This window comes from Nonomuraea sp. H19, assembly GCF_052068215.1.
Lineage (GTDB): Bacteria > Actinomycetota > Actinomycetes > Streptosporangiales > Streptosporangiaceae > Nonomuraea.
The window spans coordinates 55,437-111,641 of record NZ_JBQHCV010000018.1 but is presented as its reverse complement, the minus strand read 5'-3'; the positions used below and the strand labels follow the sequence as shown (position 1 = coordinate 111,641).

Sequence of the window (56,205 nt, the reverse complement as noted above, 5' to 3'; positions counted from 1 at the left end):
CCGACCCGGCGCACCGGGTCCTCGTGGTTCTCGGTTACGGCGACATCGCGGCCGCCGGGGACGCCGCGCCCGCCGTGCTGGAGCACCGGCCCACCGCCTGCGAGGGCATCGACGCGCGCATCGTCGACGTGGTGCGGCGCGGGCGCGGCCCGCACGTGGTGCCGGAGCTGCCGCGCGGTGCCGCCTGGCTGTTCGCTGAGGTCGCCGGCGACGATGAGGCGGAAGTGCTGGACCGGGCCGCCCGGGTGGCCGCCGGCGGCGAGGCCGCGCTCGTCGTCACCGATCCGGCGCGGGCCGCGGCGCTCTGGCGCATCAGGGAGGACGGCGCGGGACTGTCCGGCCGCAGCCCCGCGGGGCTGCCCGCGCACGCCGGCTGGGAGGACGCCGCCGTGCCGCCCGCGATGCTGGGGCGCTACCTGCGCGACTTCGAGTCGCTGATGGCCGAGCACGGTCTGACCGGCCTGCCGTACGGGCACTTCGGCGACGGCTGCCTGCACATCCGGCTCGACGTGCCACTGGACCGGCCGGGCGGGCGGAAGGTGCTGCGGGACTTCCTGGTGGCCGCGGCCACGCTGGTCGCCGGCTACGGCGGTTCGCTGTCCGGCGAGCACGGCGACGGCCGGGCCAGGAGCGAGCTGCTGCCGCTCATGTACTCGCAAGCGGCGCTGGAGCTGTTCGCCCAGGTCAAGGCGATCTTCGACCCGGGCGACGTGCTCAACCCCGGCGTGCTCGTACGGCCCTCCCCCGTCGACGCCGGCCTGCGGATTCCGGCCGCCGAGCCGGTACGCGGAGGGCTCGCCCTGGCCTACCGCCACGACGGCGGCGACTTCAGCCAGGCGGTGCACCGCTGCACCGGCGTGGGCAAGTGCCGCGCCGACAACACCGCGACCGGCGGCGTGATGTGCCCGTCCTACCTGGCCACCAAGGAGGAGAAGGACTCCACCCGCGGCCGCGCCCGGGTGCTGCAGGAGATGGTCAACGGCTCCGCCGTCGCCGGCGGCTGGCGCTCGCCCGAGGTCCACGAGGCCCTCGACCTGTGCCTGTCCTGCAAAGGCTGCGCCTCGGACTGCCCGACCGGGATCGACATGGCCGCGTACAAGTCCGAGGTGCTCCACCAGAGCTACCGAGGGCGGCTCCGCCCGCTCACGCACTACACCCTGGGGCGGCTGCCGCTCTGGTCGAGGGCGGCGGGCCGGATGCCGCGCGCGGTGAACGCGCTGCTGCGGGTGCCGGGGCTGCCGGCGCTCGCGGGAGTGGACCGGCGGCGCGAGCTCCCCGCGTTCGCGCCGCGGACGTTCCGGGCCTGGTTCCGGCAGACCCGGCGCCCGACAGAGGGCAGGCCGGTGATGGTGTTCGTCGACACCTTCACCGACCACTTCGCGCCGGAGGTCGGCCGCGCCACCGTGGCGGTGCTGGAGGCCGCGGGCTACCGGCCCCGGATCAGCGAGCGCCGCCAGTGCTGCGCCCTCACCTGGATCTCCACCGGCCAGCTCGACGCGGCCAGGAGGATCCTCCGCCGTACGGTCGCCGGCCTGGCCGAGGCCGCCGCGGAGGGCGTGCCCATCGTGGGCATGGAGCCGTCGTGCACGGCGGTCCTGCGCTCGGACGCGCTGGAACTGCTCGGCGAGGCGGTGGCCGGGCCGGTGGCACGGATGACCCGTACGCTGGCCGAGCTGTTGTCCGGCACCCCGGGCTGGCGGCCGCCCGAGCTGGGCGGGGCGCCGGTGGTGGCCCAGCCGCACTGTCACCACCACGCCGTCATGGGCTGGGACCAGGACGCCGGGCTGCTGCGCGAGGCCGGCGCGGACGTGCGGCGGCTCGGCGGCTGTTGCGGGCTGGCCGGCAACTTCGGCGTGGAGAAGGGACACTACGAGGTGTCCGTGGCGGTGGCCGAGCAGCAGTTGCTGCCCGCGCTCCGGCAGGCCGGGCCGGAGACGGCGGTTCTGGCCGACGGCTTCTCCTGCCGCACGCAGATCGCCGGCCTGTCGTCCCGCCAGGGCATCCATCTGGCGCAGTTGCTCGCCGACCGCCTGCCATAGGGTCTGCTCATGCTCAATCCGCTACACCTGCGGACGCTGACCGCCGTGCTGAACGCGGGCTCGTTCGCCGCCGCCGCCAGGCGGCTCGGCTACACGGGATCCGCGGTCTCGCAGCAGATCGCGGCGCTGGAGCGGGCGGTCAGGATGCCGCTGTTCGAGCGCGGGGCCCAGACCATCACGCCGACGCCGACCGCCCGCTACCTCGTGCTGCGGGCCTACGACGTGCTGGCCGCGCTGGACGCGCTGGAAGAGGAGGTCCGCGGCATGTCCGAGGGCACCATCGGCCGGCTCAGGCTGGGCAGCTTCCCCACCGCGAGCCAGCGGCTGCTGCCGCTCGCGCTGGCCTCGTACGCCCAGACGCACCCGGCGGTGGAGACCCTGCTCGACGAGGGCGAGCCCGACGAGCTGATCCCCCTGGTCCGCGCGGGAGAGCTCGACCTGGCCCTGGTCTACCGCTACGACCTGGCGCCCCGGGCCTGGCCGCGGGAGCTGCAGGAGATCGGCCTGCTGGAGGAGGAGCTGCTGCTCCTGTTGCCCGAGCGGCATTCGGTGGCCGCCGCCGAGCGGGTCGCGCTCGACGACCTCAAGCACGAGACGTGGGTGTCCACCCGGGAGGGCACCGCCGGGGCGTCCTGCCTGCGCCGGTTGTGCGCGCTGGCGGGCTACGAGCCGCAGGTCGACTACCGCAGCAACGACTACGCCGTCATCAGCGGGTTCGTCCGCTCCGGCCTCGGCGTCGCGCTCGTCCCGGCGCTCGCGCACCAGCCCGGCGAGGGCGTGGTCGCGGCCAGGCAGGACGATGTGCACGCCCGCAGGCGGATCACCGCCGTGCACCGGACGGCGAGCGCGAACCCGGTGGTGACCGGCGCGGTGTGGGCCCTGCGGCAGGCCGCGGCCCTGCTGAGCGACGGCCTCCCCAGCGTAAGAAGTTCTTGAGCCATGCCGACAAACCACAGGGCTTGACCGCTTCCTCCGGATCTGTCCGATCCGCGATGCTGGATGCGGTGCCTGGTGAAAGGAATCGATCAATGGGACGGGTGCTGCCCTCACATGCCTCGGTGGTCATCATCGGTGGCGGCGCCATGGGCGTCAGCTCGGCGTACGCGCTGGCCGCGGCCGGGGTGAGCGACGTGGTCCTGATCGACAAGGGGCCGCTGGGCTCCGGCTCGACCTCGAAGGCGGCCGGGGGCGTGCGCGCGCAGTTCTCCGACCGGGTCAACATCGAGCTCGCCGTACGCAGTCTGGAGACGTTCGAGACCTTCGCCGAACGCTTCGGCCAGGAGATCGACCTGCACAAGCCGGGCTACCTGTTCCTGCTGGACTCGCCCGAGTCGGTCGCCGAGTTCGAGCGGAACGTCGCCGTCCAGAACGACCTGGGTGTGCCCAGCCGGATGATCTCGGTGCGGGAGGCCATGGAGCTGTCGCCGCTGATCGACCCCGACGGGCTGCTCGCCGCCGCCTACTCCTCCACCGACGGCCACTGCACGCCCGAGTCCGTGGTGCTGGGCTACGCCGGCGCGGCCCGGCGGCTGGGCGCGCGGCTGCTGCCCAACTGCGCCGCGACCGGCATCGAAACGGTGGACGGCCGCATCGTCGCCGTCGAGACCGAGGGCGGCCGCATCGAGACCGGCGCCGTGATCTGCGTGGCCGGCGCCTGGTCGCGGCCGATCGGCGCGTGGGCAGGCGTGGACCTGCCGGTGACGCCGCTGCGCAGGCAGATCCTGGTCACCGAGCCGATCCCCGGCGTGCCGCCGACCGCGTTCACCATCGACTTCGGCACCACGTTCTACTTCCACCGCGAGGGTCCGGGGCTGCTCCTCGGCATGTCCGACCCCGACGAGACCCCGGGATTCAAGCTCGACCGGTCCGACGCCTGGCTGCCGCGGCTGGGCGAGGCCATGGCCCGCCGCGCCCCGGCGCTGATGGAGACCGGCATCGCCACCGGCTGGGCCGGGCTGTACGAGGTGACGCCGGACCACAACGCGCTCATCGGCACCGCCCCTGACGTCGACCGGTTCATCTACGCCACCGGGTTCTCCGGCCACGGCTTCCTGATGTGCCCGGCCGTCGGGGAGGTGGTCCGCGACCTCTACCTGGGCCGGGCGCCGTTCGTGGACGTCTCCGGCTTCGACGCGGGCCGCTTCGCCCTGGCCGGGTCCAGGCCAGAGCTCAACATCGTCTGACGCATCGTCTGATAAAGGAGAACCTGATGGTGACCACGCTGCCCGGCGCCGACGAGCTGGCCGCGATGGCGCGCGAGACCGCCAAGCGCTGCGGTGCGGACGCGCCGGACGGCGACGTCGCGACCACCTCACCGATCAACGGCAGGCGGCTGGCCACCGTGGAGTGGGTGGCCGCGGGCGCCGTCGATGACGCCGTCGTGCGGGCGCGGGAGGCGTTCCTGGCCTGGCGGACGGTGCCCGCGCCCGCGCGGGGCGCGCTGGTGAAGCGGCTCGGCGAGCTGCTGTCCGAGCACAAGGCGGACCTCGCCACGCTGATCAGCCTGGAGGTCGGGAAGATCACCTCCGAGGCGCTCGGCGAGGTCCAGGAGATGATCGACATCTGCGACTTCGCGGTGGGCCTGTCCCGCCAGTTGTACGGGCGCACGATCAGCTCCGAGCGGCCCGGCCACCGGCTCATGGAGACCTGGCATCCGCTGGGCGTCGTCGGCGTGATCAGCGCCTTCAACTTCCCGGCCGCGGTCTGGTCGTGGAACACGGCGATCGCCCTGGTGTGCGGCGACCCGGTCGTCTGGAAGCCGTCGGAGCTGGCACCGCTGACCGCCCTGGCCTGCGCGGCCCTGCTGGAGCGGGCCGCGGCCGAGCAGGGCGCGCCCGCGTACCTGAGCCAGGTCCTGATCGGCGGCCCCGACGTGGGCGAGGCGCTCGTGGACCACCCGGGCATCGCCCTGGTCAGTGCCACCGGCTCGACCCGCATGGGCCGCGCGGTGGGGCCGCGGGTCGCCGCCAGGTTCGGGCGGTCGCTGCTGGAGCTCGGCGGGAACAACGCGGCCGTGGTGTGCCCGTCGGCGGACCTGGACCTGGCCACGCGCGGCATCGTGTTCTCCGCCGCCGGGACGGCGGGCCAGCGGTGCACCACCATGCGCCGCGTCATCGCCCACACCGACGTCGCGGACGCGCTCGTCGAGCGCCTCGCCGGCGTCTACGGGCGGCTGCCGATCGGCGACCCGATGGCGCCGGGCACCCTGGTCGGGCCGCTCGTCAACGGGCGGGCGCACGCGGCCATGCGCGCCGCGCTGGAGGCCGCCGTGGAGCAGGGCGGCACGCTGGTGGCCGGCGGCGGACGCCGGTTCGCCGACCAGGCGCCCGACGCCTTCTACGCCGAGCCGGCGCTGGTGCGGATGAGCGAGCAGACCCCGATCGTGACCGAGGAGACGTTCGCCCCCATCCTGTACGTCCTGCCGTACGAGACCCTGGAGGAGGCCATCGCGCTCAACAACGCGGTGCCGCAGGGCCTGTCGTCCAGCATCTTCACCCGTGACCAGGCCGAGGCGGAGCTGTTCATGTCGCCCGAGGGCTCCGACTGCGGGATCGTCAACGTCAACATCGGCACCTCCGGGGCCGAGATCGGCGGCGCGTTCGGCGGCGAGAAGGAGACCGGCGGCGGCCGCGAGTCGGGCTCGGACGCCTGGCGCGGCTACATGCGCCGGGCGACGAACACGATCAACTACTCCGGCCGGCTGCCGCTCGCCCAGGGGGTGGAGTTCAGCGTCTGACAGGTGCGCCGGCGCTGCGGAAGCCGGCGGCCGCGTCAGCGGCTCAGCCGGCCCAGCAGGGCCGAGGCCGCCGCGACGCCCACCGCCAGCGCGACGGCCAGCACGGTCACGTCCAGGCCCAGGTGGCTGGGTGTGCCGAGGAGGAGCCCGCGCAGGGCGTCCACCTGGTAGCCGAGCGGGTTCACCCGGTTGATCGCCTGGAGCCAGGACGGCATCAGATCGACGGGGTAGAGCGCGTTCGAGCCGAAGAAGAGCGGCATCGTGATCGCCTGGCCGATGCCCATGACGCGTTCGCGGCTCAGGGCCAGGCCGGCGATCACGATCGACAGGCACGCGAAGAAGCCAGCGCCGAGCACCAGCACCAGGAGGGCGGCGATGATGCGGAGCGGGTTCGCGGTGAGTGCGACGCCCAGCACGGCGGCCAGGATCATCATGACGATCGCCTGGACCACCGCGCGCACCCCCGCGGCGAAAGCCTTGCCGGTCACCAGCGCCGCGCGCGGAATCGGGGTGACGAGCAGTTTGGTCAGCACCCCGGCGTCCCGCTCCCAGATGATCTGGATGCCGTAGAAGATGGCGATGAACAGCGCGGACTGGGCGAGGATGCCGGGGGCCAGGTAGTCGAGGTAGGGCAGGTTGCCGGTCGGGATCACGTGGATGCGGGTGAAGGTCTCGCCGAACACCAGCAGCCACAGGGCCGGCTGGATCGCCCTGGTGACCAGCTCCGTGCGGTCGTGCCGCAGCTTCTGCAGCTCCACCAGGCACAGCGCCCACACCGGGCCGGCCAGCGTCCGCAACGGAGACAGCTCAGCCGAGCCTGATAGCCGTGCGGCGGGTGCTTCGGATGTCACGGGTGCCTCCCGGCTCGTCGATGGTGTCGCCTGTGTAGGCGCGGAAGACGTCCTCCAGCGACGCCTCGGGCCCCAGCCCGGCCTTGAGCTCGCCGGTGCCGCCGAGCGCGCGGATCCGGCCGAGATGCATGAGCGCGACCCGGTCGCAGTGCTGCTCGGCCTCGTCCATGTAGTGCGTCGTGACGAGCACGGTCATGCCCGTCTCGGCCCGCAGCGCGATGACCCGCTCCCAGACGGTCGCGCGGGCCACCGGGTCGAGCCCGATCGTCGGCTCGTCGAGGACCAGCAGCCGCGGCTCGTTGACCAGGGCCTGGGCCAGCTCCAGACGCCGCATCATGCCGCCCGAGTACGTCCCGGCCAGCCGGTCGGCCGCCTCGAGCAGCCCCATCGCCTCCAGCGCCTGCTCGACCCGGGCGGCGCGCTCGCGCCTGGGCACCCCGAACAGGCGGGTGAACAGGGCGATGTTCTGCCGGCCCGTGAGCGCGCCGTCGGCCGACAGTTGCTGCGGCACGTACCCGACGGCCCGCCGTACGGCCATGCGATCCTTGGCCGGGTCCAGGCCGAAGACGCGCACGCTGCCGGGCGGGCAGGGCAGCAGGGTGACGATCATCCGGATCGTCGTGGTCTTCCCCGCTCCGTTGGGGCCGAGCAGGCCGAACACCTCTCCCGGTGCGACCCGCAGGTCGATGCCGTCGACCGCCGCCTTGTTCCCGAAGGCGTACCGGAGCCCGTCGAGCTCCACCGCCGCCGCGTCGTGCGCTCCCATCAGGCAGCCTCCGCTTCTTGCCCGGCCGACTCCACGTACTGCTGGACGATCCGCCGCGGCAGCGGCCGGGTCAGGGCGAAGGCGTAGATCGCCAGCGCGAAGACGGTCACCGCGAGCATGTCCCAGCCGAACGGCAGGACGCCGCGGCCGTCGAACGACCCGAGGTACGACAGCACCGCCATGCCCGCGAAGTACGGCCACAACCACAGCGACCAGCGCCAGTCGAGCCACGGCCGGTCCGCCGCCGGCAGGACGGCCTGCGAGATCCCGAACACCACGGCGCCGATGGCCACGGCGGCCATCAGGTGCCACACGGTCGTCCATCCGGCCCAGAAGATGAGCAGGCTGGCCATGACGAAGCCGAGCGGCGCCAGCACGCCCGCCGCCGGGAGGCGGAATGGCCGCGGCCGGTCGGGGTCGGTGCGCCGCAACGCGACCAGCGCGATCGGCGCCGGCGCGTACATCAGCACCGCCGCCGAGGTCACGAAGCCGACGAGCTGCTTCCAGCTGGGAAAGGGCAGGAAGATCACCATGCCGATGACGAAACCGCAGACGATGCTCACCAGCGGGATCCCGCGGTTGTTCAGGCCACCGAACGAGCGGGGGATGAAGCGGTCCCGGCCCATGGCGTACAGCAGGCGCGACTGGACGCCGGTGTAGATCAGGCCGGTGCCGGCCGGCGAGACGACCGCGTCGACGTACAGCACGAAGGCCAGCCAGCCCAGCCCGAGCGCGGAGGCGAGGCCGGCGAACGGGCCGAAGGCCCCGGCGAAGCTCAGGTGGGCCCAGCCGTGGCTCAGGTCGGCGGGGCTCAGCGCGCCCAGGAACGTGACCTGGAGCAGCACGTAGACGGCGACGCCGATGAGGATGGACCCGATGACCGCGAACGGCACGTCGCGCCGGGGGTTGCGGCTCTCTCCCGCCATCTGGATGGCCGACTCGAAGCCCAGCAGCGCGAAGACCACGCCGCTGGAGGCCGTCACGGACAGGATCCCCTTGAGCCCTTCGGGGGCGAAGCCGCCGCCGGCGGTGAAGTTGCCCGCCCGGAACGCCAGGAGGAGCAGCACGATGATCGTCAGGATCGGCACCGCGGTCTTCCACCACACCGTCCAGGTGTTGGTCTCGGCGAACAACCGCACCCCCTTGACGTTGATCACCGAGAAGGCCAGCATCAGCACGGTCGCCACGGCGTACCCTCCGGGGCTCAGCACCGCGGTGTCGCCGGAGGTGCGCATGAGCCAGGGCAGGTAGTTGGCGGCGTACTGCAGGGCCGCCTCCACCTCGATCGGCGCGAGCGCGACCGAGTAGATCCAGCTCACCCAGCCGACCGTGTACCCGCCCAGGCCGCCGAAGGCGAAGTGCGAGAAGCGCGCCGTGCCTCCCGCCGTGGGGTAGGCGCCGCCGAGCTCGGCGTGAATGAGGGCCAGCAGGACGATCCCGACACCCGCCACGAGCCAGGAGATCACCGCCGCGGGGCCGGCGCCCTGCGCGGCGTAGAGTGCGCCGAACAGCCAGCCGGAGCCGATGATCGACCCGAGGGAGAAGAACATCAGCGGGACCAGGCCGACCTCGCGCCGGAGCCTGCCCTCGCCGGCCGGGCGGACCTGCTGTTGCACCATGGTCGTCCTCCTTCACGTCGCGCTCGCCACGCGGGGTGATCCCGATTCGGCGGATCGGCTCAACTGTGCGGCGCGGGAAATGAGACGACGATGAGAAGGCGCAGCTCAGCCCCGGCCTCCGCGGCGACGGGGCGAGCGTAGGAACCCGCCCCAGGGGCAGGACACGCGGGAGGAGGGGTGTCATGGTGTCCTCGCAGAGCGTGTTCAGACGCAAACCCGTGGAGCAGATCGCCGCCGAGCACGAAGGGGAGCTGACCCGCACGCTCGGCCTGTGGCAGCTCACCGCCATCGGCGTCGGCGGCATCATCGGCGCGGGCATCTTCGCGCTCGCCGGCGCGGTCGCCAACCAGACGGCGGGGCCGGCCGTGCTCCTCTCGTTCCTCATCGCCGGGGTCGCCAGCGCGGCCGCCGCCTTCTCGTACGCCGAGTTCGCCGGGCTCATCCCGAAGGCCGGGTCCGCCTACACCTACGGCTACGCGGTCCTCGGCGAGATCGTGGGCTGGTTCATCGGCTGGGACCTGCTGCTGGAGTACACCGCCATCGTCGCGGTCGTGGCCATCGGCATCTCCGGCTATTTCGGCTTCCTCGTGCAGCAGTTCGGCGTCCAGCTGCCCGCCTGGATGCTCGGCGCGCCCGGCACCGGCGAGGGGCGCGTCGTCGACCTGTTCGCGGTGCTCCTGTGCCTGCTGATCGCCTACCTGCTGAACCTCGGCATCAAGAGCGCGGCCAGGTTCGAGACGTTCGTGGTGGCGATCAAGGTCGCCGTGGTGCTGCTGGTGATCGTGGTCGGCTTCTTCTACGTGAACACCGCCAACTACACGCCGTTCTTCCCCTTCGGCGTCGGCGGCGCGATCACCGGCGCGGCCACCGTGTTCTTCGCCGTCTTCGGCTACGACGCCATGAGCACCGCCGCCGAGGAGTCGAAAGACGCCAAGCGGCACATGCCCAGGGCCATCGTCTACTCGCTGATCATCTCCATGATCTTGTACGTGCTCGCCACGCTCGTGCTCACCGGCATGCAGAGCTACCGGGAGATCGACCCCGAGAGCGGCTTCTCCTCGGCCTTCGCCTCCGTCGGGCTGTCGGGGCTGGCGACCCTGATCGCGGTGGGTGCCATCATCGGCATCCTGACCGTCATGTTCACGTTCATGCTCGGCGTGACCCGGGTCTGGTTCTCCATGAGCCGCGACGGGCTGCTGCCCCAATGGTTCGCCAAGCTGCACCCGGTACGCCGCGTGCCCTCGCGCGTCACCTGGATCGTGGGCGCCGGCTCGGCGCTGATCGCCGGGTTCCTGCCCATCAGGGAGGCGGCCGAGCTGACCAACATCGGGATCCTGCTGGCGTTCGTGGTGGTGTGCGTGGCGGTGATCGTACTGCGCTACCGTCACCCCGAGCTGCCCAGGTCCTTCCGCACCCCGGGGATGCCCGTGGTCCCGGCGATCGGGGTGCTGTTCTCCCTCTGGCTGATCACGTTCCTGGACCCGACGACGTGGCTGCGGTTCGGCGTCTGGTTCCTGCTGGGGCTGGTCGTCTACTTCGCCTACAGCCGCCGGCATTCCGAGCTCCACGCATAGCGGCCCCGAGTCGATCTGGTCCTCATATGACGACCGCCATCATCGGGAGCAGCGCGCTATCACGTGCCGCCACGTCCTGAGACTTTCGCGTGCATCGCGGCCGCCGTCAGCGTGTAAAAAGTCACCATGGAACAGCACCCTCCGGGCCGGGTGAACGCCGAGGATCTCGGCGCGGTCATCTCGGCGGTCATCACCGGGTCACGGCTGCTGGTGGCCATCACCGCCCGCTCCCTGTCGGCCGCCCAGGACCGGGTGACGCTCCCTCAGCTACGCATGCTGGTCGTGCTGTCCGCGCACGGCGAGACCAAGCTCGTCACCATGGCCGACCTGCTCGACGTGAACAGCTCCACGGCGATGCGGATGGCCGACCGCCTGGTCAGCGCGGGGCTGATCGTCCGCCAGGTCAACCCGCACAACCGTCGCGAGAGCCTCATGCGCCTCACTCCCGAGGGACGGCGGCTCGTCGACGAGGTGACCGCGCGGCGCCGCGAGGAGATCGCCGCCATCGTCTCCCGCATGACGCCCGAGCAGTGCCAGGCCCTCATCTCCGCGATGAACGCCTTCAACGAGGCAGGCGGAGAACCCCCGGCGACTCTGCGCTATCCCCTCGGCTGGCCCGACCAATAGGCGAACTCATCTCGGGCGCGGGGACCGCCGTCACCCTTTCGCTCCAGCGGACCGCCTGCCAACGGCGCTACGGGCGGAAACCGGTGAGCTCGGCGAGGGCGTCGTCAACGGACGGGAACAGCTCGAGTAAGCCGTCCTCCTGGCCGGGCAGCACGCCACCGCCTGTGACGATCAGGCGTCCACCGGACGCCTTGGCGTGCCTGTCGGCCGACAGCAGGATGTCGCGACCGTACATGTCGGCCGCCGTAAGGCCCTCGACGTCCACGACGAGCAACGGCGGAATCCTGGCCACGAGCACTTTGACCAGGTACTGCTGGAGAACCAGGCACGCCACTCCCTCGAGCCGCCCGGTCAACGACAGCAGCACGACGTTCCCATGCTTGTCGAGCCGGATGTCGAACTCGGGGTCCGCCTCGTGGATGCCTGGTTCCGTGGGATTCATGACGACCGCCCATGGCGGGCATGCCCCGCCATGTCGTGGAGGAAAGGGGACAGACAGGTCATCCGGATGCTCTCTCTGGGCAGCACGATCCGACATGCCGACCAGACTTCCCGGCTCACCTGATCAGACGATAGCAGTCCCTTGCTCTGTGCAACGGAGCGCATCCGACAACGCCCAGGGCTCGTGCGAGCTTTCACGGCGGCCCTGACCGAGGGAGCGTCCGGCACATAGCGGGGGTGCCGGCCATTCACGCTCCCCTGACATTCCCCGGCAACCTGCCAGTCGCCGCCCGCCGGGGCGCGTATGATTCATGGCGCCTCAGGCAAGGGACGCTGACATTCCCTTTCACCGCTCCCGCCGGAGCGCCCGTCTCGGCCGCGGTGACCGCGCTCGCCGATATTGCTACTACTGGGCGGGCATTGAATTCAACTTCAACACCATGGATCTCGCCGCCATTGACCCTCAGGGGGGATACGCGCTCGACCGCAATCCCGGGAGCGGGAGTCGGACCGGGAGATCAGCGTGGACGCGGGCAACCGCGGCAAGCGCCTTCGTCCCCGGCCGAGGCGCTTCACGTGGCCGGAGAGCCGATGACCTCGGATATCGAGGCGCAGGCGCCGCACCCGTACGAGGCCGGCCATTATCCATGGTCCATGACTGCTCAGGAGGGGGCAGAGCATACCGCGTGCCGGTCTCGGAGACGCGGCCCGTACGAGCATGGGATTGAGATGTCCCCGGCCCGGCCATGGGGGCGGAGGCTCATGATGAATGCCCGGCTCGGGAACCGCGACAACCGCCGGCACATAGGCGGCCAACTACGTGGTCCAGGGCCACTTCGCGGATCTTCATTTCGAGGGCGGGAAACCTCCGGGCGATGCATAATGTGCTGAAGGGCGCTACAGTTCCCGCAACCATAACGTAATTTGGAGCATCATCATGGCGAAGCGCATCGTTGAATCCTTTATCGATGACATCGACGGCAGCGACGCGGAGGGAACCACAACGTTCGCTCTCGACGGCACGGCCTACGAGATCGACCTATCGGGCGAGAACAGGGAGAAGTTGGAGAAGGCCCTCGCCCCCTTCATCACCAAGGCCCGCGCCGTCCGCGCCGAGCGCGGCGTTCGCGGCCGGCGCGCAGTCGTCGGCTCGGCCCGGGCCATAAGCCGTGAAAAGTCCACTGAGATCAGGCGGTGGGCCAAGGACCAGGGCCTGCCGGTGAGCGAGCGAGGCCGCATCGCCGCCACCGTCGTGAAGCAGTACGAAGCAGCCCACTGAGCGACCGACTGCCCAAGCCCGGCACCGCAGCCGCCCAGCCAAGTGCTCGGTTGAGGAGTCGCCACCTCTCGGCCGCGGCTTGGGCGCGCTGGAACATCCCGCACGGCGGGACTCAGCCGAGCGCGGCGCACCGCCGCGGTGAGACTACCGCCCGCTCCCGTCGTCCTGCCCCTGGCCATGATCGTCGATCCGCTCTCGCGGGGCGGGCAGGCCGCAGGACCGGTCCGCGCCGCCGGCATCACCGCCACACCGCTGCACTACAGCCGGCTGCCCCTGCTCCGCACGTGCGGCGCCGGTAGCGTTCCTTGCCCTGGCCGCCGCGAGCGGCGCCGGCCGGCCGTGCGCGCCTCAACGGCGAGACCCGCTCGATCCAGGTGCGGTGCTAGGCGGTCAACAATCCGCTTGCCGCACCGGCAGGATCACTGCGGACGTGTGCGCGGGATCGTGGAACACCTTCTGGTCCGCGGCGCGGAGGGTGGCGGCGGTAGCCCTGGGTTCGCCGGTGCCCGGATTCCGGTTTTGACGTGCTCCTCGGCGTGAACGCCGGGGATTCAGCCTGTGCCACGTGGTGGTGTCATGCGGCACTTCTGTGGCTTCCTGTTTCATCGGCCGGGCCGTTCCGTCCGCGCTTTCGCGCAGGCGGCCTGGTCTTACCAGCCTCCGCAGGCGTTTTGGGTCTCCGCTTCCCGCCCATCTCAGATGCGGGTTTCCGTCCAGCGGCGACCTGCCGCCGTCCGGCGGTCAGGATGTTGATCGCGGCGTTGATGTCCCGGTCATGGAGAGCGCCACACGCGCACGTCCATTCCCGCACCGTCAGCGGCATCGCCCCGGCGATGGTGCCGCAGGCCGAGCACAGCTTGGAGGAGGGGAAGAACCGATCGACCCGGACGAAGGTCCGGCCATACAGCTTCGCCTTGTACTCCAGCATGCCGGTGAACTGTGACCAGCCCGCGTCATGCACGCTCTTGGCCAGCCTGGTGCGCGCCAGTCCCTTCACGGCCAGGTCCTCCACGACCACCGTTTGGTTCTCACGGATGATGCGGGTGGAGGTCTGGTGATGGAACTCACGGCGCGCGTCGGCGACCTTGGCATGCTGGCGGGCAACCTGGATGCGGGCTCTGGCCCGGTTCTTCGACCCTTTCTCCTTCCGCGACAGGGCTTTGTGCAACCTCTTGAGTTTCTTCTCCGCCCGGCGCGGAAACCTGGGTGAGGTGATCTTCCGGCCGTTCGACAGCACCGCGAAATGCGACAGCCCCAGATCGATCCCTGCCTCGGCGCTGGTGGCCGGGAGCGGGCCGGCGGCCACCTCGACCACGAACGAGGCGAAATACCGCCCCGCCGCGTCCTTGACCACCGTCACGCTGGACGGCTCGCACGGCAGGCTGCGCGACCAGCGCACCGCCACATCCCCGATCTTCGGCAGGCGAAGCTTGCCGCCCTCGGTGATGGCGAAGCGGGCGTTCTTGGTGAACCGGATGGCCTGCCTGCTGTCCTTGCGTGAGCGGAAACGGGGCTGCCCCAGCCTCGGACCCTTGCGCCTGCCGGTGAGCGAGGCGAAGAAGTTACCGAACGCCGCGCAGGCATCTGCCAGGGCCTGCTGCAGCACGACGGCCGACACCTCGCCCAGCCAGGCCCGCTCGGGAGTCTGCTTGGCCGCCGTGATCACCCGGCGGGACAGTTCCGCATCGGAGATGAACGGCAGAGCATCGGCGTGGGCCTGATTGCGCAGCGCGATCGCGTCGTTGAACACCACCCGGGCGTGCGCCGACTTCGAAACCGAACCGCGAGAGTTCAACGGCGAGGCCCATCACGTGCACCCGCTGGTGAACCTCCCGCCCAAGATCGCCTTGTCCAAGCTGGTCAACAGCCTCAAAGGCGTCTCCTCCCGTCGAATGCGGCAGGAGTCCCCCGAACTGGCCGCCCACTACTACCGGGCCGCCAAACTGTGGTCAGGCTCGTACCTCGCCGGAAGCGTCGGCGGCGCGCCCATCAGCGCCCTACGCCAGCACATCGAGCAGCAGAACCGACCCGTCTGAGCCGGGACACCGGTCCGCCTTGACGGCAAAACCGCTGTTCTTGTCCCGCTCCAGCGCGGTCGTGGTGTAGGTCAGCACGTCCGGCCGGGCCTCCAACGCGGTGTTGTCGACGCGGCCCGCCTTGACGCCCATGGCCAGGCGGACCCCGCCGGCCGCGGGGGTCGGATCCGCCGGGTCGTAGCGGAAGCCGGACGGCGCCCTGGCCGCCGGGCGGCCCGGCGGCCAGGGCGCCGTCCGGTTGGAGGTGGAAGAAGTTATACACCTGCGAAGAAATACACAAGTGTGCATTTTCGAGTGGGGTTCAGCCGCTCCCGCGCCGCATCGGTCAGTCGAACATGTCGGGATCGGTGCGGACGATCTGGTCGTAGAGGGGCTGGAAGCTGATCCAGCCGACCAGGTCGTTGCCGATCTGCCCGTGGGTGAGCTTGGCCTGGTCATGGTCGATGGACACGGTCGGGCCCGCCGCCTTGGCCAGCAGCTGGGCCTGGCACGAGCGCTCCATCGTGATGAACCACCAGGCGGCGGCGTCGACCGAGTCGCCCACGGTCAGCAGGCCGTGGTTGCGGAGGATGACCGCCTTGTGCGAGCCGAGGGCATTGGCGATCCTGCGGCCCTCCTCGGTCTCCAGCACCACGCCGGTGTAGTCGTCGAACAGGCCATGATCTTCGTAGAAGGCGCAGGCGTCCTGGGTCAGCGGCTCCAGCAGGGTGCCGAGTGAGGACAGCGCCTTGCCGTACACCGAGTGGGAGTGGGCGGCGGCGACCGCGTCGGGGCGGGCCTGGTGAATCATCGCGTGGATCGCGAAGGCCGCCTGGTTGACGTGGTACCTGCCGTGGACCACCTGGCCCTGGTGGTTGACCAGAATCAGATCGCTCACCTTGATGTGCTTGAAGCTCATGCCGAACGGGTTGACCCAGAAGTGGTCGGTGTGCTCGGGGTCGCGGGCGGTGATGTGCCCGGCCACGCCCTCCTCGAAGCCGAACCTGCCGAACAGGCGCAGCGCGGCGACCAGGCGCTCCTGGCGGTGGCGGCGCTCGTCCTCCACGTTGTCGAACGTCTGGGGAAGACGGAACGTCAGCTGGTCGGCAGGGATCGGTTCCAGGTTCATCGGGTCTCCAGCACTGAGGGATCGAGGTCGGCCGGGGAGCGGAAGCCCGCCAGGCCCAAGGTGAGGTCGAGTTCGGCGAGCAGGCTCCGCACCACGTGCCGGACCCCGTCCTCACCGCCGCATGCCAGCCCCCAGATGTAGGGGCGGCCGAGCAGTACGGCACGCGCCCCGAGGGCGAGGGCCTTGAAGACGTCGGCTCCTGTGCGGATCCCGGAGTCGAACAGCACGGTCAGCCGGTCGCCCACCGCCGCGGCGACGCCGGGCAGGGCGTCCAGCGAGGCCAGGGCGCCGTCGACCTGACGGCCGCCGTGGTTGGAGACGACGACGCCGTCCATCCCCGCGTCGGCGGCGCGGCGGGCGTCGTCGGGGTGCTGGATGCCTTTGAGAACGATCGGGCCGTCCCAGTTGTCGCGCAGCAGCGGGAGCTGGTCCCAGGTGTGAGCGCGGCCGTTGAACATCGGCGCCCAGGTCATGATCGCCGCGTTGAGGTCTTCCTCGGCCGGGCGGGCCAGCCTGGACCGGAAGACCGGGTCGGACAGCGGGATCGCCAGGCCGGTGCCGCGCAGGAACGGCAGGTAGGCGCGGTCGAGGTCGTTGGGCCGCCAGGCCAGCGTCCAGGTGTCGAGGGTGACGACCAGGGTGTCGTAGCCGCTCTTGCGGGCGCGCTCCAGCAGGCTCAGCGTGACCTCGTCGTCGTGCGGCCAGTAGAGCTGGTACCAGCGGGGACCATCGGCCTCGGCCACCTCCTCCAGCGTGTGGGAGGAGGCGGTGCTCAGGACCGCCGGGATGCCGAGCGAGGCGGCGGCGCGTGCGGTGGCCGGCTCTCCGGACGGGTGCACGATCGACTGCACGCCGATCGGGGCCAGCGCGAGCGGGGCGGGGTAGGTGCGGCCGAACAACTCGGTGGTCAAGTCCCGCTCGGTGGCGTCACGCAGCATCCTGGGGACGATCCGGTGCCGCCCGAACGCGGCACGGTTGGCCGCGGCGGTGTCACCGCTGCCCGCAGAACCCGCCACGTACCAGTAGGCCCCGTCGTCCAGCAGGTCGCGGGCGGCCTCCTGGAGCTTGGCCGGGTCCACCGAGTACGGCGGGAGCGCATCGGTCAGGCCGTTCAGGTAGATCTCGAGCTGGAAGTCGGAGTAGCCCACCGGTCCAGCGTGTCGCCCTGGTTGCCGCATATCAACGTTCACCGAAACCGAATGTCGTTCGTCAGACTGTGCACTGGCACAATCGGAAACGTGGAAGAGCCGGTCGTGCTGCCCGCCCCATCCCCCTCCGCTGCCGAGCCGCGGTTCGCGGCGTTGAGTGCCCGGCTGCTGGAGAAGGCCGACGGGCTGGCCGAGGAGCTGGCCCGGCGGGTACGGGCGGCGGAGGCGGAGCTGGCGGTGGTGCCGCCGGAGGATCTGGCCGCGGTCTGCGCCGAGCAGTTGCGGATGACGCTCACCCACCTGGCGAGCGGCTCGGCGATGTCGACCGCGACCACGAAGGCCAACGCGCGCCGCCGCGCGCACCGGGGTGTGCCCTTGGCCGCGCTGCTGCACAGCTACCGGGTCGGCACCCAGTTCCTGTGGGAGAGCTTCGTCGCCGAGGCCGACGCCGCCGAGCACGCCGTCCTCGTCGAGAGCGCGAGCAGGTTGTGGCTCGGCCTGGAGCGGCTGTCGGAGGCCATCCGCACGGCTTACCGCGAGGCCGAGGCCGAGCGCGACCTGCGTGCCAGGCTCGACCGCGACCTGCTCTTCGACGCTCTTCTCGGCACGGACCCCGTACGGATCCGGGACAGCGCCGACGCGCTGGGCCTGCCCGCCCGGGGCCGCTTTCACGCCATCGCAGCCGAGGTCACCGCCGAACTTCCGCACGGCGCGGTCTGGCGTCACCTGCCCACCGAGCGGCTGGCCGTGCTGTCCCTGCCCGACGCCACTCCGTTCCCTCCGCTCCAGAGTGGCCGCTTCGGCGTGAGCCCCGCCTATGACCAGATCTCCCAGACCGCCTCGGCCCTGCGCCTGGCCCGGCTGGCGCTGGCAGCTGTGCCGCCCGGCACCGAGGGCGTCTCGCACTACGGCGACCACCCGGTCGCCACTTTGATCGCCAGCAGCCCTGAGACGGCCGACGATCTGGCCCGCCGGATCCTCGGCAGGCTGCTCGCGCTGCCCGCCGACGACCGCGACACCCTGCTCGCCACCGCCCACGCCTGGTTCGCCACGGGTGGTTCGACCGGCCGTACTGCCGAGATCCTCTTCTGTCACCGCAACACCGTCCGCTACCGCCTCGGCCGCCTGCAGGCGCTCACCGGCCGCTCCGCCCACCACCCACGCGAGGCGGCCGAACTGTTTCTCGCCCTGGAAGCCGTCCGCGTCCGCGCATTCGGCCCAGGGCCGGCCTGATCGTCCGCGCGTCTTTGCGGTACTGGGGACGGATCGTGCGCAGCGGTGAGGTGATCACCCACAGGAAGGCGAGACATCCGAGGCCCACCGCGACCAGGATCGTGGACCTGATCCCGATCGTCTCCGCCAGCACGCCGCCCAGCCCGCTCGCGGCCATGATGAGACCGATCGTCCCGGCGGCCAGGCCCAGTTCCCTGGCCGGCAGCATCAGCAGCACCGGCCCGGCCATCGAGGTGAACAGATTCAGCGTGGCCGTGCACCCGGCGATTCTGCGCAGCAGAGGATGGCCGAGCACGAAGGCGAGGCCTTCCAGGATCTCGCCGCCGAGCTGGACTTTGGGTCCGCGATCCAGCCGGGGCTCGGTCAATGGACAACAGGTCCAGCCACCAGGCCAAGGGGATCGAGGCCACGGCGAGCATGCGTCCCCAGCCGGTCACGATCATCACGTTGCGCTTGCGCAGCCGGTCCACGACCGCTCCGGCGGGCAACCCGATGACGAGGAACGCGAGCCGACCCTGCACCACGTGCGCACCCTGGTGAAGACCGGCTTCCTGGCCGCCGAACCGAGCCGGCCCGGGCCGCGCGGATCCACCGAGATCCCCTACCGCTCCACCGGCAAGTCGTGGCCCCTGGACACTCGCGAATCCGGCGTGCCCGGAGCCGATGCCGCGATATTCGAGGCGTTCCTGCAGGAGATCAAGCCAGTGGACGTCGAGGAGTCATGGCTGGGCAGGTGGCGCTACGGCTCACCGACGAAGAGCGGGCCGAGTTCCGATCGTCATACCTTGGCGGAGGGCCTGGGGCACTCCCGGCGCCTGCCACGCCCACGGACGACTCGGGCGGCCCAAGATCTGACCAGGAAAGGTGAAAACCTTCAAGACCGGGCCATCACGCCCTCCCCAACCGCGCCGCGCTCCGCCAAGAGTGGATATGTGAACGAGACAATGGGCGTGGTCATCGGCTACGACGGCTCCGACCACTCGATGCAGGCTCTGGACTGGGCGATGGACGAGGCCGAGCTCCGCAAGCTCCCCCTCACCGTCTGCCACGCGTGGCAGTGGCCGTACGGCGACGGGGATCAAACGGCCCGTGCCTCGCTGCGCCACGCGGCCGAGCACGTGCTGTGGCACGGCGCCGACTGCGCACGAGCCAGTTCACCCGGTCTGGACGTACGAGCCGACCTTTATGAGGGGTCCGCGACCGGGCGGCTGGAGGAGCTGTCAGCCGATGCCGGACTGCTCGTGGTCGGCTCCCGCGGAGTGGGCGCGGTGGCCCAGGCGATGACCGGCTCCGTGGCAGCCCATGCGGCGGCCCACGCGCAGTGCCCGGTCATCGTCGTCCGGGGCAGAGGCCCACTGCCACGCAGGCCTCACCCGGGGCCGATCGTGGTGGGGCTGGCGGACGACGACAAAGCCGACGCGGTGCTCGGCTTCGCCTGCACAGAAGCGGCCATTCGCGGCCTCCCGCTGCTCGTGGTGCACTCCTGGCACCAGCCTCCAGTGGCCTGGGGAGGGACCACGTTCCCGGCCCTCGACCCGCTGGCCGTCCGGGACGCGACCGAGAACTGGCTGGCGCAAGCCCTCATGCCGTGGCGGGAGAAGCAGCCGAAGGTCACGATCGAGGCGCACGCGGCGCAGTCACGGGCGAGCGAGGCGCTGGCCGCCGTCACCGACGCGACCCTGGTGGTCGTCGGGGGCCCGCACGGCTGGTTCGGCTCCGTGACGGCGGCCATGTTGCGGCATGCGCCCTGCCCGGTTGCGATCGTGCGATAGGAGGCCGGTCCGGGTCCGTCGGACATGCCGGGGCCTTCCTCCGAGAGACGCCCTTGTCATCGCGGTGCGAGTGCGGCGAAGGCTTCGTCCAAGAGGTCGACGAGGTGGAGCCGGCCGTCGGAGGCGGTCCAGTGGTCGATGGCGATGTTCAGGCAGTCAAGTGCGGCGGCGGCCTTCACCGACAGGGCCAGGGGCGGGGGCTGCGGTGCGCCGGCGCGTTCGGCGAGGGCCTGAGCCAGGGTGGGGCGCCAGCCGTGCTGCTTTTCCAGGTGCCGCGCGCACAGGGCGGGGGTGTTCTGCACCAGGCGGGTCGTCGCCAGAGCGCCGGCCGGGTCCTGGTGGTAGTGCTCGATGACGGTGTCCAGCGCGCGCCGCAGCGCCGTCCAGTCGTCCTCGTCGGCGGGGCGGGCGCGCAGGGCGTCGGCGACCAGGTCACCCTGCGCGTCGAAGGCGCTCAGGGCGGCTTCCTCCTTGCTGCCGAAGTAGCGCAGGAAGGTGCTGCGGGACACCCCGGCGGCCGCGGCCAGGTCGTTGATGGTGACCTTGTCGAAGCCCTCGCGCAGGAACAGGTCGAAGGCCACCTGGGCGAGCTCGGCCCGGACGGCGGCTCGTGCGATGTCTCTCGTGCTCGTACGCGCTGCTCCGTTCACTCCGCGATCCTACCCCACAATCGACCCATGTTTGCAATACCGACACCGGGTCGCTACCGTGATACTCAGTTTCACAAATTACACCTGGCGTCCGGACGTCCCCGAGGACGCCGCTTCGCCTGCTCAAAACGGAGGCATCGCACCATGACCAAGACTCTCGGATTCATCGGCAGCGGCATGATCGGCAGCGCGGTGGCCCGTCTCGCCGTCGCAGCCGGCCTGGACGTCGTACTGAGCAACTCCCGGGGCCCCGAGACCCTCGCCGACCTCGTCGCCGAGCTCGGTGAGCACTCACGCGCGGCCACGCCCGCCGAGGCCGCGCAGGCCGGCGATCTGGTGGTCGCGACCATCCCGCTGAACGCCTACGACCGGCTGCCCGCCGCGGCCCTGGCGGGCAAGACCGTCATCGACACCATGAACTACTACCCGGACCGCGACGGCCGCATCGCCGAGCTCGACACGGGCGAGCTGACCTCCAGCGCCCTGGTGCAGCGGCACCTGGCCGACTCCCACGTGGTCAAGGCGTTCAACAACATCGACTTCCACCGCCTGTTCACCCTCGCCCGGCCCTCCGGCGCCCCCGACCGCAGCGCCCTGCCCATCGCCGGCGCCGACCAAGCCGCCAAGACGCAGGTAGCGCAGCTACTGGGCACCCTCGGTTACGACGCGGTGGACATCGGAACGCTCGCCGACAGCTGGCGCAGCGAACCGGGCAGCCCCGTCTACGTCCAGCCGTACTTTCCGGCGACCCGGCCGGAGGGGATGAGGGACGAAGAGGCCTTCGGCTGGTTCCTGAGCACCCCAGGGGTCCCGGTGCCCGGCGACCAGGTGAAGAAACTGGCCGGCATGGCGGTCAGGGGCACCGCGGGCGGCTCCTTCGCCACGGACTGAGCCCGGTCATCCGACTGGCTTCGCACGTCATCGCCACCTTTGTCACATGCAGCTTGAACGGCGCCGGCGAATTCACCGATGACCGCGTGGGCCGCGACCGGCGTCGCCCGGCGCGGCCATCACGGGAGCTACGACCCCGACGCCATGGGGTCGTCGCGCGACAAGGCCGGCGCGAGGATGAACCTCGTCGTCGCCCACACGGCGTACAACAGGGGCGAGCACACGACCAGGACGCCGATCACCGGCTTGACCAGGACGATGGTCACGGCCAGCCCGAGCACGACGAGGTTGGCGGCGGCCAGATACCAGCGCCGGGCCACGAGGTAGAGGCAGGGGCGGACGAGGGCGCGCAGCCGGACGGCGGCGCCGGGCGTCTCCGCGACCAGCACCATGACGGCGAAGGTCACGGCGACCACCAGGGCCGCGGCGGTGATGAAGAACGGCGCGAGCGCCGGTCCCCAAGCGGTGCGCGAGACGACCACGGCGTCCACGGCCAGCATGCTCACGGCCGCGGCGCCGGCCGCCCAGACGGCCAGCGCGCGGGCGGCGGTGCGGCGGTAGCCGTACCAGAACGTCCGGAACACGGCCGTCGAGCCCTCTCCCAGGGCGGCGAAGCACCTGAAGGCGCCGCCCAGCGCAGGTGCGCACACAGACGACAGCACGACGAAGAACGGCCACGACGCGAACGGGTCCCGCACGATCGCCAGCGCCGCCAGCAGCGGCGAGCAGGCGACGGCGAGCAGCACGTTCGTCATGAGACCGACGTAGACGGTGTCGAAGACCTTCTCGTACGTGGTCTGCTGGGCGGGCCGGAGCAGGCCGCGCAGGTGCACGCTCATCCCTTCAGCCCGCTCGTCGCGATGCCGCGGATGAAGTACCGCTGCCCGAACAGGAAGATCACCAGGATCGGCAGCACTGACAGCACGGCGCCGGTCATGATCATGGCGTATTCCGCGTCGTAGACCCCGTCGAACGACCGCAGGCCCAGCTGCACGGTCCACAGCCGGTTGCTCGTCAGGTAGATGAACGGCCCCATGTAGTCGTTCCACGTGTTGACGAACGTGAGCAGGGCCAGGCTGGCGAGCGCCGGCTTGGACAACGGCAGCATGATCCGCCAGTAGATGCCGTACTCGCTGAGCCCGTCGATGCGCGCCGCCTCGCACAGATCGTCCGGGATCGACATGTAGTACTGCCGCATGAGGAACACACCGAAGGCCCCGAACGCCTGCAGCAGGATGATCGACCAGAACGTGTTGGTCAGCTCCAGCCGCTGCATCATGATGTACTGCGGCACCATGTACGCCTGCCAGGGCACGGCGATGGTGGCGATGTAGGCGAGGAAGAGCCCGTCCCGGCCGGGGAAGCGCACCTTGGAGAACCCGTACGCCGCGAAGCTCCCGGTGAGCACCTGCAGCAGCGTGATCGTGACGGACAGGAACGCCGAGTTCCCCAGGTAGGTCAGCAGCGGGATCTTCTCCCAGATCTCCACGAAGTTCGACCAGCGGAACTCCCGCGGGATCCACTCGATGGGGATGGTGAAGACCTCGTTGTCCTGCTTCAGCGAGGACGACACCATCCACGCGAACGGCACCAGCACCAGCGCCGCCACGACGACGAGCAAGACGTAGGCCAGCGTCATGCGGACCAGACGCCCGGCGCGGCGGTCCCGGCCGGCGGGCGAACCCGGCGGACGCGGCCGGGCGGCGGCCGGGGGCGCATCGTGCAGCGTGGTCATCGGGCGCTCCTCCGCTCGTTGAGACGGAACTGGACGGTGGTCACGACGAGGACGATGAGGAAGAGCACCAGGGCGATCGCCGACGAGTAGCCGAAGCGCCCCTCGATGATGCCTTCCCGGTACACGAGCTGGGCCAGGACCAGCGTGCTGCGGCCGGGGCCGCCGTCGGTCATGACCACGATGAGGTCCAGGACCTTGAAGCTCTGGATGGTCAGCATGACCAGGACGAAGAACGTCGTGGGCCGCAGGCACGGCAGCGTGACGCTCCAGAAGCGCTGCCAGGCGTTCGCGCCGTCCACCCGGGCCGCCTCGTAGTACTCCTGCGGGATGGTCTGCAGGCCGGCCAGGAAGAGCACCATGTAGTACCCCATGTCCCGCCACACGCTGGTGACGATGACGGCCGGCATCGCCCAGTCCGTGCTGGCCACCCACTTGGGCGGATCCGCGACGCCGAGCGCTTCGAGGAACTGGTTGATCGGTCCCGCCGTCGGGTTGAACAGCATGTTCCACACGACCGCGACGGCGACCAGGGAGGTGATGTAGGGGAAGAACGCCGCGGTGCGGAAGAACTGCACGCCGCGGATCTTCCGGTTGAGCGCCATCGCCAGGCCGAGCGCGACGACCAGCGTCAGCGGGATGTGACCGACGGCGTAGAAGAGGGTGTTGCGCAGCGCGACGTGGAAGTTCTCGTCGCTGAGCATCCGCTGGAAGTTGTCCAGCCCCACCCACTCAGGGGTGCCGTAGGAGTCCCACTCCAGGAACGCCAGCGCGAATGCGGCGAGCATCGGGACCAGCGTGAACAGCGCGAAGCCGACGAAGTTCGGGAGGATGAAGCTCCATCCGACGAGGATGTTGCGCCGGGCTCGTCGCCGGCCGGCAGGAGCGTCCGGCGCGCTCGGCCCCGGTCGCGTGATTACGTCAGCCATGGTCGTCCTTCGAGACTCCTTCACGGTCCTTTGCGGAGGGACGCGGCGGGCGCCGGATGCCTCCGGAGCCCGCCGCCGTTCCCTAGCTGAGGACGCCCTTGACGCGCTCGTTCATGGTGCGGATGCCGTCGGCGGCCGACTTGTCGCCGACCATGATCAGCTCGTGCTCTTCCTTGAGGATCGTGTCGATGTCGGAGGTCTTGTCGCTGACCGGCATCTCCAGCACGACCTTGTCCGGCTCGAAGGCCTTCTTGGACACCTCGTCCGCGGGCATGCCCTTGATCGAGAAGTAGGCGGAGGTGATCTCGGGGCTCTGCAGCGCCGGCACCACGCCCACCTTCGTGATCGCCTCGGCGCCGGCCTTGCTCGCGGCGAACTGTACGAACTTCTTGGCCGCGTCCGCGTGCTCGGCCCGCTTGTTGACGGCGAAGGCGGTGGGCGAGCCGAAGGTCGTCACGCCCGAGCCGCCCGGGCGCTGCGGCATCGGGGCCAGGCCCCACTCGACGTCGGTCTTGCCGTTCGCCTTCGCCTCCAGGATGCCGGAGATGTACCAGGTGCCCATGGGCAGCATGGCCGTCGCGCCGGTCTCGAACATCGTCCGGTAGTCGGACTTCTGCGTGATCGCGGTGCCGAAGTCGAGGGTGGCGCCGGCCTTCTGCATGCCGAGCGCGGTCGCGTACTGCTCGGTGAAGAAGGAGTACTCGCCGCTGAGCTGGTCGCCGCCGGTCTGCGCCGCCGAGATGGCCTGGACCACCGACCGCCAGGTGTGGTGGTAGGTGCCGTAGACCTTCTTGCCGTCCTTGTCCTTCGTGAGCTGCTGCGCGAGCTTGGCGTACTCGTCCCAGGTCAGGTTCTCCGGGTACTTGACGCCTGCCTCGTCGAAGAGCTTCTTGTTGTAGTAGAGCAGCCAGAAGTCCTGCCGGTACGGCATCGCGTAGTACTTCTCGCCGACGTTGAAGGCGTCCAGGCCGGCCAGCTTCGAGGTGTCGCCCGACTTGACCACGTCGGTGAGCTCGAGCAGCTGTCCCCGGCTGGAGTAGCGCGCGTAGTCGGTGACGTTCTTCATCGTGATCACATCGGAGGTGTCGCCGCCGGCGAGCATGGTCGTGATCTTCTCGGGATAGTCGTCGGCGAGGATGTCCACCGGCTCGATCTTGATGCCGGGGTTCGCCTGCTCGAAGGCGGTGAACAGCGCCTTGAACTCGGGGGTCTTGGCGAGGTTCCACACCGTGACGGACAGGGTGACGTTGCCGTCACCGCTCGCCGCGGGCTCGCCGCCGGAACCGCAGGCGGTCACGGCGAGCGAGAGCGCGGCCACGACTCCCAGGCTCCTCACAAGGTGGCGTCGCACGCGGGCCCTTCCTGAGGGGTTCGAAGCGATCATTGATCCGGTCTCCTTTCCATCGAGCCGGTCTCAGGGCTCAGGCGCTAACCACGAACTCGTCGGCGGTCACGGCCGCGCGGGGCGGCTGACCGGACAGGTAGCGTTCGAGCTCGTCGAGCGCGCTCTCACTCATCCGCCGGGTCTCCGATCCGAGAGATCCGGCGATGTGGGGGGTGATCATGACATTGGGCAGGTCGTACAGCAGTGAGTCGGCCGGCAACGGCTCCGGGTCGGTGACGTCGAGCATCGCGTCGAGCCGTCCCGTGGCGCATTCGCGCTCCAGGGCCGCGGTGTCCAGTACGGCGCCGCGCGCGGTGTTGATGACGGTGGTCCCATCGCGCAGCAGGGCCAGTTCCGGCGCCCCGATGAGGTGACGGGTGGACGGCAGCGCCGGGACGTGCAGCGTGAGCACGTCACAGCGCGGCAGCAGCTCGGGCAGTGAGACCAGGCGGCCGCCGACCGCCGCCACCTCGGCCGGGTCGGCATAGGGGTCGGCGACCAGGACGTCGACGTCCAGGGTGCGCAGCCGTTCGACGACCCGGCGCCCCGTGCGGGAGAAGCCGACGACGCCGATCGTGCGTCCGCGGTTGGACAGCTCCCCGCGGCGGGTCGAGTAGGACCAGTCGTCGCGGTGCTTGCGCGCGTCCTGGGCGAGGAACGGCGCCTTCTTCCCGGCGAAGACGATCGCGGCGAGGGTGAACTCGGCCACCGGGATCGCGTTCTCGTCGGCGGCGTTGGTCACCAGGATCCCGCGACGCCAGACCTCGTCGGTGACGAACGTGCGCACCGTCCCCGCGCAGTGGAAGATCGCTCGCAGCCGCGGCGCGGCGGCGAGCCGCTCGGTCGTCAGCTGCGGGCAGCCCCACGAGGTCACCAGCACCTCGACCTCGCGCAACCGGCTCCGCACGTGCGCCGAGTCGAGTTCGTCGGTCAAGATCGGCTCGGCGAGCTCGACGAGACCACGCAACCGGCGTAGCTGCGGCTCCTGGAACTGCACCCCGAACTTCGCGGGGTCCATGACCAGCAGGGCCTGAGGTCGTGCGTCCTTCACTCGGGTCCTTTCGGCGGCAAGCGCTTACCAATGCCGCCGAGCATGTCCGATCGTTTCGGTCAGGTCAATACCTTGTTAATCAAAACGATCACGTTATCTGATCGATATTGATCGATGACGTGCGAAGCGTGGCGCCACGCCTTGACGCGCCCCGAAGCGATCGCGTTGTATCGTCACGTCCGATCACCTTTCACACTCAGGAGCACCCATGCGCATGCTGCGGGAGTACGACGACCTGCGGCTTTCGCCCTACACCGGCTGGACCCGGAACCACTGGGCGGCGCTCGCCGATCATCTCCTCCTGTCCGCCCGGCGCTACGCGTCGGACTCGCACGCGCGCATCTCGTTTCCCGGTCCGCCGGGCGGATACGGGGCCGACGTCGACGGGCTGGAGGGCTTCGCGCGCACGTTCCTGGCCGCCGGCTTCCGGGTGGCAGGAGAGGGCGGACGTGACCCACTGGGCCTGATGGACTGGTACGCGCGGGGCCTCGCCACCGGGACCGATCCGCGTTCACCCGAACGCTGGGTCCGGCTCGACGAGCACGGCCAGGCGAAGGTCGAGGCCGCGTCCATCGCCCTGGTGCTCCACCTGACCAGGCCGTGGCTGTGGGACCGGCTCGATCCGGTCGTGCAGGAGCAGGTCGTCGACTACCTCGCGCCCGCGATCGGCTCGGACTACCCTCCGATCAACTGGGTCTGGTTCCAGATCGTCGTCGAGCAGTTCCTCGCCTCGGTGGGCGGCCCCTACGAGCGCAAGGACATCGAGGAGGGGCTCGCGCTCTCCGACGGCTTCGCGCGGGAGAACGGCTGGTACGCCGACGGCGCCGAACGCGCCTACGACCACTACGCGGGATGGGCGCTGCAGTTCTACCCGCTGATGTGGGCCGAGATGGCCGCGGGAGATCCGGCGGCGGACTCACGGCTGCCGGTGTATCGCGAGCGGCTCGAACGCTACCTGCACGACGCCGTCCACCTCGTCGGCGCCGACGGATCCCCCCTCATCCAGGGACGGAGCCTCACCTACCGATTCGCCGCGGCCACCCCGTTCTGGTCCGGCGCCCGCGCGGGCCTTGCCACGCCCGGCCCCGGGCTTCTCCGCCGGGCCGCCTCGGGCATCGTCCGCCATTTCACCGAGCACGGGGCACCCGGCGAAGAAGGTGTCCTGACGCTCGGCTGGCACGCGGCCTGGCCGCCGATCGCCCAGTCGTACTCCGGGCCCGGCTCGCCGTACTGGGCGGCCAAGGGCTTCTTCGGCCTGACCCTGCCCGCCGATCATCCGGTGTGGACGGCCGTCGAGGAACCGCTGCCGGTCGAGTCCGGCGACTATCACCTCTCCGTCGCCGCGCCCGGCTGGCTGGTCAGCGGCACCCGCGCCGACGGCATCGTGCGCGTGGTCAACCACGGCACCGATCACTCCCATCCCGGGACGCACCTCACCGACTCGCCCCTGTACGCGAGGCTGGGGTACTCGACGGCGACCTCGCCCGTGCTCGCGGGCGAGCATGCCGCCGAGCCGCTGGATCAGTCGGTCGTGATCCTCGACGAGAACGAGCGGCCCAGTCACCGGACGGGGTTCGAGACGCTCCTCGCCGAACGCCTGCCCACCGGCACGCTGATCGGCGCGTCCCGCTGGCAGGCCCATTGGGTCACTCCCGACGGCGACCACCGTGATCACGGCTCCGGCCGGTCCGGAACGGTACGCCTCGGGCCATGGATAGAGGTGATCTCCGCCGTGCGCGGGCCCTGGGAGATGCGGGTGGTGCGGTTGTCGGCCCCGGCCGGGGAGCGGCCCGGCCCGCTGCGGGCGGGGGGCTGGCCGCTCCCCTCCCCCGGGCCCGCCCAGGGTGAGGGGCCGGACGGCACCGTCCGCTCCCGCGTCATCGCGGGCGCGGGGTTCGACCTGTCCGGCGTGACCGCGGCCGAGAACTCCTCGCCGCTCGCCCCGTGGACGCTCGTCCCGTGGTGCGCCACCAGCGCTTCAGCCCTGCTGGACACGTGGTACGACGTGGCGGTGTTCCTCGGCGGACAGGAGCCGGCCGACCCGCCGGTCCTGTCCTGGGACGGCCCGGTGCTCGCCCGGCTGACCTGGCCCGACGGAACGGCCGACGTCCTGGACACGGCAGCCGTGCTCGGCGGCCCGATCATCGCGCCCTCGTGACGACCCGTCAGCGCCCTGACGCGGCCCAGGGCGTCCTGCGCCTCGTCAGGTGCGGCTCGATGACGACACCGAGGACGAGCGTACGATCAGGCGCGGCTCGATGACGATGCGGTGGGCGGGCCGTTCCGGATCCTGGTCCGCCACGCGGGCCGCGAGCAGCCCGAAGGCCGCCCGGCCGATGGCGGCCTTGGGCGGCCGTACCGCGGTCAGCGGCGGGTCGCACAGCTCGGCCACCTCGTCGTCGTAGGTCACCACGGCGAGATCGGCGGGCACCCGTATGCCGCGCTCCTGGGAGCGTGCGACCAGGCTGATCGCCTCCGGGTCGGAGTGGACGAGCAGCGCCGTCGTCCCGGCGGCGACACACTGGTCGAGCAGGTCATCGAGCACCTTCGGCCACTCGGGGTCCCGCTGATCGACCGTGTGGGCGTCCGGTGTGCCGTCGAGCCTGAGACCGAGTTCCTCACAGGCCTGCCGCCATCCGCGCCGCACGTGCGGGGCCGTCGGGCTCTGGATGGTGGTGATCAGCCCGATGCGCCGGTGACCGAGCGTGGCCAGGTGCCGTACGGCCATGGCCGCCCCGAACGTATGGTCGCTGACCACGGATTCCATCGCCTCGTGATACGGCCCGACGGTGGCGGCCCGCTCGATGAGGACCACCGGCACGCCCGTGCCCTGCAGCCATCGCACCAGTTCCTCCCCATCGTCGCCGGTGGTGGTCGGCGCCACCAGCAGGCCGTCCACGCCCACCGCTTCGACCAGCCGGGCGAGCTGGCGGCGCTCGTCGGCGGCCCGGTAGGTGGCGCCGCGCAGCACGATGCGGGCGCCGGAGGCCGCCGCGGCCTCGCGAACCCCGCGGATCACGTCGGGCCAGTAGTAGCTCACCGACGGCACCACCATCCCGATGGTGACCTGCCGCTCGCCCGCCGTCTCCGGTTCCGGTTCCGGCGCGGGCCGCGGCGGCGGGGAGTCGTCGCGGTCGCCGCCCGCGAGCGTTTCGGCCACCGCTCCGCCGTGCAGGACGGCACCGCCGCGGACCCGGCGGATGAGCCCTTGGGAGGACAGCAGCGCGATGTCGCGGCGGATGGTGATGGCGGAGACGTCCAGCTCCGCCGCGAGTTCGTTGACGCGTACGACGCCGCGCCGGCGCAGCAATTCGACCACTTGGGCGCGGCGCTCGTCCGGCAGCGGCCCCGGCGAGTCTGACACCGTCATTCCTGCACCCCCACCTGTATCTCGAAGGCACCTTGTGCGGTGCCGGGCAGCTTCAGCTCCAGCCGGGTCAAGTGATCGCCCCACACATCCGAGAGCATGGGGTCCTCCAGCGTACGGACGGTGAGCGCGGCCGTCGCGCGCTGCGGGTCCCAGGTGACCAGCGCGGCCCGCCTGCCATCGGGCGGCCGGACGACGATCTGCCCGGTGGCCGGCTGCTCGACCCGCCCAGCCAGCAGGAAGTGCAGGACGCTGGGGTCGCCGTCGCCGGCGAAGCTCCACGCGTCCTCGATCGTGACCCGGGACGCGCGCCGGTCCAGCCGGGCCGTCCGGCGCCAGCGCGCCGGCTCCGGCAGGGGGTAGGCGGCGGCCAGGTCCAGGCGTACCTCGAAGAGACCGGGTTCGTCGGCCACCTCGACCTCACGAGCCCGGAACCGGCGGCCCTGCCCCTGCTGTGTGCCCCGGATCTCGGGGACGTTGTGCCAGCCGCTCTGCATCGTCCAGATCGCGTAACGGTCCGGCCCGAACGTCTGCGCCGTGTACGTCGGCCGGCCCGCGTCGACGAGCACGGGCACGCCGTCCACGGCCACGACGACGGCGCCGACGTCGTTGTGGTTGTGGTGCTCGTCGTTGTGCCCGCCCTTGATCGCGAGCGTGACTCCGCGCGCCGTCCCGCTGGACGAACGCGCGACACCCACCTGTGTCCCGGGCAGCCAGACCGTGGCGACCAGCGGTGGCTCGGCCCGTTCGGCTCCCAGCCATTCGGCATCGGTGAGCTCCCGCAGCGCCCGCCCGAGCTCGACCGTGGCGGGAACCGCGGTCCTGCGCTGGGATGCCGCGTGCCTGATCCCGTCGTGCTCGCCGAGCCGGCGAGCCCAGCGATACGGCACGTGCCACGGCTGATCAGCCGGCGGCCGGGCCCGCGCGTCGGCGAGGTTGAGATACCACGGCCCGCCCAGATGCATGCGGTACGGGAACCGGACCGTCTCGCGCACGACCGGAATCCCGGCCGCGTCGAGCACCCCCGAGGTGGCGTGTTCCAGCAGGTCGAGCGCCTCCAGCGCGCGGCACGCCCCGTTCCACCAGTATTCGTACCCCTCGTCGACGGAGCCGTCGTCCGGCAGCGCCGCGAGGTAGCGATCGATGCCCTCCACGGCCAGGGCGACCTGGCGTGCCCGGTCCTCCCCCGGCTCGGCCAGGCGCAGCGCGGCGACGAGCACGTTGCCGCAGATCCACGGGCACCAGTTGTGCACATCGCCGTCGAGTCCCAGCCAGTGCCAGTCGCGCCGCCGGACGAACGGATCGAGCACTCGCCCGCGCACCTCCGCCCGCACGCGCTCCCGTACCCCTGGAAATTGCGCGTCCAGCTCCACCCCGAGAACCTGGTCGGCCCAGGCGAGCTGCGCGGCGACGTCGGCGGCGCCGAGATCCAGGCACGGCGTGGCCATATCGGGCAGCACCGTCCCGCGAGGACGGCACGACTCCTCGTGCGCCGGCCAGCACCACGAGCTCTGCTCGCACAGCTGGACGATGCCGTCGGCCACCTCGTCCAGCCAGACGCTCGCACGGCTCACCACCGCCATGAGCACCGCGCGGGTCAGCCGATCCTGGCGCTCGAACACGTTGCTCTCGTAAACGGTCCGGTTCCCGTCCCGGAAGAACCGCGCGTACTGCGACGCCAGCGGTTGCGGCCAGGGCGTGTTCAGCTCGGCTTCGGCCTGCTCGCGGACGGCGACGAGGGTCTCGGCCGGGATCCGAGCCCAGACGGCCGCACCGGCGGGAGGTGCCGGCAGCGCCGCGTCCGGTGCCAGCAAGGCGCGGCTCAGGCCGTCCGGCGAGGCCGCGGTCTTCCAGGCGGTGAGCAGCGGGCCGAGGGCTCGCTCCGTCCGGAGAGCCGCAGAGCCGGTTGCAGTGTTCGTCATTTTCCTCCTCGCCGACGCCCCATAGTACCGATCGAAAGTGATCGAAATTGAATAATTAGGTCCTGAGCCTGATTGGACCTGTCTCGTCTCCGGGACTCCCTCAGGGATGCCGTTGATCGACCGGCCCTCGACCGCCGCATTGGCCTGTGCCGCGTGAAAGTTTCACGGCCGCACAGCATGAGGAGGAGGCTTCTCTCCTTGCCCCTTCCGGGGCCTGTGACCTCGGCCGATCTGCCCTCTTCCGGAGAGGTTGCCGCGGCGCGGCCACGATGGGCTCCTCACGTGGCGCCTTTCCACGCTCGGCGGTGCGTGCTTAACTCGGCTCACCGCCTCCGGAAAGCGCTTACCAAACGTGGGTAAGCGCTTTCCGGTCCGGTCTCCAGCGGTCCCACGTCCGCTCGTCATACGACGGGCCAACCCCCCGGAGACGAACGATGCGCCTGAAAGCCGTCATCGCGTGCGCCAGCCTGTTAGCAGGGGCGCTCGCCGTACTGTCACCATCAGCCGCGCATGCCGCGACCACGCGGTACGAGGCGGAGACCTCGCCGGCGGTCTGTACCGGCATCATCGAGTCCAACTGGACCGGCTATTCCGGCAGCGGCTTCTGCAACGGCGACAACGCCGCCGGCGCCTACGCCCAATTCACCGTGAACGCCTCCGCCTCCGGAACCGCGACGTTGGGAATCCGGTTCGCCAACGGAACCACCACGGCCCGCCCGGCCGGCCTGATCGTCAACGGGTCCACCGTGCAGACCCCGTCGTTCGAAGGCACCGGCGCGTGGTCGGCCTGGGCCACCAAGACGTTGACCATTTCGCTGACTTCCGGCGGCAACACCATCCGGTTCGACCCGACCAGTTCCGCCGGCCTGCCGAACATCGACTTCATCGACGTCACCACCGACGGCACACCGCCATCGGGTAACACGCTGTACGTCGCGACCAACGGCAATGACAGCAACCCCGGCACATTGTCGCAACCGCTGCACACCATCCAGCGCGCTGTCGATCTCGCCCAGCCCGGGCACACGATCCTCCTCCGCGGCGGCACCTACGCACCCAGCACCAACATCCAGCTGCTGAAGAACGGCACCGCGAGCGCCCCGATCACCATGACCAGCTACAACGGCGAGCGGGTCGTCATCGACGGCGAGAACATGCCGTACACGCCTGGCGCGGTCGGCTCCACCATCCCCCGCCCCGAGCGAGGCGCCATCCACATCGAGGGCGATCATTGGCGGCTGGCCGGGCTGGAGATCATCCACGGCCCGTACGGCATCTTCGGCCTGGACACCAGCAACAACGTCTTCGACCGCCTGATCACCAGGGACAACTACGAGTCGGGCCTGCACCTCCAGGGCGCCTCCAGCAACAACCAGATCATCAACCTGGACGCCTACGGCAACCGCGACCCGCGCAAGAACGGCGAAAGCGCCGACGGTGTCGCGATCAAGGAGGGCTCGGGCAGCGGCAACGTGATCCGTGGCGCCCGGCTGTGGAACAACTCCGACGACGGCCTGGACTTCTGGATGTTCCTCACCCCGGTCACCGTCGAGTCGTCGGTGGCCTGGGGCAACGGGTTCAACCGGTGGAACCTGCCCGACTACACCGGCGACGGCAACGGCTTCAAGCTCGGCGGCGGCGACCCGGACCCGGCGGCCGACCACGTCGTCCGCAACTCCATCGCCTTCGACAACGCGGTCGACGGCTTCACCGACAACGGCAACCCCGGCCGGCTGGTGACCGACCGCAGCACCGCCTGGCGCAACGGCGGCACCGGTTTCGACTACGCCGATTCCGACTCCACCCTCACCAAGAACCTCTCGGCGGCGAACACGACGCAGGTCTCGCTCGGATCGTCGTCGTCGGGCTCGGGCAACTCCTGGGACATCGGCGGTACGTGGACGTTCCAGAGCACGGACTCGAGCACGATCACCGGGCCGCGCAACGCCGACGGCTCGATCCGAAGCTCCACCTTCCTGCGCCCCTCCAACGGCGCCGACGTCGGAGCCAGATTCTGACACGACCCCGTGCGTCCGGGGCCCGTCCCAGGAGGGCCCCGGACGCACGGGCGGGAATACGTCCGTTTCTCCTGATTCCGGGGGCACGCGATCACTCGAACGGTCCTGGAGATCGCAAGAACACCATTGCTCCTCCCTTGATCGCAAGTGTCAGACATCCTGACCATCACGCTGGTAGCTTCTTTTCAGTCTGTTGAGGCGTTCTGGGGGGCAGGGTGAGCCAGCCGTTAGTGGAGGACGATCCGCGACGGCTGGGCCCGTACGACATCGCCGGTCGCCTCGGGGAGGGCGGCCAGGGCGTCGTCTACCTGGCACGGACGGCGTCCGGCGAGCAGGTCGCCGTCAAGCTCTTACATCACGGTTTGCTGACCGACCCTGGCGCGAAGAACAGGTTTCTCCGCGAGGTGGAGCTCGCCCAGCGCGTCGCCAGGTTCTCCACCGCGCCCGTGATCCACGCCGACCTCGCCGGCCAGCGACCGTACATCGTCAGCGAGTACGTGGCCGGACCCTCGCTGCGCGACCTCGTCACCCTCGAGGGTCCGCGGCGCGGCGCCGCGCTCGACCGGCTCGCGATCAGCACCGCCACCGCGCTGGCCGCCATCCACCGTGCCGGGATCCTGCACCGGGACTTCAAGCCCGCCAACATTTTGATGGGACCGGAGGGTCCCGTCGTGATCGACTTCGGCATCGCCCGCGCTTTGGACGCGCCGGCCGCCGCCTCGACCGGACCGCTGATGGGGACGCCGTCCTACCTCTCGCCGGAGCAACTCGGCGGGGCGCCGGTGACGGCGGCGGCCGACATCTTCGCGTGGGGCGTGACCATGGTGTTCGCCGCCTCGGGCCGGCCCGCGTTCGGCGCCGACTCCACCCCCGCGGTGATCAACCGGATCCTCAACAAGGAGCCGGTGATCTCCGGGCTGGACGGGACGCTGCTCGAACTCGTCAGCGCCAGCCTGTCCAAGGATCCGGCCAAGCGGCCGAGCGCCGATGACCTGATCGCCGGGTTGACCTCGCTCTCCGTGCGTCCCCCGGCGCGCCGGCGCCGCCGTGCGACGATCTTGACGATCGCCGGGTGCGCGGCGGCGGCGCTGCTCGTCACGGGCGGCGTGCTGATCAACGCGGGCGGCCAACCGGTGGGATCACCCCCCGAGGGGGACTCGACGTCTCACCCACCTGTGCCATCCACCACCCCTCTCGCCACGCCCTTCACCTCTGCGCCGTCACAGACCAGACGAGCGGAACAGCGGACGTCGCCCCGGACACCCAAGCAGACGCCCCGTCTCAGGACGTCGGCGCCGACCGCCAAGCCGGCCCGTACCGAGGGCCACGTGAGCACACCGATGGGCAACGAATCCACGCAGGGCCCAACACCCGGCCGGAGTTCCGAAAGCACCCCCGAATCACGCCCCGAGACCACCGCCGCAGCACCGTCTTCGCCGCAGTTCCCGTCCCCTCCCGAGAATCCCTTCACCTGCGTTCCCTCGATGTGCTGACAGCGCCCGCGATCGCCTCTGAAGCACAATCTTGGGAGATGCCGGTCCCTGGGGACACATCGCGGCGCTCCTGAACTGGGAACTGCGCCGGGTCGTCACCGTACGTGTTGACGCTGCGTCATACGGTTATCTCCTCACATAGAGACCCGCTTGCCGCAACCACCTGATGCACACAACGTCAGGAGCGCCCCGACTCGAGGAGCTTCATGCCGATCCTCGCCCGGTTCACCGCCGCCGCCCTGCTGATCACACTCACTGCCTGCGCCGACTCACGTGCCGCACCGCCGGCGCCGCTCGCGGCGGCAACACACACGACGACGCCCACTACGCCGACGACGTCTGCCCCGACCCCGACGCCGACGACATCGTCTGCCCAAACTCCGACTGCCGGGCCTCAGGCGGCTGACGGGAGGAGCCTGGCGGCCTGCGAGGACGCCGACTGCGAGGTCGAGATCCGGGCCGGCGACGAGATCACGATCGGCAAGCGGTTCGGGGTGCAGGAGCTCACCATCGGTTTCATCCACTCGGACGAGGTCGGGATCGCGTTCTTGGGCTCCTCCGGTGGGTTGCGTGTCGAGGGCAGGAACGTCAGCGTCAGCGGTAGCTGCGTCAACGGCGAGTGCCGCGACGAGGGCAAGCTGTCCCTGACGCCCAGCGAACCCGGCCGTATCAATACCATGCGGCTGGAATTGACCCACCTCTCCGGCGACCGCGCCATTCTGCGGCTCGCACCGAAATGACCAACGGCGCACCACACGCCTGACCGCACATGATCGGGCGGGCAGCGTCGGCGGCCACCTTGCGGCGAAACCCGGAGAGATGGATTGTGGGCATGTCGACCTCTCCGGAGGTTGCAGGCATGCGAGTCGACCAGGCGCCTCTTCCTCCGTGTCCCGCTGAGCGGACCGCGTCGCTTGAGCCGGCCTGGCCCGCTCAGGTCTACTCCGCGACACCTGGTCAAGCTCCCCCACGGCGACCAGCGAGAGGAGCGCAAGGTGCGTCGCTGGCGATCTCGGCCATCGGGTTCATCTTCGACCGCATGTTCCTGGTCATCCGCGCCAGGTTGCTGTTCTGGAGCACGGAGGGTCAACGGTGACGGGAACACACGTGAACGAGGAATGGTCCGTGGCGGCGGTCGTCCGCCGGCTGCTGAGCCCCGAGGGCCTCGCCGACCCGTACCCGATCTACCGGGAGATCAGAGCGGCCGCGGACGCGGGCCGGCCCACGGGCCGGTTCCTGTTCCGGTACGCCGATGTGCGGGAGGCGCTCTACGACCGTGAGCTGAGCTCTGACCGGGTGTCGGCCATCCTGCGCCCGCTGCCCGAGCCCGTCAGGGCCCACACGGACCTCCTGGAGAAGACGATGCGGGACATCGTCGTCTTCAAGGACCAGCCCGGCCACCGCCGGCTGCGGCGCCTGCTCAGCCAGGCGTTCACCCCTCGCATGGTCGAGACCGCCAAGCCGGCCATCGCGGAGATGACGGACCGTCTTCTGGACTCTCTGCCCGTGGACGACGTGGTGGACCTCCACCGTGGCCTGACCTACCCGCTCCCGGCGATCGTCGTCGCCGCGTTGCTCGGCATCCCGGAAGCCGACCGGGACGCGTTCCAGTCCTGGGCGCTCGACCTGGTCCTGGTCGTCGGCTCGGGCGCGCTCACCCCCGAGCTGGCCGCGCGCGCCACCCGCAGCGCGGCCGAGATGCGCGAGCTCGTCGCCCGGCTCGTGGCCGAGCGCTCCGGCGCGCCGGGCTTCGACCTGCTCAGCGAGATGATCGCGGCGAGCGACGACGGGGCGCGGATCAGCGCCGGCGAGCTGTACGCGAACGCGCTGTTCCTGATGACGGCGGGGCACGAGACCGCCACGAACATGCTCAGCAACGGCATACTCGCGCTGCTGCGCCATCCGGAGCAGCTCGACCTGCTCAGCAAGGACCTGTCCCTGCTGGGCACGGCGACGGAAGAGATGCTCCGCTACGAAGGCCCCGTGCAGATCGCCGCCCGCATCGCCGACCGCGACCGCGAACTGCGAGGACTGGAGCTGCGGGCGGGACAGGCGGTCATCCTCATGCTGGGGGCCGCCAATCGCGACCCGGAGGTCTTCCCCGACCCCGACCGCTTCGACATCACCCGCTCCCCCAACTCGCACGTCGCGTTCTCCCACGGCATGCACTTCTGCCTCGGCGCGGCGCTCGCCCGCGCCGAGATGGAGGTCGTCCTCCCCCGGTTGTTCGACCGTTTCCCGAAGCTGCGGCTCGCTGAGGAGCACATCGAATGGCAGCCGACCCTCGACTTCCGCGGCCCGAACCGGCTGCTGGTGAGGCGATGACGACCATGGCCCACGATCTGGATCCGCTGTTCGCCCCCGGGAGCGTCGCCGTCTACGGAGCGTCGGCCGCCGACTCCGGCAAGCTGGGCAACAAGCTGCTGGCCAACGCCGCCGACGGGGCGATCCCGGTCGTGTGCGTCCACCCGTCCGCGGGCGAGATCGGCGGTGTGCCCGCGCGGGCGAGCCTCGGCCGCCCGGTCGACCTCGCGCTGGTCTCCGTACCGGCCGCCGCGGCGGAGAAGGCCGTGCACGACGCCGTGACCTCCGGCGCCCGCACCGTCGTCGTGCTCTCCTCGGGCTTCGGCGAGGCGGGTCCCGAGGGGCGCGCGGCCGAGCGGCGGATCGTCGAGCTGGTCCGTGCGCATGGCGCCCGCCTCGTCGGGCCCAACTGCATGGGCGTGGTGAGCCGCCTCGGCGACGGCACGTGGCTGAACGGGTCGTACTTCTGGTCGGTTCCGCGACGGGCCGGGGCCCTCAGCTTCGTCAGCCAGAGCGGCGCGTTCGGCGGGATGTTCCTGTCGGAGGTACGCCGCCGCGAGCTGGGCTTCGCCCGCTTCCTCAGCCTGGGCAACTCCCCCGACGTGGACGTCACCCATGCGCTCACCTGGCTGGCGTCCGACCCGGAAACACGGGTCATCGGGGTGTTCACCGAAGGGCTGCGGGACGGGCGCGCGTTCGTCGAGGTGGCGCGCGAGATCACCCCGCACAAGCCGGTCGTCGTGCTCAAGGGCGGGCGCGGCGGGGCGGGCGCCCGCGCGGTCGCCGGGCACACCGGATCGCTCGCGGGCAGCGCACGGGCGTACGAGGCGGGCTTCCGGCGGGCCGGAGTGGTCTCGGTCGAGGAGTCCGCGGAGTTCTTCGACGTGCTCACGGCCTTCTCGGCGCCGTCCTTTTCGGCCCGCGGGCACGGCAGACGGGTCGCGGTCGTGACGATCTCGGGCGGGCCGGGAGTGCTCGCCGCCGACGCGGCCGAGCGGCACGGTCTGGAGCTGCCGGAGCTGCCGCCGGGGCGGCAGGCCGCCATCCGGGCGCTCGCGCCGGAGTTCGCCGCCCTCGCCAACCCGGTCGACCTCACCCCCCAATGCCCGCCCGCGAACTTCCGTCCCGCGATCCGGGCCGTGTACGAGGAGGACGACATCGACGGCGTCATCGTGGTCAACTGCGGCCTGGACATCCCCGAGTTCGGAGCGGCCGTCGCCGAGGCGTTCGCGGCGACCCGCAAGCCCACGACCGCCTTTCTGCTGGACGTGGGACGGGTGCGCAAGGCGGTGGCCGAGGCCGGGATCCCCTGCTTCGACCTGCCCGAGGCGGCCGTCCGCGGGTACGCGGCGGGAGTGGCCCGATGATCCTGCGGCCGCTCAGCGAATGGGAGAGCAAGCGACTGCTCGGACCCGGCCTGCCCACCGCGCGGGAGGCCCGTACGACCTCGGCGGCGCAGGCCCGGGCCTTCGCGGAAGACATCGGGGCAGCGGTGGTCGCCAAGGCCTCCGGCGTCGCCCACAAGTCGGACGCCGGGCTCGTACGGCTCGGCCTCGGCCCGGAGGACGCGGCCGCCTGCTGGGCCGGGCTGGCCGCGGCCGGGGACGGCACGGTGCTCGTCGCCGAGCAGGTGCGCGGCGAGCTGGAGCTGATCGTCGGGGGCAGCCGTGACCCGAGCTTCGGCGCGCTCGTGACCGTGGGCCTCGGCGGGGTCGCCACCGAGGTGTTCGATGACGCCGTGGTGCTGCTCGCCCCTCCCGAGGAGGGAGAGCTCGACCGGGCGCTCGACGGCCTGAAAGGCGCCCGGCTGCTCAACGGCTACCGAGGCGCCCCGCCGGTCGATCGGGCCGGGCTGGCGCTGATCGTCGACCTGGTCGCGGCGCTGCTGGAAGCCGATCCGGACGTCGTGGAGATCGACTGCAATCCCGTGCTCGTCCGCGACGGCCGTCCGACCGTCCTTGACGCCCTGGTGGTGAAGCGATGACGAGCTTTGAACCGCTCGCCGGCCCGGCCCCGGCCGCCCTCCGGGCCGCGGTGGAGCGTGCCTGCGCCGGTTCGACCTTCCTGCGGGCCAAGCTCGCCGCGGCAGGCGTGCGACCGGAGGAGGACCTGGCCCTTCTCCCGTTCACCACGAAGCAGGAGATCCGGGAGACCCCGTTCCTGGAGTACGCGGCCGTGCCCGCCGAGCGCATCGTGCGCATCCACTCCTCGTCGGGCACGACCGGGCGGCGCACGATCTGCGCGTACACCGCCCGGGACCTCGACGACTGGGCGCAGATGTTCGCCCGCTGCTACTCCTACGCGGGAGTGACCGCTCACGATCGCGTCCAGCTGATGGTCGGGTACGGGCTGTGGACGGCCGGCGTCGGCTTCCAGGCCGGGGCCGAGCGGCTCGGAGCGATGACGGTGCCCACCGGGCCCGGCAACACCGAGCTGCAGCTGGAGATGATGCGGGAGGCCGGCACCACGGTCTTCGGCGCCACCTCGTCGTTCGCCCTGCTCATCGCGGAACTCGTGGAACAACGGGGCCTGCGCGCGGAGCTGGCGCTGCGCGCGGCACTGGTCGGTTCCGAGCGCTGGGGCGACACGACCCGTGCCCGCATCGAGGGGCTGCTCGGCGTGGAGACCTTCGACATCTACGGGATGACCGAGCTGTGGGGGCCGGGCACGGGCATCGAGTGCGACCGTCACGACGGCATCCACATCTGGAGCGACCACTACCACGTGGAGATCATCGATCCCGAGACCCTCCAGCCGGTGCCGCCCGGCACCGTCGGCGAGATCGTGGTGACCACGCTGGCCAAGGAGGCCACGCCGCTGATCAGATACCGGACCCGCGACCTGTCGTTCCGGTACGCCGAGCCCTGCCCGTGCGGCAGCCCGTACCCGCGCATCGGCCGGATCCAGGGCCGCTCCGACGATCAGGTCAAGGTGCGCGGTGTGATCTTCCTGCCCGCGCAGGTCGATGTCGTGCTCGCCGAAGTGGACGGCGCGGGCTCGGAGTTCCAGGCGCACGTGGAGCGTGACGGGCACGGCAGGGACCTGCTGACGATCCGGGTCGAGGGCGACGGCAGGCCGGGGCTCGCGGAGGCGCTGCGGCGGCGGCTGCGCGACAAGATCGGTCTCAGCGTCGACCTCGACCTGGTCGCGCAGGGCACGCTGCCGCGCAGCGAACGCAAGACCCAGCGCGTGTTCGACCACCGGGACCTTTGACGGTCATGGGAGCTGCGCGACCATGGAGGTGTCCACACCGACCAGGCCGACCTTGGCGGAGCCACCGGGCGAGCCGAGGGGCGCGGTGCCGCCTGGGCCACCAGATTGTCCACGAGGTCCCTGCCACGCACCGACGGGAAGCCCGCGATGTCGAAGATCGGCTTCTCCGGGTACATGGCGGTGATCTGCCCGCCGGGCTGGGGAAGCACGTCGATGACCACGGTCCGCAGGCCGCGGAAGCCCGCGTAGTACGCGCCGTACAGGCCTGCCGGACCGGCGCCGATGATCAGGATGTCGGCCTCTATGGGAGCGCCCTGATGGGCGTCGGCGGAGGTCAGCGGGTTCATAGGAGGAACGTTAGGGATCGGCCGCCCGCCGGCCAACGATCATGTTCCGGTGAACAGGACGGCCCCCGCGATGCTCACGCCATCGCCTGGAGGGTGCGGGAGATGCCGAGGCCGGCGGTGTGCAGCGCGCCGCTGAACCGGGCGAGGTTCATCCGGCAGGTGGGCGCCGTGAGGGAAAGGGCGCCGACGAGCGTTCCGGGATTGCTGAAGACGGGCACCGCCACGCTCATGTAGCCGAGCCGGGTCTCTTCGATCTCGACGGCGAGCTTCTCGGTCCGCGCCCGTTCGAGCTGGTTCCGCAGCAGCCCGGGCGAGGTGATCGTCTTACGCGTGAGCGGCCGGAGCCCTTGCCTGACGACCTCGGAGAAGAGCGGCGCCGGGGAGAACGCCAGGATCACCTTGCCGGTGGCGGTGCAGTACAGAGGCAGGCGCCCGGCCACCCGGGACTGTTTGTTGAGCCCCCGGTGGACGACGAGCTTTTCGACGTACAGCACTTCGAGGCCGTCGTGGATGGCGAAATGGACGGTCTCCTGAGCGGCGAGCAGCAGGTCCTCCATGTACGGCAGGGCCGCCTCGCGCAGGATCCGCTGCCGATGCACCCGCTGGCCGATCTCGAACAGCCGCAGCCCCAGCCGGTAGCCGCGGTTGGTGCGCTCCAGCACCCCCCATTCGACGAGTTCGTGGGCGAGCCGGTGGATCGACGCCTTGGCCACCCCGGTGCGCCGGACCAGTTCGGCGAGGGAGAGGACGTCGTCCTCGGCGGTGAAGGCTTCGACGATCAGCTGGGTCTTTCTGAGGACCGAGTTCATCCCCACGGGATCCGGGACCACCGCGAGGGCCGGGGCGACGGGTCGGGGGGCGATGGGCATGACCGTCATGACAGAAACCTCGTGATCAGGTGTGAGATCTCCTCGGGGTGATCCTCCATCAACGGAACCATGCCGCCCTCCACGATCGCCACCTCGGCCGTGTTAAATCTGGAGGTGAGAAGCCGCAGGTCGGGAAAGGCGTAGGGGTCCGCGGACGCCCCGACGCACAGCACCGGGCAGCCGATCAGGCCGATCCGGTCCTCCATCCGATAGCGGCCGACCGCCTGATGGCCCTTCTCGACATCCTCGCCCAGGATCAGCGCGTCGCGGACGAACCGGGTGAGCAGGTCGGGCCGCCCGGGCGGGTAAAAGCCTTGGCGGCGCCGCCACAGCTCCGTCAGGTGGTCGCCGCCGGGAACGACCTCGACGAGGTCGATCGGCGGCCGGTCGCGGCGCCTGGCGCGCGCCTCGGCGTCGAGGCAGGGGGTGGAGGACAGGACGAGCCGCGTCACGCGGTCAGGCGCCCGCGCGGCCACCTCGATCGCGATCACACCGCCGGTGTGGTGACCGGCCAGTGCCACCTGCTCCAGGCCCAGGGCGTCGAGGAACTCCACGACCGCCGCGGCGTACGTCTCGATGCTGTGCTCGGCGAGCGGTGCCGAGGCGCCGAACCCGATGGTGTCCATGGCGATGGCCCTGTGGGTCCGGCCGAGCAGCGGCAGCAGCTCGCGGTACTCGTCCCAGGAACGTGGCGTCTGGTGCAGCAGGACGACGGGGGGACCCGATCCGCATTCGGCATAGTGCACCTGGCCGAACGAGGTGTCGGCGTACCCGAACCGGAGGCCGCCGCTCATGGCCGCCGCACCGCTTCGGCGAGGAAGGCGAGGCTGAGCGGGTTGTAGCGGCCGGCCTGCTCGTGTTGCGGCCAGTGCCCGCACTCGGGGAAGATCTCCAGCCGCGCGCCGGGGATCGCGGCGGCGATCGCCTGCGCCTCGGGTACGTCCCCGAACGGGTTCTTGTTGCCCCACACGACCAACGTCGGGGCGGTGATCCTGGCCATCCGGTCCGGGAGCAGCAGGTTGCGTTCGCGCCTGCCGGCCTCCTGCAGGGCCAGCAGGTTGTGCAGGTTCTTCTGGAACTCGGGGCGGTGATAGATCGCGTACCGCACCTCGGTCAGCTCGTCGCCGAACTCCTCGTCCCACTCGGCCCACAGCAGGCGCAGCCGGTCCCGGGTCAGCCGGATGTCGTCCTGCAGCGACGCGGCCGTGGTCGAGGTCTTCAGGCGCTCCATCACCGCCGGGTTGACCTTCGTCCCGCCCATGCACAGCAACTGCAGCGACGCCACCCGCTCCGGCCGCTCGCTCGCCGCCCACGCCGACACCCAGCCGCCGAGTGACTCGCCGACCAGATGCGCCCGCTCCGCGCCCACGGCGTCCAGGTAGGCCATCAGGTGCTCGACGTACGCCGGGATCTCACCCGGGCGGTCCGGCTTCGCGGTATAGCCGTGGCCGAGCATGTCGATGGCGTGGCAGCGGTAGTGCCGGGCGTGATCGGGGATGTTGCGGACGAACGCCTCCAGATGACCGGTCGTCCCGTGCAGGAAGACGACGTGCTCGCCGTCCTCGGGACCCGCCTGGAGCGCCCGGGTCCTGAGCCCGCCGGCGTCCACGTACGCGTGCCGGTAGTCGATGTCCGACAGTGCGGTCCAGATGCTCAAGGGTGTGCCTCTCTCTTCAGTGGGTCTGCGCGGGGTCGATGACGGCGACGGCCATGCCGGTGAGCCACTCGGGCATCACCTCGTAGGCCAGCCGGCGACCGGGCGCGTGGTCCAGCGCGGCGGCCATGACGAGCCAGGTCCGCAGTTCCTGGGCGCCGTTGCCGGCCGTCTCCGCCAGCCCCTGGGTGCCGTAGGCGGCGATCCGGTGTGCCTGACCCTGCTCGATCAGGGTCAGGAACTCCTCGTCGAAGGCCGGGTTGATCGCGGCCTCGGCGGCCCGGATGATCTCCCGGCGGCGGGCGTCGTAGTCCTGCCAGTTGTCTCTGCCGTCGAGCCAGGCCCGCACCATGAACTCCTCGTCGTCGCCGTGCGGGTCACGCCAGTCGGGCCAGGGCAGGCGGTGGGACAGACCGCCGGAGCCGATCACGGCGACGCGCCGGTCTCCGGGGAAGGACAGGACGGCCTCCCGGAGCGTGCGCCCGAGCGCCTCGCACCGGCCGAGCGCGGGCAGCGGGGGCGCGAAGACGTTGACGACGACAGGGACGATCTCCACGTCCAGCCCGTCGAGCAGATACTGGATCGCGTGCGACTGGCCGTGGTCGATCTGCAGCCGGGCCGAGTAGGCGAGGTCGAAGCGGCCGCCCTCCACCAGGGTGGCGGCGAGGTGCCGGGCGAGCGGCACGTCCACCGGTTGCGGGCCCTCGGGGGTGCCGGACTCGCCGCTGGCCACGCACTCGCCTACCCCGATGGTGAAGCTGGGAATGAGGTCGAGCCAGAATCCTCGGAAGTGGTTGGAGCCCACCAGCACGACGGTGTCGGGGCGGGCGGCGGCCAGCCTGTCCCGGGCCACCTGCAGCGCGTCCCGGAAACGCTCGGCGCGATCCTGGTGAACGGTCTGTTCCCAGTGGGTGTTCATCAGCGTGCTGTGCGAGGCGCCGACGCCCAGGACGACTTCGGTCATTGCGGCAGTCCCACTTCGGCTCGGGAACGGGTGATCGTGTCCACGGCCACCCGGACGAGGTGGCGGGTCAGCCGCTCCATCTCGTGAAGGTCGGCGCTGTTCATGCCCAGGGCGAAGTCGATGGCGAAGGGGGCGTCGGTGACCTTAGGCATGCCGATCCGCACGGTCGGGATTCCCCGGCCGCGCAGGATGTTGGCGTCGGTCGCGCCGCTGTTGCCGAGGATCACCTCGTGCGGGCGGCCTTCGAGGGCCTCCCAGGCGGCGATGGCGCTGCGGCACACCCACATGCGCCGGTCGGAGACCGTGCCGGGGATGGCCAGGACCATCTCGTACCCGATGTCCAGTCCGGGGAGGTCCGCGCGGATCTTGTCGATCGCGGCGGCGAACTCCCGTTTGGCCCGCATCGGGCTCGTACGCGGGCTCAGCCGCAGGTCCACCCGCATCCGGCAGGCAGCCGGGGTCACCGCCGCCATCCGCGGCGAGCCGCCCTCGATCGAGGCCACGATGCCCTGCGGAGCGACCGTGCCGTCCGTGTGCCGCCGGGCGTATTCGGCGAACCAGTCCTCCAGCCGTACGGCGACCTCGCCCGCGCGGGCGATCGCGTTCTCGTACGGCAGGCGGTGCCGGGACCCCGGCGTACGTGTGGGTGCCGCGGACCTCGACGTCGAACCAGGCCAGCCCGACCTCCTCCCAGGAGACCGTCCACCCGGGTTTGGCGATCACCGCGAAGTCCGCCCAGTGCCCCTGTTCGAGCAGGAACGAACAGCCCGCCCCCTGCCCGGTGTTGCACCGGGTGCTACCGGGCAGCGCGTTCGTGGGCATGCCGCCCGCTCCGAAGGCGACGAGCAGGTCGCCGGTCAGCGGCAGTCCGGCGCGGTGGATCGCCTCGGCGGCCATGAGCACGCACGCGGCGTGGCCCTTGGGGTTGCCCGCGCCCAGGCCGATGACGAGATCCCCCTCGACGCGGGCGGCGGGCCGCATGTCGGGCCGCGGCTCGGGCCCGGTCCACGGCCGGTCGAGGTCCGGGTCGCCGGCCGTCAGCGTGTCGATCGGCGCGTACAGCATCAGGTCGGGCCCGGAGCCGTCGCCGCGCAGCCGCCCCCACGCGTTGGCCTGGCGGTCGTCGAGCGGCTGCGCCGCCGCGGTGATGCCGGCCGCGGTGAGGACACCCGCGATGTGCCTGGCGAGGAGACCTTCGTCGCCGGTGGGGCTGGGCGTGTCCACCAGGGCGATGATCAGCTCCCGCAGCCGGTCCGCGCTGATGTGCCGCCAGGCTTCGGCGACCCCGTCCCGCCGCGGCGGGTCGAGGCCGGCCAGCGGGTCGGGGGTCGTCATTGGTTGACCCGGTGAACCTGGGTGTTGGTCCTGCGGGCGAGCCGGCGCCACAGCATCGGCAGCGCCACCGCGAGGGCGGCCCCGGCGAGCAGGGTCAGGAGGGTACGTCGCACGATGGGCACTCCCAGGACAGCGCAGGGACGGTGCCCCAGATGATGGGCCGGGATCCGGGGTCCGCCTACGGGAACGTCTCGCTCAGCAGAACACGGCCGGGGTCCGTACAGTGGACCGTTCGCCTTGGCCGCTCCCCCACTCGCCGGAAACCATCCGGACATGGAGATCTCACCGGCCCCGCAGGGCAGATACGCCGCCGCCGACGGTGTGCAGTACCACTACATCGACCTGGGCGCGGGCAGCCCTGCGATCTTCCTGCACGGCGGCGGGCCGGGCTGCACCGCGTGGTCGGACTTCGGACCCGTGGCACCGCTGTTCGCCGGCGACCGCCGCTGTTTCCTGGTCGACATCCTGCAGTACGGCAGGTCGGAGAAGTGCGTCATCACGGGACCGATGTGGGACTTCCACGCGCGCAAGACCGTCGCGCTCATGGACGCGCTCGACGTCGGCCGGGCCGACTTCGTCTGCAACTCCTGGGGCGGCACGATCGCGCTGAACCTGGCGGCGAAGTACCCCGGACGCGTCCGCTCATTGGTGATCACCGGCAGCATGCCGGTCTTCTACGGACCCCTGGCGCCGCTGCCCGAGGGCGCCCGCCGTGGCCGCAACGCCCGCGACGCGTACTACGGCGGCTCGGGCCCGTCCTGGGAGAAGATGCGTGAGCTCATGGCGCGGCTGGAATGGTACGACTCCGACGCCATCCCGGACGAGACGGTCACCATGCGCTACGAGCAGAGCCTGGACCTCGACGAGACGGCCCTCGCGGCCGCCTCGGACGATCCGCGCGGGGAGTGGCAGGACCTCACCGACGAGCTGGGCCGGATCACCGCGCCGGTGCTGTTCGCGTGGGGGATGCACGACGCCTTCCTGACCCCCGACTACCCGCTGATGCTCGCGCGCATGGTGCCGCGCGGCCACCTCTACGTCATGGACCACGCCTCACATCACCTCCAGGAGGAACGGCCGCATGACTTCCACGCGATCGTCACCGGCTTCCTCGACCAGCGGCACGACTGAACGTCCCGCTCAGCGGGACGCCCCGGTGGGCAACCCGGCGATCGACGACGAATCATTCTGGGCCATCCAGACTTTCCGACCCTGAGGACGGCGTGATGACGGATTCCAGTGCCGGCAAGCCCGCCCGGCGGCAGCCCGGTCGGCAAGACTGGTCGACGTGGCCGCACTACGACGCGGCGGCCTCGGGGTTCCGCGGCTACTGGTACCCGGTGACCTGGTCCAGCCACATCACCGGCACGCCGTCGGCGCACACCATCTGCGGCGAGAAGATCGCCCTGGTCCGCGACGACTCTGGACGTTGCCGAGTCCGCAACGACTCTGGACGTTGCCGAGTCCGCAACGACTCTGGACGTTGCCGAGTCCGCAACAAAGGCACGGTGTACGCGCTGCACGACCGCTGCCCGCACCGCGGCGTACCGCTGTCGCAGGGCGACCGGCAATTCCCCGGTACGGTGAGCTGCCCGTACCACGGCTGGACGTTCGACCTGACCAGCGGGCGGCTGTGCGCGGTCATCACCGACGGCCCGGCCTCGCCGATATGCGGCAAGGTCAGCGTCCGGACCTACGCCGTGGCCGAGCGGCTGGGCATGGTGTGGGTGTACGTCCCGATCGCCGGCGAGGCGCCGCCTCCGATCGACGAGCAGCTTCCCGAGGAACTGGCCGGCAACCCGTTCGTCCTCGGCGGCCGGATCGATCCGCGGGCCGGCAACTGGCGCTTCGCCTGCGAGAACGGCTTCGACGAGGGGCACGCGAAGTACCTGCACCGGACCTCTCTGTGGCGGCTGTTCAAGCCGATGCCGACGTGGAACGTGACCCGGATCGTCCCCCGGGGCCGGTGGATCTACCGGGTCCAGGACGAGGTGCACTGGGACGCGGACTTCCCCGGCGTGGGGCGCTGGTCGAACAAGCGCTGGTGGAAGCTGCGGCCGCCGAAGGGCACGTTCAACATCGGCAACACCGGCGCGCCGAAGAAGACGGACCGGATCATCGAGGCGCAGCGGTTCCCCGGGTTCGCCTCGCTGTCCATGCCGGGTGTGCTGCGCATCGCGTACCCGAAGTTCATCCACTACGAGTTCTACGTGCCGGTCGACAGCGGCCACCACCGGTACGTGGGCGTGATGGTGAACTTCACCGAGGGCTGGTCCACGCTGCGCTTCTACGCCAAGTACCTGGGCGCGATCCGGTGGCTGTTCCACGGGCAGTTCTCCGGCCAGGACGCCTGGATGGTGGACATGACCGACGCCCCGCCGGAGCGGCTGTACCGCCCGGACGTCTCGCTCACCGCCTGGCGCGCCCTCGCCGAGGAGGAGTTCAGCAGGAAACTCGCCGCGGCGGGAGGGTCAGCGCCGGGATAGCGCTTCGCGGCGGATCTCTGTGGCCGTCTGGCCGAACTCCGCTCTGAGGGCACGGCCGAGATGCGTGGGGTCGAGGATGCCCCAGCGGGCCGCGATCTCGCCGGTCGTCCGATTCGCGAGTGCGGGATTGGCGAGGTCACGCTGGATGCGGCGCAGCCGTTCGTGCCTGATCCAGGCCGCGAGGGACATGCCCCGCCCGCTCAGCAGCTTGTGCAGATAGCGCACCGAGATGCCGTGCCGGTGCGCGACGGAGGCCGCGGACAGGGCCGGGTCGGACAGGTTGGCCAGACAGTGGGCGAGGATGCGGTCGGTCAGGTGGGACGCCGGCTCCTCACGCCGGTCCTCGGCGAAAACCGAGAGGATCAACGAGATCAGCGCGTCGGCGAAGTGCATGCCGGCGGCGCCGGACAGCTCGCCGGCGGTTCCGCCGAGCCCGGTCAGACAGGCCGACACCACCGATCTGACTCCCGGACCGGCCGGCAGCGGCACCGCGCACCGCCGTGCGATCAGCTCGGCGTTGAGCCCGAGCCGCGCGCGCGGTATCGCGATGACGGTGGTGTCGAAGTCGTCCCAGTAACGCAGTTCGTACGGCCGGGTCGTGTCGTAGGCCTCGAGATCACCGGGTTGCAGCAGGCATTGCCGGCCGTCCTGCTCCACGCCGGCTCGCCCGCGCCGATGCAGCGCGACCTTGACCAGCTCCGGATCGGCGGAGCCGATCGTGCGGGCGTCCCGGCGGACCGAGCACGCCGTGCCGGAGATGTGCGTGGCGGGCAGGTCGTTGATGCTCGCGCCGCAGAAGGAGGCGTGGAAACCGGCCTCCCTCGGCACCCCGATGCGCAGGGGCACGAAGGCTTGCGACGCGGCGGCCTGGAACTTCTCAAGCCGCTGGTAGTCGTGACGTCTCATGATGATGCCCCCTGGGTGGAGGATCAGGAGTTTGTTGTGCCGTCAACGGCCTGTCAACGTCACCGTTCCGGTCACCGATCCGCTCGCGATGCACGGAATGGCGAGTGCCCGTGCGCAGGGTGGCGCCCTCCTCCCGACCTGCTGTTTTACCTTTGCGGCACGGAATCACGATGGGGAGGGAGCGGCATGGCGACCCCTGAAGCAACAGAACACGACTATGTGGTCGTGGGGGCCGGCTCGGCAGGCAGTGTCATCACCCGCCGGTTGCTCGATCAGGGCCACCGCGTGCACGTGCTCGAAGCCGGTCCCGGTGACGACGACCCGCTGATCAGCACACCGCAGGCGTGGCCGGCGCTCCTGGGCGGCGAGATGGACTGGGCCATACCGACGGTCCCCCAGAAGCACGCGAACGATCGCTCGATCATCTGGCCGCGCGGCAAGGTCCTGGGCGGCAGCAGTTCGATCAACGGGATGATCTACGTCCGGGGACATCGCAGCGACTACGACTCCTGGGCCTATGGAGGCTGCCCCGGCTGGGACTGGGAGAGCGTGCTGCCGCTGTTCAAGCGCTCCGAGGACCACGTCGACGGCGCGAGCGAGTGGCATGGCGCCGGTGGCCCGCTGCCGGTCTCCCGCATCGCCGATCCGCATCCGACCGCCTTCTCTTTCATCGAGGCGGCCACCGCCCTCGGCATCCCGCAGACCGACGACTTCAACGGCGAGCAGATGTCCGGCGTCGGCTTCAACCACGTCACCGTCCGCGACGGGAAGCGGATGAGCGCCTGGCAGAGCTTCGTGGCCCCGGTGACCGGCCACCCCGGGCTGACCGTGACGACCGGCGCGCACGCGCACCGGGTGCTGTTCGAGGGGCGCCGGGCGGTCGGCGTCGAATACTCGGCAGGCGGGAGGCTGCACCGGACCCGGGCTGCGGCCGAGGTCATCCTCTGCGGTGGCGTCGTCGGATCGGCGCAGCTGCTCCTGCTCAGCGGCGTGGGCCCGGCCGGGCACCTTGCCGAGTTCGGCATCGACGTGCTGGCCGATCTCCCGGGAGTCGGCGAGAACCTGCACGACCACGCGATCGTCTTCAACCTCTACGAGGCGACCAAGCCGCTGCCCCCCGGCAAGGCGAACCTGCTGGAGGCCCAGCTGTTCGCCAGCACCGACGCGGGGCGCCCCGGGCCGGACCTGCAGCCGCTGTTCTTCCACGTGCCGTACCCGGCGGACAGCTATCCGATGCCCGAGCACGGATACACCATCGCGCCCGGCATCGTGCGCCCGCTGTCCCGTGGCACCCTGCGCCTGGCCTCGGCCGACCCGGAGACGTCACCGCTGGTGGATCCCAACATGCTGGCCGAGAGCTACGACCTGGAAGCGCTGGTGGACGCGGTCGAGATCTGCCGCGAGATCGGCGCGTCCACCTCCTTCGACGAATGGCGCAAGGCCGAGGTGGCGCCCGGCCCCGAGGCCCGTACCAGGGACGACCTCCGCGCGTACGTGCGGCGCGCAGTCAGCACGTATCAGCACCAGGTCGGCACGTGCCGCATGGGGCTGGACTCCATGTCCGTGGTCGACCCGAGCCTGCGCGTGCACGGCGTCTCGGGACTGCGGGTAGCGGATGCCTCGATCATGCCGTCGGTCCCGTCGGGCAACACCAACGCGCCGACCATCATGATCGGCGAGAAGGCCTCCGACCTCATCCTCTCCGGCCGATAGGGAGCCATCATGGACATGCCGACGAGTCTGCTGATCGGCGGGGAATGGGTGCCGGCCGCCGACGGCGCCGAGTTCAAGACCTACGACCCGGCGACGGGTGAGCCGCTCGCCGTGGTGGCCGAGGCGGGGCCGGCCGAGGTGGACGCCGCGGTGTCCGCGGCACGTGCCGCGTTCGACGACCCGGAGTGGCGCACCATGCCGCCGGCCGCACGAGCGCGGGTGCTCTGGCGGATCGCCGATCTCATCGAACAGCACGCGGACGAGCTCGCCGAGCTGGAGACCCGCGACCAGGGACAGCCGATCGGCATCGCCAAGGGCCTCAACGTGCCGCTGGCCGCGGAGATGTTCCGCTACTACGCCGGCTGGTGCACGAAGATCGAGGGCTCGGTGTCCGCGGTGTCCATCCCCGGCACGATGCACTACACGCGGCGCGAGCCGATCGGCGTGTGCGCCCTGATCACGCCGTGGAACCTGCCGCTCGCGATCGCGGCCTGGAAGCTCGCGCCGGCGCTCGCGTGCGGCAACACCGTGATACTCAAACCGGCCGAGCAGACGCCCCTGACCACGGTGTTCCTCGCCCGGCTCTGCATGGAGGCGGGGGTGCCCGCCGGGGTGGTCAACTGCCTGACCGGCGGCCCGGTGGCGGGCAAGGCGCTGACCGAGCATCCGGACGTGGACAAGGTGTCCTTCACCGGCTCCACCGAGGTGGGCAAGCTGATCGTGGCCGCCGCCGCGGGCAACCTCAAGCGGGTCAGCCTGGAGCTCGGCGGCAAGGCGCCGAGCATCGTGGCCCGGGACGCCGACATCGACGCCGCCGTCGCCGGCAACCTGCAGGGCGCGCTGCTCAACAGTGGCCAGGTCTGCGCCGCCTACACCCGCTTCTACGTGGACGAACGCCGCGTGGACGAGTTCACCGAGAAGATCGCCGCGGCGGCGGCCGGCCTGCCTCTGGGGCCCGGTCTCGCTCCGGAGACGGTCATGGGCCCGCTCGTTTCCCAGGAGCAGGTGGACCGGGTCGCCCACTATGTACGGCTCGGCGTCGAGCAGGGGGCCGAGCTGGTGACCGGGGGGAAGCGGCCGGACGGCGACCTCGCGGCCGGGTACTTCTTCCAGCCGACGGTCTTCGGCGGCGTCAGGGACGACATGGTGATCGCGCGGGAGGAGATCTTCGGCCCGGTGCTGTCGATCCTGTCCTATGAGGATCCCGAGGAGCTCGCAGGACGGGCGAACGACACGGAGTACGGGCTGGCCGCCTGCGTGTGGACCAAGGACCTGACCACGGCGCACTCCCTCGCCGCCGCCATCCGGGCCGGCAGCATCTATGTGAACATGCTGCCGTTCCTGGATCCCGCCGCGCCTTGGGGAGGGTTCGGGGCCAGCGGATGGGGACGCGAGATGAGCTCGACGGCGATCGACGAGTTCACCGAGACGAAGGGCGTCTGGATCAACCTCGGCTGATCGGCCCTCGGCCTTCTCATCCTTGGGGAAAATGGCAGGCGGCCTGCCGGTTCGGGGCGACCTCGCGCAGGCGGGGCCGCTCCAGCTTGCACAGGTCGCGGGCGTGCGGGCAGCGCGGGTGGAAGGCGCAGCCGGCGGGCTTGTTGACCGGGCTCGGCACCTCGCCCGGCAGCACGATGCGCTCGCGGCGCCCTGCCGGCGACTGGGCCGTGCCGTCGTCGATCCGCGGCACGGCCGACAGCAGCGCCCGCGTGTACGGGTGGGCGGGGCCCGCGTACAGCGCCTCGGCGTCGGCCGTCTCGACGATCTCGCCCAGGTACATGACGGCGATGCGGGTGCTGACCTGCCGGACCACGCCCAGGTCGTGGGCGATGAAGACGTACGTCAGGCCGTACCGTTCCTGCAGGTCGGCGAAGAGGTTGAGCACCTGGGCCTGGATGGAGACGTCCAGCGCCGAGACCGGCTCGTCGGCGACGATGAGGCGCGGCTCGGTGGCGAGCGCTCTGGCGATGCCGATGCGCTGGCGCTGGCCGCCGGAGAACTCGTGCGGGTAGCGGCCGGCGTACGCCGCGGGCAGGCCGACGACGTCGAACAGCTCCGCGGTGCGGCGGCGGATCTCGGCGGCGGAGCCGAAGCCGTGGACGTGCAGCGGGTCGGCCACGATGTCGCCGACGCGGCGGCGCGGGTTCAGGGAGGCGTACGGGTCCTGGAAGACGAGTTGCAGCTCGCGGCGGACGGGGCGGAGCCGGCGGCGGGACAGCCGGGTGATGTCGCGGCCGGCGAACTCGACGGTGCCGCCGGTGAGGTCCATCAGGCGGACCAGGCAGCGGCCGAGGGTGGACTTGCCGCAGCCGGACTCGCCGACCAGGCCGAGGGTCTCCCCCGCGCGGACGTCGAGGGAGACGCCGTCCACGGCGCGGACGGTGTCGCGGGGGCGCCCCGGCAGGGAGCGGCCCAGCGGGAAGTGCTTGACGACGTCGGCCGCTCGCAGCAGCACCTGGCTCATCTCGTCTCCTGCCTCAGGTCCGAGCGGCCCTCCAGCGGGAGCCAGCACGCGTCCTCGTGGTCCGCCGCGCCCTCCAGGCGCGGTTTGTCATCGCAGACCGGCAGCCGATACGCGCACCGCGGCGCGAAGGCGCACCCCTCCGGCAGGTCGTACGGCGACACGGAGGTCCCCGGGATGGCGGCCAGGCGGCGCGGCCTGGGGCCGGTCACCCGGGGCACCGAGTCGAGCAGCCCCCAGGTGTAGGGGTGGCGGGGCCGGCGCAGCACCTCCGCGGTGGGCCCGTATTCGACGGCGCGCCCGCCGTACATGACGAGGACCCGGTCGGCCAGTTCGGAGACGACGCCGATGTCGTGGGTGATGATCACGATGGCCGAGCCGTGCCGCTCGCGCAGCCGGCGCATGAGGTCGAGGATCTGCGCCTGCGTGGTGACGTCCAGGGCGGTGGTCGGCTCGTCGGCGATGAGCAGGCGCGGGTCGCAGGCGAGGGCGAGCGCGATGACGGCGCGCTGGCGCATGCCGCCGGAGAACTGGTGCGGGTAGTCGTCCACGCGGCGGCCGGCGTCGGCGATGCCCACCTCCTCCAGCAGCTCGACGGCCCGGTCGCGGGCCTGCCGCCGGGTCAGGGAGCGGTGGGCGCGCAGTTGCTCGGCGATGTGCCAGCCGATCGTGTAGACGGGCGTGAGCGCCGTCATCGGATCCTGGAAGATCATCGCGATGTGGCGCCCGCGGATGGCACGCAGCTCCCGGTCGGTGCGCGCCAGCAGGTCACGGCCGTCGAACAGGGCCGTGCCGGTGACGCGGGCGCCCGGATCGCGGATCAGCTTGAGCAGGCTCAGCATGGACACGCTCTTGCCGGAGCCGGACTCGCCCACGATGCCGAGCACCTGGCCGGGCTCGACGGCGACCGAGAGCCCGTCCACCGCCGTGACGCGACCGGCGCGGGTGTGGAAGGTGACCCGCAGGTCGCGGATCTCCAGGAGCGGCTCACCCACGGCGCGCCCTCGGGTCGAGCCGGGCGTAGAGGAGGTCCACGACGGCGTTGGCGAGGACGACGAAGAACGCGGCGTACAGGACCGTACCCATGATCATCGGCAGGTCGACTTTCTGCAGGGCCTCGTACGTCAGCCTGCCGATGCCCGGCAGCCCGAAGACCACCTCGGTGAGCAGCGCGGCGCCGCCCACCAGCGCGCCGAAGTCCAGGCCGAAGAGCGAGACGATGGGGATGAGCGAGCAGCGCAGCGCGTGCCGGATGAGGATCCGCCACTCCGAGATGCCCTTGGCCCGGGCGGTGCGCACGTAGTCCTCCTCCATGGTGGTGACGAGTTCGGCGCGCAGCAGCCGGGCGTAGATGCCGGCGTACAGGACGGCGAGCGTCAGCCAGGGGAACAGCAGGTGCAGCGCCCACTGGAACGGGTCCTGGCCGAAGGGGACGTAACCGAGCGGCGGCACCCACGAGAACAGGCTCTCGCGCAGCCGGCTCTGCGTGAGCAGGTTGACCACCTCGCCCAGCCAGTAGACCGGCAGGGAGATGCCGATGACGCCGAGCAGCATGATGATCGGGTCGAGGATCGTGCCGCGCAGCCGGGCGGCCGTGGTGCCCATGACGACCGCGAGCGCCATCCAGATGAGGGCCGCGCCGAGCACGAGGGAGAGCGTGACCGGCGCCGCCTGCAGCACCTGCGGGATCACCTTCGCGCCGCGGTTGACGTAGGACTCCAGGTCGCGGGTGACGAACAGGTGGCCCATCATCAGCGCGTACCGGACGGGCAGCGGCTGGTCGAGGCCGAAGGAGGCGCGCACCTGGGCGAGCGTCTCCGGGTCGGCGTTGCGCCCGGCGATACGGGCGGCCGGGTCGACGCCGGGCGTGGCGAAGAAGATGAGGAACACCAGGACGCTGATCGCGAACAGCACCAGGACGGCGGAGAGCAGGCGGCGCAGCAGGAAGCCGGCCATCTACACTCCACCGCGCAGCCGGGCGCCCGGGTCGAGCGCGTGGCGGACGCCGTCGCCGAAGACGTTCAGCGCGACGGCGGTGACGGCGATGAGCAGGCCGGGCGCGAGGGCCACGGCCGGCCGGGTGTAGAGCAGCCCGAGCCCGTCGTTGATGATCGTGCCCCAGCTGGCGTCCGGCGGCTGGACGCCGATGGACAGGAACGACAGCGCCGACTCGATGAGCATGTCCAGCGCCGTCATCATCGGCAGCATGACGATCAGCGTGGGCAGCACGTTCGGCAGCAGGTCCTTGCGCATGATGCGCAGGTCGGACGCGCCGACGCCGATCGCC

The 56,205-nt window shown here is 70.9% G+C and carries 51 protein-coding genes and 1 pseudogene (2 of these 52 running past the window's edge); 24 read left to right on the top strand and 28 right to left on the bottom strand.

Annotation, left to right across the window (positions count from 1 at the left end):
- The 4 genes from ACTMTI_RS34590 to amaB form a co-directional block, all read left to right on the top strand.
- Positions 1-2,039, top strand: the 3' portion of a protein-coding gene (locus ACTMTI_RS34590; RefSeq protein ID WP_441124873.1) for an FAD-binding and (Fe-S)-binding domain-containing protein. Its footprint begins 739 nt before the window's first position; the window shows 2,039 of its 2,778 coding nt (coding positions 740-2,778); its start codon lies beyond the left edge, outside the window; it ends in the stop codon at positions 2,037-2,039.
- 9 nt (positions 2,040-2,048) lie between these two features.
- On the top strand, positions 2,049-2,975 hold the full coding sequence (locus ACTMTI_RS34585; RefSeq protein ID WP_441124872.1) for a LysR family transcriptional regulator: 927 nt from the start codon (positions 2,049-2,051) through the stop codon (positions 2,973-2,975).
- 92 nt (positions 2,976-3,067) lie between these two features.
- Positions 3,068-4,222, top strand: coding sequence for an NAD(P)/FAD-dependent oxidoreductase (locus ACTMTI_RS34580; RefSeq protein WP_441124871.1), 1,155 nt, complete (start codon positions 3,068-3,070; stop codon positions 4,220-4,222).
- A 26-nt stretch (positions 4,223-4,248) separates the two neighbouring features.
- The gene (amaB, locus tag ACTMTI_RS34575) at positions 4,249-5,775 is read left to right on the top strand and encodes an L-piperidine-6-carboxylate dehydrogenase (RefSeq protein ID WP_441124870.1); all 1,527 of its coding nucleotides are present in this window, start codon (positions 4,249-4,251) and stop codon (positions 5,773-5,775) included.
- A 35-nt stretch (positions 5,776-5,810) separates the two neighbouring features.
- Here amaB and ACTMTI_RS34570 read toward each other — a convergent pair whose 3' ends face one another.
- From ACTMTI_RS34570 to ACTMTI_RS34560, 3 genes are read right to left on the bottom strand one after another with little or no spacing between them, the layout of a single operon-like run.
- Positions 5,811-6,626, bottom strand: coding sequence for an ABC transporter permease (locus ACTMTI_RS34570; protein ID WP_441124869.1), 816 nt, complete (start codon positions 6,624-6,626; stop codon positions 5,811-5,813).
- Positions 6,583-7,392, bottom strand: a complete 810-nt coding sequence (locus tag ACTMTI_RS34565; protein WP_441124868.1) for an ABC transporter ATP-binding protein — start codon at positions 7,390-7,392, stop codon at positions 6,583-6,585. The genes ACTMTI_RS34570 and ACTMTI_RS34565 overlap by 44 nt, the downstream gene beginning before the upstream one ends.
- Positions 7,392-9,011 carry an APC family permease gene (locus tag ACTMTI_RS34560; RefSeq protein ID WP_441124867.1) on the bottom strand — a complete coding sequence of 540 codons (1,620 nt, stop codon included), beginning with the start codon at positions 9,009-9,011 and terminating at the stop codon, positions 7,392-7,394. The genes ACTMTI_RS34565 and ACTMTI_RS34560 overlap by 1 nt, the downstream gene beginning before the upstream one ends.
- A gap of 182 nt (positions 9,012-9,193) precedes the next feature.
- Here ACTMTI_RS34560 and ACTMTI_RS34555 point away from each other — a divergent pair, with 182 nt between their 5' ends.
- Both ACTMTI_RS34555 and ACTMTI_RS34550 read left to right on the top strand, forming a co-directional pair.
- Entirely contained in the window at positions 9,194-10,585 is a 1,392-nt protein-coding gene (locus ACTMTI_RS34555) for an amino acid permease (RefSeq protein WP_441124866.1), read from the top strand.
- Between the two features lie 126 nt (positions 10,586-10,711).
- A complete protein-coding gene (locus ACTMTI_RS34550; RefSeq protein ID WP_441124865.1) occupies positions 10,712-11,212 on the top strand; it encodes a MarR family winged helix-turn-helix transcriptional regulator in 501 nt (166 codons plus the stop codon).
- Between the two features lie 67 nt (positions 11,213-11,279).
- On the opposite strand, the gene ACTMTI_RS34545 is transcribed toward ACTMTI_RS34550, so the two are convergent.
- Positions 11,280-11,654 carry an STAS domain-containing protein gene (locus ACTMTI_RS34545; RefSeq protein ID WP_441124864.1) on the bottom strand — a complete coding sequence of 125 codons (375 nt, stop codon included), beginning with the start codon at positions 11,652-11,654 and terminating at the stop codon, positions 11,280-11,282.
- A gap of 936 nt (positions 11,655-12,590) precedes the next feature.
- On the opposite strand from ACTMTI_RS34545, the gene ACTMTI_RS34540 reads away from it, so the two are divergent.
- Positions 12,591-12,932 (top strand): histone-like nucleoid-structuring protein Lsr2, encoded by a 342-nt coding sequence (locus ACTMTI_RS34540; protein WP_441124863.1) that lies wholly within the window; start codon positions 12,591-12,593, stop codon positions 12,930-12,932.
- Between the two features lie 574 nt (positions 12,933-13,506).
- On the opposite strand, the gene ACTMTI_RS34535 is transcribed toward ACTMTI_RS34540, so the two are convergent.
- Complete coding sequence (locus ACTMTI_RS34535) at positions 13,507-14,682, bottom strand: RNA-guided endonuclease InsQ/TnpB family protein (protein ID WP_441124862.1); 1,176 nt, start codon at positions 14,680-14,682, stop codon at positions 13,507-13,509.
- Between ACTMTI_RS34535 and tnpA the strand changes: the two genes are divergently transcribed.
- Complete coding sequence (gene tnpA / locus ACTMTI_RS34530) at positions 14,675-14,968, top strand: IS200/IS605 family transposase (protein ID WP_441124861.1); 294 nt, start codon at positions 14,675-14,677, stop codon at positions 14,966-14,968. The two genes, ACTMTI_RS34535 and tnpA, sit on opposite strands and share 8 nt — an antisense overlap.
- On the opposite strand, the gene ACTMTI_RS34525 is transcribed toward tnpA, so the two are convergent.
- From ACTMTI_RS34525 to ACTMTI_RS34515, 3 genes are read right to left on the bottom strand one after another with little or no spacing between them, the layout of a single operon-like run.
- Positions 14,930-15,256, bottom strand: coding sequence for a hypothetical protein (locus ACTMTI_RS34525; protein ID WP_441124860.1), 327 nt, complete (start codon positions 15,254-15,256; stop codon positions 14,930-14,932). The two genes, tnpA and ACTMTI_RS34525, sit on opposite strands and share 39 nt — an antisense overlap.
- Before the next feature lie 37 nt (positions 15,257-15,293).
- The gene (locus ACTMTI_RS34520) at positions 15,294-16,076 is read right to left on the bottom strand and encodes a class II aldolase/adducin family protein (RefSeq protein ID WP_441124859.1); all 783 of its coding nucleotides are present in this window, start codon (positions 16,074-16,076) and stop codon (positions 15,294-15,296) included.
- Positions 16,073-17,254, bottom strand: a complete 1,182-nt coding sequence (locus ACTMTI_RS34515) for a lactate 2-monooxygenase (RefSeq protein WP_441124990.1) — start codon at positions 17,252-17,254, stop codon at positions 16,073-16,075. Before ACTMTI_RS34515 ends, ACTMTI_RS34520 begins: the two co-directional genes overlap by 4 nt.
- 60 nt (positions 17,255-17,314) lie before the next feature.
- Between ACTMTI_RS34515 and ACTMTI_RS34510 the strand changes: the two genes are divergently transcribed.
- Complete coding sequence (locus tag ACTMTI_RS34510; protein ID WP_441124858.1) at positions 17,315-18,457, top strand: PucR family transcriptional regulator; 1,143 nt, start codon at positions 17,315-17,317, stop codon at positions 18,455-18,457.
- On the opposite strand, the gene ACTMTI_RS34505 is transcribed toward ACTMTI_RS34510, so the two are convergent.
- The gene (locus tag ACTMTI_RS34505) at positions 18,360-18,824 is read right to left on the bottom strand and encodes a hypothetical protein (protein WP_441124857.1); all 465 of its coding nucleotides are present in this window, start codon (positions 18,822-18,824) and stop codon (positions 18,360-18,362) included. The two genes, ACTMTI_RS34510 and ACTMTI_RS34505, sit on opposite strands and share 98 nt — an antisense overlap.
- A gap of 157 nt (positions 18,825-18,981) precedes the next feature.
- Between ACTMTI_RS34505 and ACTMTI_RS34500 the strand changes: the two genes are divergently transcribed.
- A complete protein-coding gene (locus tag ACTMTI_RS34500; protein WP_441124856.1) occupies positions 18,982-20,229 on the top strand; it encodes a universal stress protein in 1,248 nt (415 codons plus the stop codon).
- A gap of 56 nt (positions 20,230-20,285) precedes the next feature.
- On the opposite strand, the gene ACTMTI_RS34495 is transcribed toward ACTMTI_RS34500, so the two are convergent.
- Positions 20,286-20,879, bottom strand: coding sequence for a TetR family transcriptional regulator (locus tag ACTMTI_RS34495; RefSeq protein ID WP_441124855.1), 594 nt, complete (start codon positions 20,877-20,879; stop codon positions 20,286-20,288).
- A gap of 27 nt (positions 20,880-20,906) precedes the next feature.
- Between ACTMTI_RS34495 and ACTMTI_RS34490 the strand changes: the two genes are divergently transcribed.
- A complete protein-coding gene (locus ACTMTI_RS34490) occupies positions 20,907-21,770 on the top strand; it encodes an NADPH-dependent F420 reductase (protein WP_441124854.1) in 864 nt (287 codons plus the stop codon).
- Between the two features lie 128 nt (positions 21,771-21,898).
- On the opposite strand, the gene ACTMTI_RS34485 is transcribed toward ACTMTI_RS34490, so the two are convergent.
- From ACTMTI_RS34485 to ACTMTI_RS34465, 5 genes are all read right to left on the bottom strand, one after another.
- The gene (locus tag ACTMTI_RS34485) at positions 21,899-22,609 is read right to left on the bottom strand and encodes a hypothetical protein (RefSeq protein WP_441124853.1); all 711 of its coding nucleotides are present in this window, start codon (positions 22,607-22,609) and stop codon (positions 21,899-21,901) included.
- Positions 22,606-23,505 (bottom strand): carbohydrate ABC transporter permease, encoded by a 900-nt coding sequence (locus ACTMTI_RS34480; protein WP_441124852.1) that lies wholly within the window; start codon positions 23,503-23,505, stop codon positions 22,606-22,608. The genes ACTMTI_RS34485 and ACTMTI_RS34480 overlap by 4 nt, the downstream gene beginning before the upstream one ends.
- A complete protein-coding gene (locus ACTMTI_RS34475) occupies positions 23,502-24,431 on the bottom strand; it encodes a carbohydrate ABC transporter permease (RefSeq protein ID WP_441124851.1) in 930 nt (309 codons plus the stop codon). Before ACTMTI_RS34475 ends, ACTMTI_RS34480 begins: the two co-directional genes overlap by 4 nt.
- Before the next feature lie 82 nt (positions 24,432-24,513).
- The gene (locus ACTMTI_RS34470; RefSeq protein ID WP_441124850.1) at positions 24,514-25,782 is read right to left on the bottom strand and encodes an ABC transporter substrate-binding protein; all 1,269 of its coding nucleotides are present in this window, start codon (positions 25,780-25,782) and stop codon (positions 24,514-24,516) included.
- 70 nt (positions 25,783-25,852) lie between these two features.
- Positions 25,853-26,866, bottom strand: coding sequence for a hydroxyacid dehydrogenase (locus ACTMTI_RS34465; protein WP_441124849.1), 1,014 nt, complete (start codon positions 26,864-26,866; stop codon positions 25,853-25,855).
- A 208-nt stretch (positions 26,867-27,074) separates the two neighbouring features.
- Between ACTMTI_RS34465 and ACTMTI_RS34460 the strand changes: the two genes are divergently transcribed.
- Positions 27,075-29,024 (top strand): DUF2264 domain-containing protein, encoded by a 1,950-nt coding sequence (locus ACTMTI_RS34460; protein ID WP_441124848.1) that lies wholly within the window; start codon positions 27,075-27,077, stop codon positions 29,022-29,024.
- A 45-nt stretch (positions 29,025-29,069) separates the two neighbouring features.
- On the opposite strand, the gene ACTMTI_RS34455 is transcribed toward ACTMTI_RS34460, so the two are convergent.
- A complete protein-coding gene (locus tag ACTMTI_RS34455) occupies positions 29,070-30,236 on the bottom strand; it encodes a substrate-binding domain-containing protein (RefSeq protein WP_441124847.1) in 1,167 nt (388 codons plus the stop codon).
- Complete coding sequence (locus ACTMTI_RS34450) at positions 30,233-32,155, bottom strand: heparinase II/III domain-containing protein (protein WP_441124846.1); 1,923 nt, start codon at positions 32,153-32,155, stop codon at positions 30,233-30,235. Before ACTMTI_RS34450 ends, ACTMTI_RS34455 begins: the two co-directional genes overlap by 4 nt.
- A 434-nt stretch (positions 32,156-32,589) precedes the next feature.
- Between ACTMTI_RS34450 and ACTMTI_RS34445 the strand changes: the two genes are divergently transcribed.
- The 7 genes from ACTMTI_RS34445 to ACTMTI_RS34415 all read left to right on the top strand — a co-directional run bounded on the left by ACTMTI_RS34445 (position 32,590) and on the right by ACTMTI_RS34415 (position 41,183).
- Positions 32,590-34,173 carry a right-handed parallel beta-helix repeat-containing protein gene (locus ACTMTI_RS34445; protein WP_441124845.1) on the top strand — a complete coding sequence of 528 codons (1,584 nt, stop codon included), beginning with the start codon at positions 32,590-32,592 and terminating at the stop codon, positions 34,171-34,173.
- Positions 34,174-34,388: 215 nt separating this feature from the next.
- Positions 34,389-35,666, top strand: a complete 1,278-nt coding sequence (locus ACTMTI_RS34440; protein WP_441124844.1) for a protein kinase domain-containing protein — start codon at positions 34,389-34,391, stop codon at positions 35,664-35,666.
- A 206-nt stretch (positions 35,667-35,872) separates the two neighbouring features.
- Positions 35,873-36,406, top strand: a complete 534-nt coding sequence (locus ACTMTI_RS34435; protein ID WP_441124843.1) for a hypothetical protein — start codon at positions 35,873-35,875, stop codon at positions 36,404-36,406.
- Between the two features lie 352 nt (positions 36,407-36,758).
- Complete coding sequence (locus tag ACTMTI_RS34430) at positions 36,759-37,991, top strand: cytochrome P450 (RefSeq protein WP_441124842.1); 1,233 nt, start codon at positions 36,759-36,761, stop codon at positions 37,989-37,991.
- The gene (locus ACTMTI_RS34425; protein ID WP_441124841.1) at positions 37,988-39,337 is read left to right on the top strand and encodes a CoA-binding protein; all 1,350 of its coding nucleotides are present in this window, start codon (positions 37,988-37,990) and stop codon (positions 39,335-39,337) included. The genes ACTMTI_RS34430 and ACTMTI_RS34425 overlap by 4 nt, the downstream gene beginning before the upstream one ends.
- Entirely contained in the window at positions 39,334-39,954 is a 621-nt protein-coding gene (locus ACTMTI_RS34420; protein ID WP_441124840.1) for an acetate--CoA ligase family protein, read from the top strand. The genes ACTMTI_RS34425 and ACTMTI_RS34420 overlap by 4 nt, the downstream gene beginning before the upstream one ends.
- On the top strand, positions 39,951-41,183 hold the full coding sequence (locus ACTMTI_RS34415; protein ID WP_441124839.1) for a phenylacetate--CoA ligase family protein: 1,233 nt from the start codon (positions 39,951-39,953) through the stop codon (positions 41,181-41,183). The genes ACTMTI_RS34420 and ACTMTI_RS34415 overlap by 4 nt, the downstream gene beginning before the upstream one ends.
- A gap of 191 nt (positions 41,184-41,374) precedes the next feature.
- Here the strand turns inward: ACTMTI_RS34415 and ACTMTI_RS34410 are convergent.
- The 6 genes and pseudogenes from ACTMTI_RS34410 to ACTMTI_RS34385 all read right to left on the bottom strand — a co-directional run.
- A pseudogene (locus tag ACTMTI_RS34410) lies at positions 41,375-41,530 on the bottom strand (FAD-binding protein); the annotation flags it as partial.
- A 74-nt stretch (positions 41,531-41,604) separates the two neighbouring features.
- Positions 41,605-42,408: an IclR family transcriptional regulator gene (locus ACTMTI_RS34405; RefSeq protein WP_441124838.1), complete on the bottom strand. Its 804-nt coding sequence runs from the start codon at positions 42,406-42,408 to the stop codon at positions 41,605-41,607.
- Entirely contained in the window at positions 42,405-43,193 is a 789-nt protein-coding gene (locus tag ACTMTI_RS34400; protein WP_441124837.1) for an alpha/beta fold hydrolase, read from the bottom strand. Before ACTMTI_RS34400 ends, ACTMTI_RS34405 begins: the two co-directional genes overlap by 4 nt.
- On the bottom strand, positions 43,190-44,056 hold the full coding sequence (locus tag ACTMTI_RS34395; protein ID WP_441124836.1) for an alpha/beta fold hydrolase: 867 nt from the start codon (positions 44,054-44,056) through the stop codon (positions 43,190-43,192). The genes ACTMTI_RS34400 and ACTMTI_RS34395 overlap by 4 nt, the downstream gene beginning before the upstream one ends.
- Before the next feature lie 16 nt (positions 44,057-44,072).
- Complete coding sequence (locus tag ACTMTI_RS34390; protein ID WP_441124835.1) at positions 44,073-45,017, bottom strand: hypothetical protein; 945 nt, start codon at positions 45,015-45,017, stop codon at positions 44,073-44,075.
- Complete coding sequence (locus ACTMTI_RS34385) at positions 45,014-45,520, bottom strand: hypothetical protein (protein ID WP_441124834.1); 507 nt, start codon at positions 45,518-45,520, stop codon at positions 45,014-45,016. The genes ACTMTI_RS34390 and ACTMTI_RS34385 overlap by 4 nt, the downstream gene beginning before the upstream one ends.
- A 235-nt stretch (positions 45,521-45,755) precedes the next feature.
- On the opposite strand from ACTMTI_RS34385, the gene ACTMTI_RS34380 reads away from it, so the two are divergent.
- The 3 genes from ACTMTI_RS34380 (at position 45,756) to ACTMTI_RS34370 (ending at position 48,838) form a co-directional block, all read left to right on the top strand.
- On the top strand, positions 45,756-46,367 hold the full coding sequence (locus ACTMTI_RS34380; RefSeq protein ID WP_441124833.1) for a hypothetical protein: 612 nt from the start codon (positions 45,756-45,758) through the stop codon (positions 46,365-46,367).
- A gap of 258 nt (positions 46,368-46,625) precedes the next feature.
- Positions 46,626-47,483, top strand: a complete 858-nt coding sequence (locus ACTMTI_RS34375; RefSeq protein ID WP_441124832.1) for an alpha/beta fold hydrolase — start codon at positions 46,626-46,628, stop codon at positions 47,481-47,483.
- Positions 47,484-47,578: 95 nt separating this feature from the next.
- Positions 47,579-48,838, top strand: a complete 1,260-nt coding sequence (locus tag ACTMTI_RS34370; protein WP_441124831.1) for an aromatic ring-hydroxylating oxygenase subunit alpha — start codon at positions 47,579-47,581, stop codon at positions 48,836-48,838.
- On the opposite strand, the gene ACTMTI_RS34365 is transcribed toward ACTMTI_RS34370, so the two are convergent.
- Entirely contained in the window at positions 48,824-49,744 is a 921-nt protein-coding gene (locus tag ACTMTI_RS34365) for a helix-turn-helix domain-containing protein (RefSeq protein WP_441124830.1), read from the bottom strand. The two genes, ACTMTI_RS34370 and ACTMTI_RS34365, sit on opposite strands and share 15 nt — an antisense overlap.
- Before the next feature lie 186 nt (positions 49,745-49,930).
- Here ACTMTI_RS34365 and ACTMTI_RS34360 point away from each other — a divergent pair, with 186 nt between their 5' ends.
- On the top strand, positions 49,931-51,457 hold the full coding sequence (locus ACTMTI_RS34360) for a GMC family oxidoreductase (RefSeq protein ID WP_441124829.1): 1,527 nt from the start codon (positions 49,931-49,933) through the stop codon (positions 51,455-51,457).
- A 9-nt stretch (positions 51,458-51,466) separates the two neighbouring features.
- On the top strand, positions 51,467-52,915 hold the full coding sequence (locus ACTMTI_RS34355) for an aldehyde dehydrogenase family protein (RefSeq protein ID WP_441124828.1): 1,449 nt from the start codon (positions 51,467-51,469) through the stop codon (positions 52,913-52,915).
- A 16-nt stretch (positions 52,916-52,931) separates the two neighbouring features.
- On the opposite strand, the gene ACTMTI_RS34350 is transcribed toward ACTMTI_RS34355, so the two are convergent.
- The 4 genes in view from ACTMTI_RS34350 to ACTMTI_RS34335 are tightly spaced (each overlapping or abutting the next) and all read right to left on the bottom strand, a layout consistent with a single transcriptional unit that may run on beyond the window.
- Positions 52,932-53,921 (bottom strand): ABC transporter ATP-binding protein, encoded by a 990-nt coding sequence (locus tag ACTMTI_RS34350; protein ID WP_441124827.1) that lies wholly within the window; start codon positions 53,919-53,921, stop codon positions 52,932-52,934.
- Positions 53,918-54,913: an ABC transporter ATP-binding protein gene (locus ACTMTI_RS34345; RefSeq protein WP_441124826.1), complete on the bottom strand. Its 996-nt coding sequence runs from the start codon at positions 54,911-54,913 to the stop codon at positions 53,918-53,920. Before ACTMTI_RS34345 ends, ACTMTI_RS34350 begins: the two co-directional genes overlap by 4 nt.
- Positions 54,906-55,874 (bottom strand): ABC transporter permease, encoded by a 969-nt coding sequence (locus ACTMTI_RS34340; RefSeq protein ID WP_441124825.1) that lies wholly within the window; start codon positions 55,872-55,874, stop codon positions 54,906-54,908. The genes ACTMTI_RS34345 and ACTMTI_RS34340 overlap by 8 nt, the downstream gene beginning before the upstream one ends.
- A protein-coding gene (locus tag ACTMTI_RS34335) for an ABC transporter permease (RefSeq protein WP_441124824.1) crosses the window boundary here: on the bottom strand, positions 55,875-56,205 show its end. Its footprint extends 674 nt past the window's final position; 331 of the gene's 1,005 nt are visible here — the last part of the coding sequence; its start codon lies beyond the right edge, outside the window; the stop codon is at positions 55,875-55,877.

What these genes read in the sequence shown, in the direction of transcription:
- ACTMTI_RS34550 (WP_441124865.1), top strand. Translation starts at nt 10,712, where the DNA reads ATGGAACAGCACCCTCCGGGCCGGGTGAACGCCGAGGATCTCGGCGCG.
- ACTMTI_RS34400 (WP_441124837.1), bottom strand. Translation starts at nt 43,193, where the DNA reads ATGAGCGGCGGCCTCCGGTTCGGGTACGCCGACACCTCGTTCGGCCAG.
- amaB (WP_441124870.1), top strand. Translation starts at nt 4,249, where the DNA reads ATGGTGACCACGCTGCCCGGCGCCGACGAGCTGGCCGCGATGGCGCGC.
- ACTMTI_RS34555 (WP_441124866.1), top strand. Translation starts at nt 9,194, where the DNA reads ATGGTGTCCTCGCAGAGCGTGTTCAGACGCAAACCCGTGGAGCAGATC.
- ACTMTI_RS34475 (WP_441124851.1), bottom strand. Translation starts at nt 24,431, where the DNA reads ATGGCTGACGTAATCACGCGACCGGGGCCGAGCGCGCCGGACGCTCCT.
- ACTMTI_RS34350 (WP_441124827.1), bottom strand. Translation starts at nt 53,921, where the DNA reads ATGAGCCAGGTGCTGCTGCGAGCGGCCGACGTCGTCAAGCACTTCCCG.
- ACTMTI_RS34490 (WP_441124854.1), top strand. Translation starts at nt 20,907, where the DNA reads ATGTTTGCAATACCGACACCGGGTCGCTACCGTGATACTCAGTTTCAC.
- ACTMTI_RS34445 (WP_441124845.1), top strand. Translation starts at nt 32,590, where the DNA reads ATGCGCCTGAAAGCCGTCATCGCGTGCGCCAGCCTGTTAGCAGGGGCG.
- ACTMTI_RS34525 (WP_441124860.1), bottom strand. Translation starts at nt 15,256, where the DNA reads ATGCACACTTGTGTATTTCTTCGCAGGTGTATAACTTCTTCCACCTCC.
- ACTMTI_RS34545 (WP_441124864.1), bottom strand. Translation starts at nt 11,654, where the DNA reads ATGAATCCCACGGAACCAGGCATCCACGAGGCGGACCCCGAGTTCGAC.
- ACTMTI_RS34515 (WP_441124990.1), bottom strand. Translation starts at nt 17,254, where the DNA reads ATGCGGCAACCAGGGCGACACGCTGGACCGGTGGGCTACTCCGACTTC.
- ACTMTI_RS34450 (WP_441124846.1), bottom strand. Translation starts at nt 32,155, where the DNA reads ATGACGAACACTGCAACCGGCTCTGCGGCTCTCCGGACGGAGCGAGCC.
- ACTMTI_RS34370 (WP_441124831.1), top strand. Translation starts at nt 47,579, where the DNA reads ATGACGGATTCCAGTGCCGGCAAGCCCGCCCGGCGGCAGCCCGGTCGG.
- ACTMTI_RS34390 (WP_441124835.1), bottom strand. Translation starts at nt 45,017, where the DNA reads ATGACCGAAGTCGTCCTGGGCGTCGGCGCCTCGCACAGCACGCTGATG.
- ACTMTI_RS34560 (WP_441124867.1), bottom strand. Translation starts at nt 9,011, where the DNA reads ATGGTGCAACAGCAGGTCCGCCCGGCCGGCGAGGGCAGGCTCCGGCGC.
- ACTMTI_RS34485 (WP_441124853.1), bottom strand. Translation starts at nt 22,609, where the DNA reads ATGAGCGTGCACCTGCGCGGCCTGCTCCGGCCCGCCCAGCAGACCACG.
- ACTMTI_RS34480 (WP_441124852.1), bottom strand. Translation starts at nt 23,505, where the DNA reads ATGACCACGCTGCACGATGCGCCCCCGGCCGCCGCCCGGCCGCGTCCG.
- ACTMTI_RS34435 (WP_441124843.1), top strand. Translation starts at nt 35,873, where the DNA reads ATGCCGATCCTCGCCCGGTTCACCGCCGCCGCCCTGCTGATCACACTC.
- ACTMTI_RS34580 (WP_441124871.1), top strand. Translation starts at nt 3,068, where the DNA reads ATGGGACGGGTGCTGCCCTCACATGCCTCGGTGGTCATCATCGGTGGC.
- ACTMTI_RS34565 (WP_441124868.1), bottom strand. Translation starts at nt 7,392, where the DNA reads ATGGGAGCGCACGACGCGGCGGCGGTGGAGCTCGACGGGCTCCGGTAC.
- ACTMTI_RS34405 (WP_441124838.1), bottom strand. Translation starts at nt 42,408, where the DNA reads ATGACGGTCATGCCCATCGCCCCCCGACCCGTCGCCCCGGCCCTCGCG.
- ACTMTI_RS34415 (WP_441124839.1), top strand. Translation starts at nt 39,951, where the DNA reads ATGACGAGCTTTGAACCGCTCGCCGGCCCGGCCCCGGCCGCCCTCCGG.
- ACTMTI_RS34420 (WP_441124840.1), top strand. Translation starts at nt 39,334, where the DNA reads ATGATCCTGCGGCCGCTCAGCGAATGGGAGAGCAAGCGACTGCTCGGA.
- ACTMTI_RS34360 (WP_441124829.1), top strand. Translation starts at nt 49,931, where the DNA reads ATGGCGACCCCTGAAGCAACAGAACACGACTATGTGGTCGTGGGGGCC.
- ACTMTI_RS34355 (WP_441124828.1), top strand. Translation starts at nt 51,467, where the DNA reads ATGGACATGCCGACGAGTCTGCTGATCGGCGGGGAATGGGTGCCGGCC.
- ACTMTI_RS34340 (WP_441124825.1), bottom strand. Translation starts at nt 55,874, where the DNA reads ATGGCCGGCTTCCTGCTGCGCCGCCTGCTCTCCGCCGTCCTGGTGCTG.
- ACTMTI_RS34585 (WP_441124872.1), top strand. Translation starts at nt 2,049, where the DNA reads ATGCTCAATCCGCTACACCTGCGGACGCTGACCGCCGTGCTGAACGCG.
- ACTMTI_RS34425 (WP_441124841.1), top strand. Translation starts at nt 37,988, where the DNA reads ATGACGACCATGGCCCACGATCTGGATCCGCTGTTCGCCCCCGGGAGC.
- ACTMTI_RS34520 (WP_441124859.1), bottom strand. Translation starts at nt 16,076, where the DNA reads ATGAACCTGGAACCGATCCCTGCCGACCAGCTGACGTTCCGTCTTCCC.
- ACTMTI_RS34460 (WP_441124848.1), top strand. Translation starts at nt 27,075, where the DNA reads ATGCGCATGCTGCGGGAGTACGACGACCTGCGGCTTTCGCCCTACACC.
- ACTMTI_RS34540 (WP_441124863.1), top strand. Translation starts at nt 12,591, where the DNA reads ATGGCGAAGCGCATCGTTGAATCCTTTATCGATGACATCGACGGCAGC.
- ACTMTI_RS34375 (WP_441124832.1), top strand. Translation starts at nt 46,626, where the DNA reads ATGGAGATCTCACCGGCCCCGCAGGGCAGATACGCCGCCGCCGACGGT.
- ACTMTI_RS34365 (WP_441124830.1), bottom strand. Translation starts at nt 49,744, where the DNA reads ATGAGACGTCACGACTACCAGCGGCTTGAGAAGTTCCAGGCCGCCGCG.
- ACTMTI_RS34455 (WP_441124847.1), bottom strand. Translation starts at nt 30,236, where the DNA reads ATGACGGTGTCAGACTCGCCGGGGCCGCTGCCGGACGAGCGCCGCGCC.